Annotated in this window: 56 protein-coding genes, 2 tRNA genes and 1 pseudogene (1 of these 59 only partly in view); 21 read left to right on the top strand and 38 right to left on the bottom strand. The window is 69.0% G+C overall.

Annotated features, from left to right (window positions below; genetic code table 11):
* On the top strand, positions 1-439 hold the 3' portion of the coding sequence (locus ACWCOV_RS21065; RefSeq protein WP_449830974.1) for an ABC transporter permease. Its footprint begins 344 nt before the window's first position; the window shows 439 of its 783 coding nt (coding positions 345-783); its start codon lies off the left edge, out of view; its stop codon occupies positions 437-439.
* On the opposite strand, the gene ACWCOV_RS21060 is transcribed toward ACWCOV_RS21065, so the two are convergent.
* Entirely contained in the window at positions 415-1,116 is a 702-nt protein-coding gene (locus tag ACWCOV_RS21060) for a pyridoxamine 5'-phosphate oxidase family protein (RefSeq protein WP_449830973.1), read from the bottom strand. The genes ACWCOV_RS21065 and ACWCOV_RS21060 overlap by 25 nt on opposite strands.
* 69 nt (positions 1,117-1,185) lie before the next feature.
* Here ACWCOV_RS21060 and pdxR point away from each other — a divergent pair, with 69 nt between their 5' ends.
* The gene (gene pdxR / locus ACWCOV_RS21055; protein WP_449830972.1) at positions 1,186-2,553 is read left to right on the top strand and encodes a MocR-like pyridoxine biosynthesis transcription factor PdxR; all 1,368 of its coding nucleotides are present in this window, start codon (positions 1,186-1,188) and stop codon (positions 2,551-2,553) included.
* Here pdxR and ACWCOV_RS21050 read toward each other — a convergent pair.
* The 9 genes from ACWCOV_RS21050 to arfA all read right to left on the bottom strand — a co-directional run bounded on the left by ACWCOV_RS21050 (position 2,540) and on the right by arfA (position 12,443).
* Complete coding sequence (locus ACWCOV_RS21050; protein WP_449830971.1) at positions 2,540-3,313, bottom strand: hypothetical protein; 774 nt, start codon at positions 3,311-3,313, stop codon at positions 2,540-2,542. The two genes, pdxR and ACWCOV_RS21050, sit on opposite strands and share 14 nt — an antisense overlap.
* 261 nt (positions 3,314-3,574) lie before the next feature.
* The gene (locus ACWCOV_RS21045) at positions 3,575-3,949 is read right to left on the bottom strand and encodes a helix-turn-helix domain-containing protein (RefSeq protein ID WP_449830970.1); all 375 of its coding nucleotides are present in this window, start codon (positions 3,947-3,949) and stop codon (positions 3,575-3,577) included.
* Positions 3,942-4,346 (bottom strand): hypothetical protein, encoded by a 405-nt coding sequence (locus ACWCOV_RS21040; RefSeq protein ID WP_449830969.1) that lies wholly within the window; start codon positions 4,344-4,346, stop codon positions 3,942-3,944. The genes ACWCOV_RS21045 and ACWCOV_RS21040 overlap by 8 nt, the downstream gene beginning before the upstream one ends.
* Before the next feature lie 234 nt (positions 4,347-4,580).
* Complete coding sequence (locus tag ACWCOV_RS21035; RefSeq protein WP_449830968.1) at positions 4,581-5,579, bottom strand: glycoside hydrolase family 43 protein; 999 nt, start codon at positions 5,577-5,579, stop codon at positions 4,581-4,583.
* Position 5,580: 1 nt separating this feature from the next.
* The gene (locus ACWCOV_RS21030) at positions 5,581-7,797 is read right to left on the bottom strand and encodes a family 43 glycosylhydrolase (RefSeq protein WP_449830967.1); all 2,217 of its coding nucleotides are present in this window, start codon (positions 7,795-7,797) and stop codon (positions 5,581-5,583) included.
* 26 nt (positions 7,798-7,823) lie between these two features.
* Positions 7,824-8,651, bottom strand: a complete 828-nt coding sequence (locus ACWCOV_RS21025) for a carbohydrate ABC transporter permease (RefSeq protein ID WP_449830966.1) — start codon at positions 8,649-8,651, stop codon at positions 7,824-7,826.
* On the bottom strand, positions 8,648-9,589 hold the full coding sequence (locus tag ACWCOV_RS21020; RefSeq protein WP_449830965.1) for a carbohydrate ABC transporter permease: 942 nt from the start codon (positions 9,587-9,589) through the stop codon (positions 8,648-8,650). The genes ACWCOV_RS21025 and ACWCOV_RS21020 overlap by 4 nt, the downstream gene beginning before the upstream one ends.
* A gap of 3 nt (positions 9,590-9,592) precedes the next feature.
* A complete protein-coding gene (locus ACWCOV_RS21015) occupies positions 9,593-10,921 on the bottom strand; it encodes an ABC transporter substrate-binding protein (RefSeq protein WP_449830964.1) in 1,329 nt (442 codons plus the stop codon).
* A 28-nt stretch (positions 10,922-10,949) separates the two neighbouring features.
* Complete coding sequence (gene arfA / locus ACWCOV_RS21010; protein WP_449830963.1) at positions 10,950-12,443, bottom strand: arabinosylfuranosidase ArfA; 1,494 nt, start codon at positions 12,441-12,443, stop codon at positions 10,950-10,952.
* A gap of 93 nt (positions 12,444-12,536) precedes the next feature.
* Between arfA and ACWCOV_RS21005 the strand changes: the two genes are divergently transcribed.
* Both ACWCOV_RS21005 and ACWCOV_RS21000 read left to right on the top strand, forming a co-directional pair.
* Positions 12,537-12,914 carry a VOC family protein gene (locus ACWCOV_RS21005; RefSeq protein ID WP_449830962.1) on the top strand — a complete coding sequence of 126 codons (378 nt, stop codon included), beginning with the start codon at positions 12,537-12,539 and terminating at the stop codon, positions 12,912-12,914.
* A 38-nt stretch (positions 12,915-12,952) separates the two neighbouring features.
* Entirely contained in the window at positions 12,953-13,954 is a 1,002-nt protein-coding gene (locus ACWCOV_RS21000; protein ID WP_396388334.1) for a LacI family DNA-binding transcriptional regulator, read from the top strand.
* Here ACWCOV_RS21000 and ACWCOV_RS20995 read toward each other — a convergent pair.
* Both ACWCOV_RS20995 and ACWCOV_RS20990 read right to left on the bottom strand, forming a co-directional pair.
* Positions 13,951-15,615 carry a M14 family metallopeptidase gene (locus ACWCOV_RS20995; protein ID WP_449830961.1) on the bottom strand — a complete coding sequence of 555 codons (1,665 nt, stop codon included), beginning with the start codon at positions 15,613-15,615 and terminating at the stop codon, positions 13,951-13,953. The genes ACWCOV_RS21000 and ACWCOV_RS20995 overlap by 4 nt on opposite strands.
* A gap of 104 nt (positions 15,616-15,719) precedes the next feature.
* Entirely contained in the window at positions 15,720-16,862 is a 1,143-nt protein-coding gene (locus tag ACWCOV_RS20990; RefSeq protein ID WP_449830960.1) for an FAD-dependent oxidoreductase, read from the bottom strand.
* Positions 16,863-16,957: 95 nt separating this feature from the next.
* On the opposite strand from ACWCOV_RS20990, the gene ACWCOV_RS20985 reads away from it, so the two are divergent.
* Positions 16,958-17,509 (top strand): TetR/AcrR family transcriptional regulator, encoded by a 552-nt coding sequence (locus ACWCOV_RS20985; protein WP_449830959.1) that lies wholly within the window; start codon positions 16,958-16,960, stop codon positions 17,507-17,509.
* Here ACWCOV_RS20985 and ACWCOV_RS20980 read toward each other — a convergent pair.
* The 3 genes from ACWCOV_RS20980 to ACWCOV_RS20970 all read right to left on the bottom strand — a co-directional run bounded on the left by ACWCOV_RS20980 (position 17,490) and on the right by ACWCOV_RS20970 (position 21,466).
* Positions 17,490-18,278 carry a sugar phosphate isomerase/epimerase family protein gene (locus ACWCOV_RS20980; RefSeq protein ID WP_449830958.1) on the bottom strand — a complete coding sequence of 263 codons (789 nt, stop codon included), beginning with the start codon at positions 18,276-18,278 and terminating at the stop codon, positions 17,490-17,492. The two genes, ACWCOV_RS20985 and ACWCOV_RS20980, sit on opposite strands and share 20 nt — an antisense overlap.
* Positions 18,279-18,291: 13 nt before the next feature.
* Positions 18,292-20,547 carry a DUF4328 domain-containing protein gene (locus tag ACWCOV_RS20975; RefSeq protein WP_449830957.1) on the bottom strand — a complete coding sequence of 752 codons (2,256 nt, stop codon included), beginning with the start codon at positions 20,545-20,547 and terminating at the stop codon, positions 18,292-18,294.
* A gap of 202 nt (positions 20,548-20,749) precedes the next feature.
* Complete coding sequence (locus ACWCOV_RS20970; protein ID WP_449830956.1) at positions 20,750-21,466, bottom strand: DUF4328 domain-containing protein; 717 nt, start codon at positions 21,464-21,466, stop codon at positions 20,750-20,752.
* Between the two features lie 127 nt (positions 21,467-21,593).
* Here ACWCOV_RS20970 and ACWCOV_RS20965 point away from each other — a divergent pair, with 127 nt between their 5' ends.
* Together ACWCOV_RS20965 and ACWCOV_RS20960 are read left to right on the top strand one after the other, a co-directional pair.
* Positions 21,594-22,067: a methylated-DNA--[protein]-cysteine S-methyltransferase gene (locus tag ACWCOV_RS20965; protein ID WP_449830955.1), complete on the top strand. Its 474-nt coding sequence runs from the start codon at positions 21,594-21,596 to the stop codon at positions 22,065-22,067.
* Between the two features lie 205 nt (positions 22,068-22,272).
* Positions 22,273-22,605, top strand: a complete 333-nt coding sequence (locus ACWCOV_RS20960; RefSeq protein WP_449830954.1) for a hypothetical protein — start codon at positions 22,273-22,275, stop codon at positions 22,603-22,605.
* 160 nt (positions 22,606-22,765) lie between these two features.
* On the opposite strand, the gene ACWCOV_RS20955 is transcribed toward ACWCOV_RS20960, so the two are convergent.
* Positions 22,766-23,530 (bottom strand): hypothetical protein, encoded by a 765-nt coding sequence (locus tag ACWCOV_RS20955; RefSeq protein ID WP_449830953.1) that lies wholly within the window; start codon positions 23,528-23,530, stop codon positions 22,766-22,768.
* Positions 23,531-23,879: 349 nt separating this feature from the next.
* Between ACWCOV_RS20955 and ACWCOV_RS20950 the strand changes: the two genes are divergently transcribed.
* Together ACWCOV_RS20950 and ACWCOV_RS20945 are read left to right on the top strand one after the other, a co-directional pair.
* Positions 23,880-24,422, top strand: coding sequence for a peptidylprolyl isomerase (locus ACWCOV_RS20950; RefSeq protein WP_449830952.1), 543 nt, complete (start codon positions 23,880-23,882; stop codon positions 24,420-24,422).
* A gap of 66 nt (positions 24,423-24,488) precedes the next feature.
* Positions 24,489-25,232, top strand: a complete 744-nt coding sequence (locus ACWCOV_RS20945) for a rhomboid family intramembrane serine protease (protein ID WP_449830951.1) — start codon at positions 24,489-24,491, stop codon at positions 25,230-25,232.
* On the opposite strand, the gene ACWCOV_RS20940 is transcribed toward ACWCOV_RS20945, so the two are convergent.
* On the bottom strand, positions 25,229-25,636 hold the full coding sequence (locus tag ACWCOV_RS20940; RefSeq protein WP_449830950.1) for a PPOX class F420-dependent oxidoreductase: 408 nt from the start codon (positions 25,634-25,636) through the stop codon (positions 25,229-25,231). The genes ACWCOV_RS20945 and ACWCOV_RS20940 overlap by 4 nt on opposite strands.
* 45 nt (positions 25,637-25,681) lie before the next feature.
* Here ACWCOV_RS20940 and ACWCOV_RS20935 point away from each other — a divergent pair, with 45 nt between their 5' ends.
* Together ACWCOV_RS20935 and ACWCOV_RS20930 are read left to right on the top strand one after the other, a co-directional pair.
* Positions 25,682-26,284: a TetR/AcrR family transcriptional regulator gene (locus ACWCOV_RS20935; protein WP_449830949.1), complete on the top strand. Its 603-nt coding sequence runs from the start codon at positions 25,682-25,684 to the stop codon at positions 26,282-26,284.
* Positions 26,284-27,219, top strand: a complete 936-nt coding sequence (locus ACWCOV_RS20930) for an aldo/keto reductase (RefSeq protein ID WP_449830948.1) — start codon at positions 26,284-26,286, stop codon at positions 27,217-27,219. The genes ACWCOV_RS20935 and ACWCOV_RS20930 overlap by 1 nt, the downstream gene beginning before the upstream one ends.
* Before the next feature lie 181 nt (positions 27,220-27,400).
* Here the strand turns inward: ACWCOV_RS20930 and ACWCOV_RS20925 are convergent, their stop codons facing one another.
* The 3 genes from ACWCOV_RS20925 to ACWCOV_RS20915 are packed head-to-tail and all read right to left on the bottom strand — an operon-like array spanning position 27,401 to position 30,740.
* On the bottom strand, positions 27,401-28,432 hold the full coding sequence (locus tag ACWCOV_RS20925; RefSeq protein ID WP_449830947.1) for an S-adenosylmethionine:tRNA ribosyltransferase-isomerase: 1,032 nt from the start codon (positions 28,430-28,432) through the stop codon (positions 27,401-27,403).
* Positions 28,429-29,151: an SDR family NAD(P)-dependent oxidoreductase gene (locus tag ACWCOV_RS20920; RefSeq protein WP_449830946.1), complete on the bottom strand. Its 723-nt coding sequence runs from the start codon at positions 29,149-29,151 to the stop codon at positions 28,429-28,431. The genes ACWCOV_RS20925 and ACWCOV_RS20920 overlap by 4 nt, the downstream gene beginning before the upstream one ends.
* 23 nt (positions 29,152-29,174) lie before the next feature.
* Entirely contained in the window at positions 29,175-30,740 is a 1,566-nt protein-coding gene (locus tag ACWCOV_RS20915; protein ID WP_449830945.1) for an FAD-binding oxidoreductase, read from the bottom strand.
* A gap of 118 nt (positions 30,741-30,858) precedes the next feature.
* Here ACWCOV_RS20915 and ACWCOV_RS20910 point away from each other — a divergent pair, with 118 nt between their 5' ends.
* From ACWCOV_RS20910 to ACWCOV_RS20900, 3 genes are all read left to right on the top strand, one after another.
* Entirely contained in the window at positions 30,859-31,491 is a 633-nt protein-coding gene (locus ACWCOV_RS20910) for a TetR/AcrR family transcriptional regulator (RefSeq protein WP_449830944.1), read from the top strand.
* The gene (locus tag ACWCOV_RS20905) at positions 31,491-33,029 is read left to right on the top strand and encodes a glycerol-3-phosphate dehydrogenase/oxidase (RefSeq protein WP_449830943.1); all 1,539 of its coding nucleotides are present in this window, start codon (positions 31,491-31,493) and stop codon (positions 33,027-33,029) included. The genes ACWCOV_RS20910 and ACWCOV_RS20905 overlap by 1 nt, the downstream gene beginning before the upstream one ends.
* A 65-nt stretch (positions 33,030-33,094) precedes the next feature.
* On the top strand, positions 33,095-34,069 hold the full coding sequence (locus ACWCOV_RS20900; protein WP_449830942.1) for a DUF4328 domain-containing protein: 975 nt from the start codon (positions 33,095-33,097) through the stop codon (positions 34,067-34,069).
* On the opposite strand, the gene ACWCOV_RS20895 is transcribed toward ACWCOV_RS20900, so the two are convergent.
* Together ACWCOV_RS20895 and ACWCOV_RS20890 are read right to left on the bottom strand one after the other, a co-directional pair.
* Positions 34,060-34,818, bottom strand: a complete 759-nt coding sequence (locus tag ACWCOV_RS20895; RefSeq protein ID WP_449830941.1) for a protein phosphatase 2C domain-containing protein — start codon at positions 34,816-34,818, stop codon at positions 34,060-34,062. The two genes, ACWCOV_RS20900 and ACWCOV_RS20895, sit on opposite strands and share 10 nt — an antisense overlap.
* 11 nt (positions 34,819-34,829) lie before the next feature.
* Positions 34,830-35,720 carry an NAD-dependent epimerase/dehydratase family protein gene (locus ACWCOV_RS20890; RefSeq protein ID WP_449830940.1) on the bottom strand — a complete coding sequence of 297 codons (891 nt, stop codon included), beginning with the start codon at positions 35,718-35,720 and terminating at the stop codon, positions 34,830-34,832.
* Positions 35,721-35,863: 143 nt separating this feature from the next.
* On the opposite strand from ACWCOV_RS20890, the gene ACWCOV_RS20885 reads away from it, so the two are divergent.
* A complete protein-coding gene (locus tag ACWCOV_RS20885) occupies positions 35,864-36,475 on the top strand; it encodes a pentapeptide repeat-containing protein (protein WP_449830939.1) in 612 nt (203 codons plus the stop codon).
* 118 nt (positions 36,476-36,593) lie between these two features.
* Here the strand turns inward: ACWCOV_RS20885 and ACWCOV_RS20880 are convergent, their stop codons facing one another.
* From ACWCOV_RS20880 to ACWCOV_RS20860, 5 genes are all read right to left on the bottom strand, one after another.
* Complete coding sequence (locus ACWCOV_RS20880; RefSeq protein ID WP_449830938.1) at positions 36,594-37,235, bottom strand: VanZ family protein; 642 nt, start codon at positions 37,233-37,235, stop codon at positions 36,594-36,596.
* A 207-nt stretch (positions 37,236-37,442) separates the two neighbouring features.
* A complete protein-coding gene (locus ACWCOV_RS20875; RefSeq protein WP_449830937.1) occupies positions 37,443-38,225 on the bottom strand; it encodes a putative hydro-lyase in 783 nt (260 codons plus the stop codon).
* 60 nt (positions 38,226-38,285) lie between these two features.
* Positions 38,286-38,897 (bottom strand): FMN-binding negative transcriptional regulator, encoded by a 612-nt coding sequence (locus ACWCOV_RS20870; protein ID WP_449830936.1) that lies wholly within the window; start codon positions 38,895-38,897, stop codon positions 38,286-38,288.
* A gap of 66 nt (positions 38,898-38,963) precedes the next feature.
* On the bottom strand, positions 38,964-39,599 hold the full coding sequence (locus ACWCOV_RS20865) for an SDR family NAD(P)-dependent oxidoreductase (protein WP_449830935.1): 636 nt from the start codon (positions 39,597-39,599) through the stop codon (positions 38,964-38,966).
* Between the two features lie 39 nt (positions 39,600-39,638).
* Positions 39,639-40,412 (bottom strand): LLM class flavin-dependent oxidoreductase, encoded by a 774-nt coding sequence (locus tag ACWCOV_RS20860; RefSeq protein WP_449830934.1) that lies wholly within the window; start codon positions 40,410-40,412, stop codon positions 39,639-39,641.
* Positions 40,413-40,494: 82 nt separating this feature from the next.
* Between ACWCOV_RS20860 and ACWCOV_RS20855 the strand changes: the two genes are divergently transcribed.
* Entirely contained in the window at positions 40,495-41,559 is a 1,065-nt protein-coding gene (locus tag ACWCOV_RS20855; RefSeq protein ID WP_449830933.1) for a winged helix DNA-binding domain-containing protein, read from the top strand.
* A 36-nt stretch (positions 41,560-41,595) separates the two neighbouring features.
* On the opposite strand, the gene ACWCOV_RS20850 is transcribed toward ACWCOV_RS20855, so the two are convergent.
* Both ACWCOV_RS20850 and ACWCOV_RS20845 read right to left on the bottom strand, forming a co-directional pair.
* The gene (locus tag ACWCOV_RS20850; protein ID WP_449830932.1) at positions 41,596-42,225 is read right to left on the bottom strand and encodes a class I SAM-dependent methyltransferase; all 630 of its coding nucleotides are present in this window, start codon (positions 42,223-42,225) and stop codon (positions 41,596-41,598) included.
* Between the two features lie 10 nt (positions 42,226-42,235).
* The gene (locus ACWCOV_RS20845) at positions 42,236-43,195 is read right to left on the bottom strand and encodes an Lrp/AsnC family transcriptional regulator (protein WP_449830931.1); all 960 of its coding nucleotides are present in this window, start codon (positions 43,193-43,195) and stop codon (positions 42,236-42,238) included.
* Between the two features lie 172 nt (positions 43,196-43,367).
* Here ACWCOV_RS20845 and ACWCOV_RS20840 point away from each other — a divergent pair, with 172 nt between their 5' ends.
* Both ACWCOV_RS20840 and ACWCOV_RS20835 read left to right on the top strand, forming a co-directional pair.
* Positions 43,368-43,814 (top strand): hypothetical protein, encoded by a 447-nt coding sequence (locus ACWCOV_RS20840; protein ID WP_449830930.1) that lies wholly within the window; start codon positions 43,368-43,370, stop codon positions 43,812-43,814.
* Positions 43,815-44,154: 340 nt separating this feature from the next.
* Positions 44,155-44,511 (top strand): VOC family protein, encoded by a 357-nt coding sequence (locus ACWCOV_RS20835; protein ID WP_449830929.1) that lies wholly within the window; start codon positions 44,155-44,157, stop codon positions 44,509-44,511.
* Between the two features lie 668 nt (positions 44,512-45,179).
* Here ACWCOV_RS20835 and ACWCOV_RS20830 read toward each other — a convergent pair.
* The 6 genes from ACWCOV_RS20830 to gyrB form a co-directional block, all read right to left on the bottom strand.
* Positions 45,180-45,252, bottom strand: a tRNA-Ala gene (locus tag ACWCOV_RS20830).
* Positions 45,253-45,264: 12 nt separating this feature from the next.
* Positions 45,265-45,396 (bottom strand): DLW-39 family protein, encoded by a 132-nt coding sequence (locus ACWCOV_RS20825; protein WP_233712472.1) that lies wholly within the window; start codon positions 45,394-45,396, stop codon positions 45,265-45,267.
* A gap of 33 nt (positions 45,397-45,429) precedes the next feature.
* Positions 45,430-45,506 (bottom strand) — tRNA-Ile (locus ACWCOV_RS20820).
* Between the two features lie 106 nt (positions 45,507-45,612).
* On the bottom strand, positions 45,613-46,320 hold the full coding sequence (locus tag ACWCOV_RS20815) for a DUF3566 domain-containing protein (protein ID WP_449830928.1): 708 nt from the start codon (positions 46,318-46,320) through the stop codon (positions 45,613-45,615).
* Positions 46,321-46,628: 308 nt separating this feature from the next.
* Entirely contained in the window at positions 46,629-49,232 is a 2,604-nt protein-coding gene (gyrA, locus tag ACWCOV_RS20810) for a DNA gyrase subunit A (protein ID WP_449831025.1), read from the bottom strand.
* Positions 49,233-49,379: 147 nt separating this feature from the next.
* On the bottom strand, positions 49,380-51,458 hold the full coding sequence (gyrB, locus tag ACWCOV_RS20805; protein ID WP_449830927.1) for a DNA topoisomerase (ATP-hydrolyzing) subunit B: 2,079 nt from the start codon (positions 51,456-51,458) through the stop codon (positions 49,380-49,382).
* A gap of 313 nt (positions 51,459-51,771) precedes the next feature.
* Between gyrB and ACWCOV_RS20800 the strand changes: the two genes are divergently transcribed.
* The 3 genes from ACWCOV_RS20800 to ACWCOV_RS20790 are packed head-to-tail and all read left to right on the top strand — an operon-like array spanning position 51,772 to position 53,593.
* Positions 51,772-52,407 (top strand): hypothetical protein, encoded by a 636-nt coding sequence (locus tag ACWCOV_RS20800; protein WP_449830926.1) that lies wholly within the window; start codon positions 51,772-51,774, stop codon positions 52,405-52,407.
* Positions 52,404-53,012: a hypothetical protein gene (locus ACWCOV_RS20795; RefSeq protein ID WP_449830925.1), complete on the top strand. Its 609-nt coding sequence runs from the start codon at positions 52,404-52,406 to the stop codon at positions 53,010-53,012. The genes ACWCOV_RS20800 and ACWCOV_RS20795 overlap by 4 nt, the downstream gene beginning before the upstream one ends.
* A complete protein-coding gene (locus tag ACWCOV_RS20790; RefSeq protein ID WP_449830924.1) occupies positions 53,009-53,593 on the top strand; it encodes a hypothetical protein in 585 nt (194 codons plus the stop codon). The genes ACWCOV_RS20795 and ACWCOV_RS20790 overlap by 4 nt, the downstream gene beginning before the upstream one ends.
* A 91-nt stretch (positions 53,594-53,684) precedes the next feature.
* Here the strand turns inward: ACWCOV_RS20790 and ACWCOV_RS20785 are convergent, their stop codons facing one another.
* The 3 genes and pseudogenes from ACWCOV_RS20785 to ACWCOV_RS20775 all read right to left on the bottom strand — a co-directional run.
* Positions 53,685-55,007, bottom strand: a complete 1,323-nt coding sequence (locus tag ACWCOV_RS20785; RefSeq protein WP_449830923.1) for a hypothetical protein — start codon at positions 55,005-55,007, stop codon at positions 53,685-53,687.
* A 57-nt stretch (positions 55,008-55,064) separates the two neighbouring features.
* On the bottom strand, positions 55,065-55,634 hold the full coding sequence (locus ACWCOV_RS20780; protein ID WP_449830922.1) for a DUF721 domain-containing protein: 570 nt from the start codon (positions 55,632-55,634) through the stop codon (positions 55,065-55,067).
* Positions 55,627-55,797: pseudogene (locus tag ACWCOV_RS20775) on the bottom strand (DNA replication/repair protein RecF); the annotation flags it as partial. The gene ACWCOV_RS20780 and the pseudogene ACWCOV_RS20775, both read right to left, overlap by 8 nt.

Genomic DNA, 55,797 nt, shown 5'->3' with positions numbered 1-55,797 from the left:
GATCCTGACGGTCGTCAGCCTGGCCCTGGTGGTCGGCTTCGCCATCCTGATCGGGTTCCGCCCGAACGCGTCGGTCGCGGACTGGCTGCTGGCGGGCGGGTTGCTGGTCGCGCTGACCATCTCCCTGACCTGGTTCGCGATCGCCCTCGGGCTGACCAGCAAGACCCCGGAGGGCGCGAGCAACATCGTGCTCCCGATCAGCCTGCTGCTGCCCTTCCTGAGCAGCACGTTCATCCCGCTGGAGGCGATGCCGAGCGGTATCCGCTGGTTCGCCGAGTACCAGCCGTTCACCCCGATCATCGAGACCTTGCGGCACCTGCTGATCGGCACCCCGGTCGACACCGGCACCGGCTGGCTCGCCCTCGCCTGGTGCGCCGCGATCGGGATCGTCGGCTACTTCTGGGCCCAGAAGAGCTACAACAAGGGCACGGTGGCCTGAGACAGGGCGCCGAGCAGGTTCGCCCGGGTGCGGATGTGCGCGGGGACCAGTAGGTCGCAGTCAGGGTTGGTGACCGGTTCGCCGGCCACGACCTGGAGGGGGATCACGCCGGTCCAGTAGGGCAGGTCGAGGTCCTCCTCCTCGTCGTTGGCCGGCCCGGAGCGGGTCTTCACCGAGGCTTCGGTGAGGGAGAGGGCCAGGACGGACGTCTTGGCGAGCTCCTTGCGGTTGGGTGGGCGGACGGCTCGCGAGCGGCCGGGGACCAGGTGGTCGACGATGCAGTTGAGGCCTTCCAGCTTCTCGTCGGGGTCGGTCACCAGGCGGGGGACGCCGAAGATCACCGCGGAGCGGTAGTTGACCGAGTGATGGAACGCCGACCGGGCCAGCACCAGCCCGTCGGTGTGGGTGATCGTCACGCAGATCGTCTGCTCCGGCGCGGCGACCACACTGCGGGCGGCGACCGAACCGTGCAGGTACAGCGTCCCGTCCGGGCCGCGGTCCAGATCCACGCCGTACGCCGTCGGCAGCACGAGCGGGGCGCCGTCCACCACGACACCCAGGTGGCAGAACATCCCGTCGAGGAGCACGTCGAACAGTGCCTCGCGCTCGGTGGCCGCGCGCTCCTTCGAGCGGCGCAGAGTGGTCCGGTCGGTCGGCTGCAGCGGAGTACTGGTCATGTCACCAGAGTCCTGGAATCAGTGGCATGCTGGCACGGTCCATTCCCGACCGAATTGGGTAGTCCATTCGTGCAGAGCTCGCTGCCGCTGATCCTCGATCGCACCGACCGGCTGCCGCTCCACCTGCAGTTGGCCGAGCAGTTCCGCGCTGCGATCCGGGACGGCCGGCTCGCAGCCGGTCACCGGCTGCCGTCCACGCGGGACCTGGCCAAGGACCTGTCCGTGTCCCGGTCGGTGGCGCAGGCGGCGTACGACCAGCTGCACGCCGAAGGCTGGATCGAGGGCCGCACCGGCGCCGGCACCTTCGTGACGGACGTCGCGCCTCTGCAGCCCGCCGTACGGCGCCGCGCTGCAGCCCGGCCTGATCCCGCCGAGCCGTTGCTGACGCTCCGGCCCGGCATCCCGTACATCGGCCCGACGCCGGATCCCGGTTGGCGCCGCGCCTGGCGTGAGGTGTCGACGCAGTCCCCGCCGCCCGGGTACGACGACGAGGCCGGGCTGCCCGCGCTCCGGGAGGCGCTCGCCGAGCACGTACGACGGGTCCGTGGGATCGCCTGCGGCCCGGAGAACCTGCTGATCACCAACGGCACCGTCCACGGTCTCCGGCTACTCCTCACGGTCACCCGGCAGCCCGGCGACCGGATCGCGATCGAGGACCCCGGCTACCTGAACGCCGTGGTCGCCGCCCGAGACCATCGGCTCGAGATCGTCGACGTACCGGTGGACGAGGACGGCCTCCAGGTGTCGGCGCTGACCGACGACGTTCCGGCGGCGTACGTGACCCCGTCGCACCAGTACCCGCTCGGCGGCCGGCTCCCGGTTGCCCGGCGCAACGAGCTGATCCGGTGGGCGCGCCGGACCGGGGCGATGCTGATCGAGGACGACTACGACAGCGAGTTCCGGTACGACGTCGCGCCGCTACCCGCGCTCGCGCAGCTGGACCTGGATCGCGTGGTCCACCTCGGGACGCTCTCGAAGACGCTGAGCCCGGCGCTGCGCCTCGGCTGGCTGGTCGCCTCCGACACGATGGTGGACCGGCTCGCCACCTTCCGCGCCGAGTCCGGCGACTGGCCCGGCTGGCCGATGCAGGCCGCGCTCCTCGCCATGCTCCGCGACGGCTACCTGGACCAGGCGGTCCGCCGATCCCGCCGGCTGTACTCGGACCGCCGTACCCACACCTGCACAGTCCTTGCCCCCTACGGCCAGGTGATCGGTCAGGACGCCGGTCTGCACATCACGTTGCTGCTGCCGGAGCACGTGGAGGACCGCCAAGTGGCAGTCGCCGCACGCGCGGCCGGTGTTGTGGTCGCGCCGTTGAGCGAGTACCGCCGTACGACTCCCGGCCCGCCCGGACTCGTCATCGGCTACGCGACCCCGACCACCGAGAACCTGCACAAGGCCCTCGACATCCTGACCGACGTCCTCAGTCGCCGTTGAGCGGGTCGAGCACGGGTACGACGCCCCAGCGGAAGTGGACCGGCTCCGGGAAGGCCTCGTAGTTGACCATGCCGATGGAGTTGATCACCGTCGCGGTCCCGTTGGCGTGACCGACGGCGTACAGGTAACCCTGTTTGGTGTGCCGGTCGATGGCGAGGAGCAGGGTGCCGTACTGACCGCACTTGCTCGCGACCAGCGCCTCGAAGCCCTGCCAGGTCCGGCTGCGCACCTGCTTGACGACCGGCTTCATCGGCGAGGCCGTCGGGATGCGCACGGTGTAGAGCGCGCCACCCCGGGTGTTCACCAGGAACGTGTCGTAGGTCGAGGTCTTGCTGATCAGGGCCATCGCCTTGACCGATCCGAATCCGGCGGCGGAGCCGGCGCTACGCCAACCGCTGCTCGTCACGTTCCACCGGAACAGCACACCGTCACTACGCAACCCGTACGCCGTCGCACGCTGCGCAGTCTGGGCCACTTCCAGCGCGGTGAAGTTCGTCCACCCACCACCGACCCGGCTGAACCTGACCGCGCCGATCAACTGACCAGACTCATCGGTCGTGTAGGCGACCCGCGACAGCGCGTCCCCCTGCACCACCCACCCGTGCACATCCGCCCCCGCCACGTTGGGCTCGCGGACCGTGGTGCTATTCAGCCGAACCGACCCCGGCGCGAACACGTCCCAGGTCAGCCGACTGTCCGTAACCCCCGGCGGCGTCCCAGCCTGCACCCCCGTGCTGACATGCACCCCTTTGGCATTCACCGCCCCCACCCGCACACTGCAAGCCCCGGCCGTACCCTCCGCGACCGCGCCCACAGGCGCCAAAACAACCCCCGCCAAAACCCCAGCCAGCCCGATTCCAACCCACCGACGCACCATGGCAACCTCCCACCAACCTTGATGCGCACCGGGCGGCAGAAGTTATTCCCCGTTCAACGGGTCAAAGGCGAGCCGCCACCGGAAGTAGACCGGATCGGCGAACGTGCCTTGTACCCCGGACGGCAGGTTCGAGTGGACGGCGTGTCAGGCCGAGCGGGGTTCGCGGAACTGGTCGAGGTCGAGCTCGACCTCCATGCCGTTGAGGACCGCGACGATGCGGGGGTTCTCGGCACCCGTCGCGTGCAGGTAGTCCGCCAGGGTCGACAGCAGCATGTCGTTCCGTCGTTCGAGCCGGGAGACGACCGCTTGGCCGACGCCGAGCCTCTCCGCGACTTCCACCTGCGTCAGATCGCCCGCCCTGCGGATCATCGCGAGGTTCTCGGCATACACCCGATCCATCTCCCGCGCCTCAGCCTCAACCTCCGCGACCCCGGCCGCAACCTCTGGCCGTGCCAGCAGCCGGTCGACCCGCGCATTGCCCCGCACGAACCCCGCCCGCTCGGACTTCTTCCTACTCATGCCGACCCCTCATCGCTTCTCGCTTCCACTGGTCGATGAGACCGTCAGCGCGTACGCCGACGGAGTTGTAGAAGACGTCACCGATCCTTGCCTTGTCACCCGCGAACAGTGCGACGACGACCGTGTCGGAGTCCGGCGGAAACCAGCAGATGAGGCGGACGGCGACGCCTGGCCGGTACGGATGCGAAACCCTCCACAACGGATACCGCTTTGACTGCCGAACCCACCGCAGGGTCGCGGTTTCCGTGTCCCGCGTGGGTGGCTCCTTGAGTTCTTGGAGATGTTTGAGCGCAGCGGTGACCAGGATGAGGAACTTCGCATGTGCCTCTCCCTTCTCGACCCGCGCCTCGAGGTCATCGAGCCAGGCATCGAACTCTGCCGGCCAGTCGATCTGCATCGCTCGACTATGACATCAAAGTCATATGACCTCAAAACCATATCCACAGGCGCCCGTGCGGGCAACCACTCTGCGACAACCGTTACTTTCGCTCCCATTGGCGAGCTAGCCAGCTCTCCGCAGTTGTCCCGGGTGAGTGGCTCGGGCGACGCCACGGGGTGGTCGAGTACGCGGGCGGCAGCACGAGTGGACGAAGCGCGCGATAGCACGCGCAAGCGAAGCAGGCGTGGTGTCTTACGGGTGGGTGCGGTTGGCTCTGGTCGGGGGTTGGACGACGGGGGTGTCGTTGGGCCAGGTGAGTTCGGAGAGCCACATGGTTCGGCCGGGTGGATCGATGCCTACGGCGGCTGGGTCCCAGGCGTGGTAGACGAACCAGTCGCGGTTGTCTTTGGTGAGGACAATGTTGTGGCCGGGGCCGGCGGCGTCGTCGGAGCTCACCAGGATGGGGTCGCCGGACTTCTTGCACGGGCCGGTGGGGGTGGTGCAGAGGGCGTGGCCGACGGCGTACGTCGACTTGTCGTAGGCGTTGGCGGAGTAGAAGAGGTGGAACTTGCCGTTCCGTTCCACCATGTACGGCGCCTCGACCAGATCACCCTCCCACGCCAGGTCCTGCTTGATCAGCCGACGAGTCGGACCGACCAGCGTGAGCCCGTCGGGGGAGAGCTCGGAGACGTAGATCCAGGTGTCGACCCCGATCGCGTTCCCGTCGTTCTTCCAGTACAGCCAGCGCTTGCCCGACGAGTCCTCGAAAGGCGAGGCGTCGATCGACCCACCCTCGGCAACCTGACAGATCAACGGCTTGGACGATTTGTCGACATATGGACCTGTCGCCGAGGCAGCCACCGCGACCCCGATGCACTGCCGACCGGACGCGTCGTCGGAGGTCGTGTAGTACATGACGTACCGGTCAGCAGCATGTACGGCGACCTCCGGCGCCCACACCTTGCCGGGCGTCGTCCACCCCGGCAGCGTCGGCAGCGCGTCCCCGACCTGTTCCCACGACACCAGGTCCGCCGACTTCAACGTCTGCACGTTGCCGAGCGTGCCGTTCGTCGCGAAGGCGACGTAGCCGTTGTCCACGGCAATCACCTGCGGATCCGCGAAATTCTGGTCGTACACCGGGTTGGTGAAGCCCACCGTCGTCGCTCCTTCCGTGGCCGGGGACGCCGCGCCGGGGTCGCTGCAGCCGGCCGTGACCAGCAACAGCAGCAGCAACCCCAGCCGACGCGTCATCTCACTTGCTCTCGTAGAACCGCAGGTACTCGAACGTCGCCACCGGCGGGACCGGAGCGCCGGTGAACTCACCGTGCGCGTACAGCCCCAATTGAGCCTTGGCCGGCAGCACCCACGACGCACCCCAGGTCCAGTTCTTCCCGTCCACGGACGTCGCCGCCCGGTAGACGTGCTCACCCGCCGCGTTCTCGTGGTACGCGAGCCGCATCCACAGCGTCGGAGCCGACCGCCCGATCGCAGCCGCGCCGTACGACGTCGCCCCGTCAGACGGCCGCGCCACCAGCTCACGGCCGAACTCGGTCTGCCGCGTCCGCCAGATCGAGACGTTGCCGAGCCGCGCGAAGTCGCTGTCGTTCAGGTACGCGATCATCCCGGCCTGCTGGTAGTTGCGGATGTCGCCCTCACCGAGGTCGAGGTGCAGCTTGGTCTCCGCGATCCAGCTCTTGGTCGACGGCGTGCTGTGGAACAGCAGCCCAGCGGTGTTCCCACCACCGACCAGGTCGGCGTTCTGCAACGGCCACGACAGTTTGCCGTCAGCAACAACCGCCGTGTCGTCCTGCCGCACCCACGACCAGTCGCCGCCCAAAGACCCATCAAACTCGTCGCCCGACAGCAGGTCCCCGGTCCGCGGCACGTCGGCCAGCCGCCGTACCGGAGGAGCCACCGGCCGCACCGTCAGGTTGTCCAGCTCAGCCGACCCAAGCCACGCCACCGGCGCCGACTTCAGCGACAGACCGGGTACGGCGAGCTGCGCCTCGGCATACACGTCACCGAGCCCCGCGTCGTTCACCCGCGCAGTCACGGTGGACCCGGACACCTGCACGCTCAGCTTGTTCCAATCAGACCGATCGAAGTCCGCAGGCAACGCAGCAGACGCAGTACGGCGACCAGCCACAACAGTGATCTTGGACCCGGACACCGACGCGACCACCTGGCCACCGCCAAGGACCGTCGTGAACGAGTTCCCCAACCGCACGTCGGCCTCGACCCGCACCGACCCACCAGAAGCCGACTGCCGAGTCCGAGCTGCCCCGGAAATCGAAGCGGTAGGCCCACCAAGCGCATCACCAGGCGAACGAGTCGCGCCGATCAGCCCACCAGCCGGGTCGGCGGCGTTGATCCCGAGCCCGGATCCGGTCGTCGGCGCCGGCACCGGCCCATCGGACGGACCCAGACCGGCCCGCGTCCGCGGCCAGCCGTCGATCCAGTCGATCCGGTCGATCAGCATCGGCCGCCGGTTGATCCCGAACGGGTCGGTCAGCCACGGCGTCGCGCGGTCGATCGCGTGGTACACGATGTGGTCCTGCCCGGCCGCATCCGTCATGAACGCGTGGTGGCCCGGCCCGATCCACTTGTTGCCGTTCTGCGTGATGACCGTCGTACCACCGACCCGCGAGTCCGTCATCGCGGCGCCGTCGGCGTCCACGAAGGGCCCCCGCGGGGAGCGGGAGCGACCGGCGAACACCGAGTAGCCGGTGGTCGGGCCGGCGCAGCAGTTCATCGACGAGCCCATCAGGTAGTACCAGCCGTCGCGGTAGACGGCGTACGCACCCTCGTAGCGGTCGCCGACCGTGACCTGAGTCGGTGAGCCAACCGCCTGCAGACCGTCCGGCGTGAGCTCGGTGACGGAGATGCCGCCGTAGAAGCCGCCGTAGTAGAGGTACCGCTTGCCGTCGGCGGCGGTCAGCAGCGCCGGGTCGATGGTGCCGAAGTAGCCGCCGTTGCCGTCCGGCTTCGGCGTGACGACCGGGCCGTCGGTGGCAGTCCACGGTCCCGCCGGGGTCGGGGCGGTGGCCACGCCGATCGCGGGATCGCCGCCGGGGTTGGCCGCGGTGTCGGTGACGGTGAAGTACATGACGTACCGGCCGTCGAAGTACCGGATGTCCGGCGCCCAGAAGAAGGAGCCGGGCGCCGCCCAGGCGGGCTTGGTCTGCTCGTCGAAGACCGTGCCGAGGTACTCCCAGGAGCTGAAGTCCTTGGTCCGGGCGATGTGCATCAGGCCGAACGGCCCGTTCGCCACCAGCGGGTCGGAGGTGGCGTACGCGTACCAGTAGCCGTCGCGGCCCTGGATGATCGACGGATCGGCGAACGTGTCGGCGAAGCTCGACGAGATGGCGTTGGTCGTGGTCGGAGCCGGCGCTGCGGTGGCAGCCGACGTACCGGCTGCCACCGCGGCCACGGCAACTGCCGCGGCCAGCAAACGTCTCTTGGAAGGCACAGGCGGGTCCCCTCTTGGAACGGATATCAACCTTTGATGCCGCTACGCGCGACACCTTCGATCACGTACCGCTGGACGAACACGTAGAGGATCAGGACGGGTACGGCGGCCACCGTCGCGCCGGCCATGATCACCGGGTAGTCGGTGGTGTAGGCCCCCTGGAGCAGGGACAGACCGGCCGGCAGCGTGAGCCGCTCCGGGCTGAACAGCACGAACAGCGGCCAGATGAAGTCGTTCCAGTTGGACAGGAACGACAGCACGGTCAGCGTGGCCAGGGCCGGCTTGGCGTTCGGCAGAATGATCCTGCTGAAGACGATCCAGGCGTTCGCGCCGTCGATCAGCGCGACCTCCTCGAGCTCCTTCGGGATGGCCAGGAAGAACTGCCGCATGAAGAACACCCCGAAGGCGCCGGCCGCGCCCGGGACCACCAGCGCCCAGAGTGTGTCCAGCCAGGCGAACTGGTCCATCAGCAGGTAGTTCGGCATCAGGAACACGAAGCCGGGGACGAACAGGGTCAGCAGGATCACGCTGAAGATCGCGTTCTTGAACCGGAAGCTCATCCGGGCCAGCGCGTAGCCGGCCATCGACGCGACCACCACGACGAGTACGGCGTGCAGCGTGGCGGCGGCGAAGCTGTTCAGCGCCCAGCGCAGCACCGGGTTCTGCCCGCCGGTGGTGAGCACCTCGCCGTACGCCCGGCCGGACGGCTCCTGCGGGATCAGCGTCGGCGGGTCGGACTGCGACTCGCCGACGGTCTTGAACGAGGTGATCACCATCCACAGCAGCGGAAGGATCACCAGCAGGGTCAGCAGGATCACCAGCACCCAGAACGCGGCCGACGGTCGGCGCCTCATGACTTCCGCTCCCTCATCAACGCGAAGGCGACCAGCGAGACGACCGCCAGCGCGGCCGCGAGCACATAGCTCATCGCTGCGGCCTGGCCCATCCGGAACTGGCCGAAGCCGATGTCGGTGATCACCATCAGCGCGGTCGTGGTGGTGTCGCCCGGCCCGCCCTGCGTGATCAGCAGCGCCTGGCCGAACATGTTCGCACTGGCCAGCAGGGTGATCGTGACGATGAAGACGGTGACCGGCCGCAGCCCGGGCAGCGTGATGTGCCGGAACTGCTGCCAGCGGTTCGCCCCGTCGAGCTGGGCCGCCTCGTACTGCTCGGCCGGGATGTCCTGCAGCCCGGCCAGGTAGATGATCGAGTTGAAGCCGGCCGTCCACCAGACAGTGACCAGGACGAGTGAGATCCAGGCCCATGGCTGGTCGTTCGTCCAGCCGATCTCGGGCAGCCCGAACAGTTCGAGGAACGCGTTCAGGATGCCGAAGTTGGTGTCCAGGATGTACCGGAACATCAGGCCGATGACTGCGACGCCGAGCACGAACGGCGCGAAGTACACGGCCCGGAAGAACGTCCGGCCCGGGAACTTCCGGTTCAGCAGCACGGCCAGACCGAGCGGCACCGCCACCAGGAGCGGCACCGACGCGACCGTGAAGATGCCGGTCGCCCGCATGCCGTGCCAGAACGGCTCGGCCGTCGCCGTCAGCGGGTCGAACAGGTCCTTGTAGTTCTGCAGCCCGACGAACGGCTTCCCCGGCAGCTGGAAGTCCCAGTCGTGCAGGCTCATCCAGAGCCCGAACAGCGCCGGCCCGACCACGAACAGCAGGAACAGCAGCAAGTAGGGCGCGAGGAACAGGTACGGCGTCGCCCGCCCGTACCCGCGCACCGGGGAGGAGGCGCGGGTGCGACGCTTGCCGATCGCACCCGCCTCTGCCTGGGCGACCATCGCCTACGCGCCGTACTTCTTGCGGTTCGCCTCGAGGATCTTGTCCGCGCGGGCCGCCGCGTCGCTCAGCGCCTTGGCCGGCTCGGCCTTCAGCAGCACGGCCTCGTTGACCGCCTTGTTCATCTCGTTCAGGGCGTCACCGATGCCCGGCACCGGCGGCGGGAAGTGCAGGTCGTCGATCTGGGTGGCCAGCGTCGCCTGCTCCGGCAGCGCCTTGAACTCGGCCGACTCGCGGACCTGCTTGCGGGCCGGCACCTGGCCGCCCTTCGCCCACTCCAGCGACTTCTGGCTGATGTAGTTGACGAACACCCGGGACGCGGTGGACTTGTTCTGGTCCGGCGTCTTCAGCTTGGGCAGCACGAACTGGTGCGACCCGGCCCAGGCGGCCTTGTTGTCGCCGATGGTGGGCAGCGCGGCCACGCCCCACTCCAGGCCCTTCTTCTCCTTGAACGTGTTGATGTTCCAGATGCCGTTCCAGACGAACGCGTTCTTGCCGTTCATCACCGCGATGTTGTCGGCGTCCTGGGCGACGTTCTTCGGGCTGTGCCCGTTCTTCACCAGGTCGACGAACCAGCTGAGGCCCTTGACGCCCGGCTCCTCGTGCCAGGTCGCCTTCGACGAGTCGTCGTTGAACAGGTCGCCGCCGAACTGCCACAGCAGCGCCTGCACGGTGAGGACGCCGGTGAACGGGAACGGCGTGGCCCAGTGTCCCTGGATGCCCTTGCCCTTCAGCGCGTCCAGCGCCGCCGCGTACTCGTCGGCGGTCGTCGGCGGCTTCTCCGGGTCGAGGCCGGCCGTCTGCATCAGGGTCTTGTTGTAGAAGAACCCGAGCGGGTGGACGTCGAGCGGGATGCCGTACCGCTTCCCGTTGAACTCACCGGCCTTCCACACCACGTCGGCGAAGTCGGACTGCTGCAGGTTCAGCGACTTGGCCACGTCGTCGAGCGGCTCGATCACGTTCCGGGCCGCGTTGGTGGCCAGCGAGTCGACGTGCATGATCGCGACGGCGGGACCACGGCCGCTGCTCACCGCGGTGGGCAGCTTCGTGTAGTAGTCGGCCCACTGCATCACGGTCATCTTGACCTTGATGTTGCTGTGCTCGGCGTTGAACTGGTCGACCAGTTTCCGCATGAACGGGCCGTCACCGCCGGTGAAGCCGTTCCAGAAGTCGAGTTCGACGTTCGGGCCGTCGTACCCCTTGGCTCCGCCGTCGCCGGTGGCGGGCGCGGAGCCGGGCTTGCCGGCCGATCCCTCGCCGCAACCGGCGAGGATGCCGGCGGCACCGGCTGCGCCGATACCGCCGATGACGAGGCGTCGGCTGATGGTGTTCACGATGTTCCTCCAGGGGAGAGGTGCCCTCTTACAGGGACAGGCGCAGTAGGTGCCAAGAGGCGGGGGGCAACGTGGTGGTGCAGGTGCCGTCGACGATCTCGGTGCCGTCCACGGCGCGGGGCACCACCCGGTCCGGGTCGTCCGCGGTGTTCACCGCGGCCCGGTCGTCGTCATACAGAGCCAGGTGCTCGAGCACCCGGTACCCAGGGGCCAACGGGACCTCCAGGTCGACCTTGTCGGTCTCACTCCGGTTCACCACGAATACCGTGAGTTCCCGGGTGTTCTCGTCGTACGTCGCTGTGCTCCACAGCGCCGGGACCCGGCCGAACGCGGCGGTGTCGATGTCCGGGCCGCCGGTGACCGCGGTCTGCAGCACGGTCGGGCCGGCGTACTTCGCGGTCAGCGCGAACGGGTGGAAGATGGTCTGCCGCCAGGCCCGGCCGCCGGGTTCGGTGCGGATCGGGCCGATCACGTTGACCAGTTGCGCCAAGCAAGCGATCTTCACCCGGTCGGCGTGCCGGAGCAGGGTGATCAGCAGGCTGCCGACCACCACCGCGTCGTCGACGGTGTAGGTGTCCTCGATCAGCGGGCTCACCTCGCGGATGCCGAGACCGAGCTCACCCGGGAAGTGCTGCTGGTACCAGACGTTCCACTCGTCGAACGACAGGGTGATCTCTTTGTCGCTGCGCTTGAGCGCCTTGACGTGGTCGGCGGTCGCGATCACCGAGGTGATCATCCGGTCCATCTCCTCGGCCGCCGCGAGGAAGCTCGCCTGGTCGCCGTTCTTCGGCTCGTAGTAGGCGTGCAGGCTGATGTGGTCGACCAGGTCGTAGGTGCGCTCCAGGACCACGCGCTCCCACTCGCCGAAGGTCGGCATCCCGGCGTTGCTGGAGCCGCAGGCCACGAACTCGAGCCCGGGGTCGACGCGGCGCATCGCGTTCGCGGTCTCCTCGGCGAGCCGGGCGTACTCCTCGGCGGTCTTGTGGCCGATCTGCCAGGGCCCGTCCATCTCGTTGCCGAGGCACCAGACCCGGATGTCGTGCGGTTCGGGGTTGCCGTTGGCGACCCGGCGGTCGGGCAGCTCGGTGCCGGCCGGGAGGTTGCAGTACTCCAGCAGCTCGACGGCTTCCCTGATCCCGCGGGTACCGAGGTTCACCGCCCAGATCGGGTCGACGCCGGCCTTGCGGGACCAGGCCACGAACTCGTCGGTGCCGAACTGGTTCGGCTCGATCGCCCGCCAGGCCAGGTCCAGCCGGCGCGGCCGCTGGTCCTTCGGCCCGACGCCGTCCTCCCAGTCGTAGTTGGAGACGAAGTTGCCGCCGGGGTAGCGGATCGTGCTGACGCCGAGCTCGCGGACCAGCTCGAGCACGTCCTGGCGGAACCCGTCGGCGTCCGCGGACGGGTGCCCGGGCTCGTAGATCCCGGTGTAGACGCAGCGTCCCATGTGCTCGACGAACGAGCCGAACAACCGCCGGTCGAGCGCCCCGACGACGAACGCCGGATCCACCACAAGCCGTGCCACGGAGCCTCCCAGCAGTGTTTACATCGTTTAACCCGGATTTCTACAACGATTGACATCTGCTGTAAAGGGCTCGGCTCCCGCACACTGAGTGACATGCCGAGAATCCAGTCAGTCGTGATCCACTGCCGTGATCCGTACCTGCTCGCGCCGTTCTGGAGCCTGGCCACCGGCCTGCCCGTGCACCCGGACGACGTCAAGTCGCTGGCCTCGCACTCGCTGGAGGACGACGAGTCCGTCCTGCTCGGCGCGCGGGAGGGCTTCCACGTCTGGATCACGCCGGCCGAGGAGCTCAAGCCACCGGGCCGGATCCACCTCGACGTCACCGGCGAGGACGAGGACCTGCGGTCGCTGGTCAAGGCCGGCGCGGCGGTCGTCCGGGAGCTCCCGCACTGGACCGTGCTGTCCGATCCGGAAGGCAACGAGTTCTGTTTCGTCCCGGCCGTGGCACACTCGGGCTCGTCGACCACGTGAGCGGGCCGGGTGACACGCCGGGTGAGACGGAGGTACGGATGACGACCAGGCTGAGTGATGTGGCGGCCCGCGCCGGGGTGTCGGTGAAGACGGTGTCGAACGTCATCAACGACTACCCGCACATCACCTCGCAGACCCGGGCGAAGGTCGAGGCCGCGATCGCGGCGCTGGACTACAAGCCGAACGTGAGCGCCCGCTCGCTGCGCAAGGGCCGGTCGGACTTCATCGCGCTGGCGATCCCGGAGATGGCCTCGCCGTACTTCGCGGAGCTCGGCGCGGCGATCAGCCGGGCCGCGAAGAAGCGCGGGATCACCGTGCTGATCGACCAGACCGAGGGCGAGTCCGGAGCCGAGAAGCTGGTCCTGGACGGGATGCGCGGGCAGCTGATCGACGGCATCATCTTCTCCCCGATCACCACCGCCCCGGCCAAGATCGGTACGGCGGGAACCGCGAAACCCCTGGTCCTGCTGGGCGAACGGCCGGCCGGCGGCACCTTCGACCACGTCGCGGTCGATTCGGTCCAGGCATCCTTCGACGCGACCACGCACCTGGTCTCGATCGGCCGGCGCCGGATCGCGGCCATCGGCGTCGGCGGTGGCGCCGGCACCGGCGCCGTACGGCGGAAGGGCTATCGGAAGGCGTTGAAGGCCGCCGGGCTGCCGCACGACCCGGCGCTCGAGCTGGCCGGGACCGGCTACCACCGGCCGGACGGCGCCGCGTCGATGCGCGAGCTGCTGGCGCTGCCCGAGCCGCCGGATGCCGTGTTCTGCTTCAACGACCTGCTCGCGCTCGGAGCCCTGCGCACATTGGCCGACGCGGGGTTGAAGGTGCCGGACGACGTGGCCGTCGTCGGATTCGACGACATCGAGGACGGGCGCTACCACTCGCCGTCGCTGACCACGATCTCGCCGGACAAGGAGTGGCTGGCGGAGAACGCGGTCGGCCTGCTGCTGGAGCGCATCGCCGGCAACGCCGAGGCCGCTCGTCGCGACCTCAGCGTGCCGTACACGTTGGAGATCCGGGAGTCGACCGCCGGTTAGAAGACCGCCGCGCAGGCGACCAGGTTGGCCGTCACGCTTGCGCCGCGGGCGACGGTGATCGACCGCGACTCCAGCACCTGGCCGTCGGGACGCTCACAGGTGAGCATCCAGTTCTCCGTGCCGCCTTCCTGGACGACGATCGGCCGGGTCGACGGGTTGGTGTGCCAGGTGTAGGTGCCACCGGCCGACACGACCATCGTGGTCTCGAGGACGTCGGGCACCTGCGTCCCGTTCCAGGTCTTGGTGGTGAACGACTTCTTCAGCCGCAGTACGGCGCCCGCCGGGCCGCTCCCGGTGATCACCGAGTGCCGCGCCGGGTTGATCGTGCTCTCGGCCGCGAGCAGGAAGGCGGCCCGATTGCCCTTGCCCGCCGTACTCCCGGAACCGAAGTAGTAGTTCACCACGTTCGAGAACGCCGGGTGGAAGCTGTTCGCGCCGTGCTCGAAGGTGAACCCGAGCCCGCCGGTCGCGTAGTACGACCAGTCCTCGGTGACGCCGGTGGTGTCGTAGAGCTGGTAGCTGTACTGGCTGCGGTAGCCGTTCTGCGCGGCCATCTGGTCGCCGAGCGCCTTGTAGATCGTCTCGTCCGGCGTCTTCGGCGCACCGGCGTACCCGGGCTCGCGGAGCACCAGGTTCGAGTACGTGTGGTTGGTGATCAGCGTGGTCACCTGGTGCCTCGAGACGAGCGCCTGGATGTTGCGCGACTCCGGCTCGCTGAACGCGCTCGCCCCTCGGTAGGTCTCCGACGTCAGGCTGGTCGACGCACCGGGACCACCCCAGAAGCCGGAGTAGTTGCGATTCAGGTCGACGCCGCGGGACTGGTTCGTCGACTGCGCGCACTGACCGCTGGTCGGCAGCTGGCCGTTGACGATCCGGCAGTTCTTCCGCTTCATCTCGTACCCGAGGGTCCGGCTCAGGTTGAAGCCGTCCGGGTTCACCACCGGCACGACGATGACCCGGGCCTTGTCCAGGATGTTCGTGATCCGGCTGTCGACGCCGTCGTTCTTCAGCAGGTCGTAGGCGAACTCGATCGTCAGCTCACCCGACGGCCACTCCCGCGCGTGGTGCAGGCCGAGCATCAGGAACACCGGTTTTCCGTCGCTGACGTTGACGTTCCGGCTGATCTCGAGGCCGCGGATCGTCCGGTTCTCCAGCGAGTTCTCCTTCAGCGTGAACAGCTTCGCCTTGGTCGGGTACTGCTGCGCGAGGCTCGACAGATCGTTGGTGTAGTCGGCCAGCTGCCGGTACGACGTCCGGCCACTGGGCAACGTGGCCGCGACGTTCTTGGCCGCGACGGCGCGGGCGTACTCGGCATCCGCCTTCTCCCGTTCGCGATCCGCGCCGGCCAGGTCGTCCTCGAGCACCGACCAGCGAAACCCTGCGAGCTTCAGCAACCGCCGATCGCTGTTGCCATAGGCAATCACATCGGTGTAGCCGGGGCCGGACGACTCGGCCAGGTCGAGGTCGAGGGTCGCCAGCCGTTGCCGGTCGGCCTGGGTCGCGGTGCCGACCCGGAGCAACTGGATCAGTTCGCCGGCCTCGGCGGCGGCCACCTTCCGGTCCGGTGGCGCCGAGGCCTGCACTTGGTTGACGGCGCCGACGGCGAGGACGGCCGCCAGCGCCAAGGGGATGACGCGAGTCCATCGGTTGGGGCGGAACACGATGACCTCCAGTAGTTGAGTTGTCGCATGCGGTAACTGGAGGGTAGGGGTCGGCCTCGATCCGGGGAAGCGTTCGGCGGTTCTGCGAGGGACAACCTTCGGGATCAGCGGTCGGGGATCCCGGCCAGTTGCTTGGCCAGCCCGTTCTGCGTCTTGTTCAGCCTGCCGACAAACCCGAGTACGGCGTTGCGCAGCGGCCGGACCGGTCGCGGAACATTGGCCAGCCGGGTCAGCCGATGCGCCAGCCCGACGACACGGAGAGCCTCGGTGCGACTGGTCGCCGCGTAGGCGTCGAGCTCCGACTCGTCCCCCATGGCGAGGGCTGTGGACAGCGCCTCGGCCAGGGTGATCGCGTCGCGAAGGCCGAGGTTCATGCCCTGGCCGCCGGCCGGGCTGTGGGTGTGCGCGGCATCGCCGGCCAGCAGCACCCGTCCGGCGCGGTAGTTCTCCGCCACCCGCTCGTGGATCCGGAACCGCGACCCCCAGATCACCTCGGTCACCTTCGGCGCGGACCTCCGCGGACCGCGAGCAGTCAGGAGTTGCTGGGCGTAGGCGAGATCCGGGTGCTCCGGCGCCTTGTCGACCGACGCGACCAGCCGGAACGAGCCGTCCGGAAGCGGCGCGATCACCAGCAGACCCGCGGTCGCGAAGGACAGCGAGACCTCCTCGGCCGGCAGGCCGTCGGCCCGGACATCGACCAGGCTGAAGTTCAGTTGCAGGGTGTTGCCCGGCATCCGCAGTCCGGCCAGCTCGCGGATCGTGCTGTGCATGCCGTCGGCGGCAACGACGTACTGCGCCTGAATCACGTCGCCGGAGTCCAGCGTCACCTCGGCGCCGTCCGCGGACTGCGTCAGGCCGGTGGCGGCGTAGGGGCGGAGGACCGTCCCGCCGAGCTCTTCGAGGCGGTCGAGCAGGACCTGCTCGGTCTGCCACTGCGGGATCATCAGCGTGAACGGGTAGTCGGTGGGCAGGTCGCGGAAGCTCACCGGGACGAGCCGGCGGTCGCCGTCGCGGATCGCGAAGTCCTGCAACTCCAGGCCGAGCTCGACCAGGCGCTTGGTGACCCCGATCCGCTCGAGCATCTCCAGGGTCCGGGCGTGGATCACCGAGGCGCGCGAGGTGTTCGCGCCCTCGGCCTGCTTGTCGACCACCACCACGGAATGCCCGCGCAACCGCAGCCCGGCCGCCACGGCGAGCCCGACCGGGCCCGCCCCCACCACCACGACGTCTGCACTCTTCGGAGTCATCGTCACTCCTCCTCTGTCATTTATCAACGCTTGTTGACTTTTACTGTAGGAACCCTGCTGGTAAAAGTCAACAAGTGTTGGCATATGCTGTGGGTATGGCGGAGCGGAAGTCGGACCGGACCCGGGCGGCGATCCTCGCGGCGGCGCGGGAGCGGTTCGGCGCGGACGGGTACGAGCGGGCCACGATCCGGGCGATCGCGGCCGACGCGGCGATCGACCCGGCGATGGTGATGCGGTACTACGGCAACAAGGAGAAGCTGTTCGCCGCGGCAGCCGAGTTCGACCTGCGGTTGCCCGACCTCAGCGCCGTACCGCGGGACCAGCTGGGCGAGGCGATGATCCGGCACTTCCTGACCCGCTGGGAGGGCGACGACACGCTCCGCGCGTTGCTGCGGGCAGCGGTCACCAACGAGTCAGCGGCCGAGCGAATGCGGGAGCTGTTTGCCGCGCAGCTCGCGCCGACCCTGCGCGACCTCAAGGTCGACGAGCCCGCGGTCCGCGCCGGCCTGGTCGCCACCCAAACCCTCGGCCTCGCGTTGTGCCGCTACATCCTCGAGCTCGGCCCGGTCACCGCTCTCTCCCACGACCAAGTGGCCGCCTCGCTCGGCCCAACCCTGACTCGCTACCTCATTGCGCCGCTGGGCTGATCCAGGACTGAGTGGCGGGGAGGGCTTCCTCCAGGGGCGGGAGGTGCGGGTGCCACTTGAGTTCCCACTCGAGGGAGAGGGGGTAGTCGGTGCCGTCGAGGGTGGTGAGGAGGTCCTGGATCGGGAAGTCGCCGGCGCCGATGGCGACCGGGCGGTACTGCTGCCGGGAGTCCGACTCCTTGATCTGGACGAACTCCAGCCAGGGCTTCAGCAGCTCGAACGACTCCGCCGGGGTCTCGCCGTGGCTCCAGGTGTGGGCGCTGTCCCAGACCACCTTCGTGTTGTGGCCGGGGACGTCGGTGTCGAGCAGGGTCAGCAACGCGGCCATCTTGCGGCCGGCCGAGTGCGAGTCGTGGGTCTCCAGCAGGATCTGGCTGTCTCTCGGCGCGGACGTGACCCGGTCGAGGGCGCGGATCTCGCCGGCGCTCGGCGCGTCCGCCGTACCCTTGGCGGCGGTCGGATCAGGGTCGCCGGGGAAGACGCGGACGCCGCGGGCGCCCAGGTCGGCGGCGAGCTCGAGGTGCGCCTCGAGCGGCTGCTCCTCGACCGCGCAGAGCTTGACATAGCTGCTGACCGCGAGGATCTCCAGGCCGGCGTCCTCGATCCGGGTCCGCAGCTCACGCCGCTGCACCGGGCTCAGACCGGTGTTGGTGAACTCCTCGTCCGCGGCCCGCAGCTCCAGGCCGGAGATATCGTTGCCTTTGGCAAGTTCCAGGACATGGTCGAGGGACGCTCCGGGGCAGCCGAGCGTGGAGAAGGCGAAAGTCATGCCACCTATTCGATCAGACCCAGCGCCGGCGCGGGTGAGTGCGCGGGGTGGTGCTGGTCTGGTCGGTCTGCTCCTGGTGCTCCGGGGCCTGCGGCTGCTCGTACGAGTACGGCGACTGCTGCTGGTACTCCGGCTGCTGCTGCTCCGGCTGTGAGTAGTAGCTGCCGTTGTAGTCCGTCGAGCTGTACGACGACTCGGACGCGTAGCTCTGGCTGTAGCTGTCGTACGACGGCTGGACGTTGCTGTACTCCGACCCGCTGTACGACGTCGGGCTGTAGGAGTCGTACGACGTCGACTCGTAGCCGTTGCCGCTCGAGTAGTCGCTGCCGGACGTGGCCGAGTAGCCGTAGTCGGTGGACTCGTAGCTGTTGCTGGTCGAGTAGTCCGACTGCCCGTACGACGTGTAGTCCGAGCCGGACTCGTACGACGACTGGTAGCTCGCGGACTGGTCGTCGTACGAGCTGTAGTAACTGTCGTCCGAGGTCGGGGTGTACGGCTCCGGGCCGTACGACGGAACGGTCGGCAGCGGCTTGGACGGCGTCAGGTAGTCGTCCTGCTGGGGCGTGACGACCGGAGCCAGCTCGTAGTAGCCGGACGACGCCGACACCGGCGACGAACTGTGCGACGACGGACCGTAGACGTCGTGCTCGTGCGAGGGGGCGGGGGTCACCTCGTGCGAGGCGGCGGCGGGCTGGATCGCCGACGGGCTGTCCACCGCGACCCGAGCGGCCCGGCGGCCGGCGCGCGCAACAGGCGCGGGCTCAGGCTCGGGTGCGGGGATGGGGTCGGCCTCCACCGGGGAGGTCGACGTCAGGTAGTCGGAGGGGGACTCGTACGAGTAGCTCTCGGAGTAGCTGCCGGCCCAGGACGGCGCCTCGGGCTGCGGCTGGTACTCGGGCTGGGGCTGGTATTCCGGCTGGTACTCGGCCTGCGGCTGCGGCTGGTAGGAGTACGGCTCCGGCTCGACCACGGTCAGCGGCGGCGTCTCGTTCAGCCAGCTGCTGCTCGACGCCGTCGTCGACAGCGGGTCCTCGGTGTTGCTGAGGTAGTCGCTCCAGCTGGTCCGCTCGTAGCTGGTCTCCTCCTCAGGCTTCTTCTCTTCCTGCCACGCGGAGACGGCGTCGAACTGCTCGGTCGCGGGACCGGCGTCGTCCTTGTCGTCCTGCCAGCTCTGCACGACCGGCGCGAACGGACTCCACTTCGGCGCCTCCTCGACCGGCGCGTCACCACCGAAGGCCGCGGGCGCGGCGGGGGCGCCGCCGAACGGGTTGCCACCGCCGGGGAAGCCACCGGCTGCCGCACCGTCGCCCGGGAAACCGGCGGCCGGGGCAGGAGCGGGGGCGAACGGGCTGGCCGGCGGAGCCGGGGCCGGACCGCCGCCGGCCATCTGCAGCTCCGGCTGCCGCTCGAGCCGCAGCGCGGGCGCCGCGGCGAGGGCCGGGCCGTGGGCGATCGGCTCGTTGATCGCGGGCTGCTCGTCGGTGTCGTCGTTCGCGTACGTCGGTACGGCGGTCAGCTTCGGCTCGCGCTGGTCCCACCACGGGACCCACTCGCGGCTGGTCTGCATCGCGTTGATCTTGCGGATCACCATCGTCGCGGCGATGGCTGAGACGGCGGTCAGCACGAGCGACGCCGTACCGGCCAGGGCGATGCCGCGCAGCGACCCGACAGTCGCCTCCATCCACATCAGGAAGCGGCGCACCACGACGTCGAACGCGAGAGCGCCGATCCAGGTCACCCACCACACGGACGTGAGGGCGGGAGTCCTGAACCGGCGCAGGTCGTCGGTGTACACAGGGGTCTTCGGATCGCTGGCCAACCAGACGTCGTCGACGATCTGCTTGGGATACCAGAGATTGGGTCCGGGGCAGAACCAGCTGGCGAGCACCCAGCCATGGCTGCGGCGATGGTCCGCCTGGCAGAACACCTCGGAGTTGACCCGGGCCCGCCAGAGCCAGATGACGAAGACGACCGCGGCGGCGACCGAGATGATCACGTTGGGAACCGCGGTGACCTTGGCGATCGCGTCGGCGCGGTTCAGGTCCGCGTCGTCGACGTTCGGCATCCCGCCGAGGTAGCGGTTGACGACGGAGTACGTGTTCCAGTCCGACCAGGTGGAGAGCAGATGGGTGAGGGTCGACGCGCCCAGGAGTCCGATGGCGATCTTTCCGACCGTCCCGACCTGCTGGAACTCCTCAGCTGCGTGCGGCTGCCATTCTTCTTCATGGTTCTGGACAGCAGTCAGTACTGATGGCTGCGGGTGGCTCACGTTCGTCCCTCGCGTTGCTGGAACTCCGTCTGTTCGGCGTTTCGGCCAAATCCTGCCCCCGCATGACCGAGCAACATTGATACCACGAAGTAAGTACCCGTGTGGAGTCGGGTCCAGCACGGAGGGTGTCGACTTAACGTGTTCTTTTCGTCCGCCCATCACCACTTGTAACGACGAATGGGACGGTGCGTGACGGTTTGGTTTACCGTGCAGGTGGTTGGAAGCCGGGCTGCGACTCCCCGATCGCCCACCACGGCACCCAGGGGCGGTTGGTCTGCAGCTCGTCGATCCGCTGGATCAGGATCACCGCCAGCACGGCCGCGGCGGTGGTGAACAGCGCCGAGACGGTGGACAGCACGACGTTCGTCCGCAGCTCGTGCAGCTCGGTCGCACCGCCGATCACCCCGCGCTGGACGATGTTGCCGGTGACCAGGCCGGCCACCCAGGTGAGCCACCAGGCCCAGACCAGCCGGGTGCCCGGGATGCCGCGCAGGGTCGCGGTGTGCGGCGGTGTCCGCGGGTCGCTGGCGGCGACGATGTCGTCGACCACCTGCTTGGGGTACCAGAGGTTCACCACCGGGCAGATCCAGCTGCCGAGCACCCAGCCGCGGGTGAACCGGTGCTCGCCGCGGCAGAACATCTCCGCGTTCCACCGGACCCGCCACAGCCACACGACGAACACCGCCGCGGCCGCCAGCAGGGCGAGCGCTGCGAAGATCCCGAGCGAGCCGGAGATCAGGTCGGCCTCGGCCAGCTGGTCCGGGTCGTCGCCGTACTGCTTCACGGTCTGGTATGAGTACCAGTCGGACCATGCGGTCGCCCAGGTGGACACTGTGACGACCCCGATCAGGATCGATGCGGCCAGGCCCATCACCCGCTCGGAGCTGAACCAGCGGTCCAGCGGCGGCTGGGTCGACATGTGTCAGAAATAGCACAACACGGCGTGACCAGGCGAGAACAACAGGTGCGGGAGGACTTGGTGTCGGCCTCGGGTCGATGTCGCGAAACGGCCAGAAAGTGTCGGTGCCGGACGGCAGGATGAGGGTATGCGCTGGTCCGTCATCGACTCACCCATCGGCGACCTCTCGCTGGCCGTGGACGACGTCGGGTTGTGCCGGCTGAACTTCGGACGGGTCGACCGGCACCTGGAGCCGGACCCGCTGCTGACCGAGACCGCCGAGCAGCTGAAGGCGTACTTCGCCGGCGAGCTCAAGGAGTTCACCGTCCCGCTGTCGGTGCGCGGCGGCTCCGAGTTCGAGCGCGCCGTCTGGACCCAGCTGACCCGGATCCCGTACGGCGAGATGCAGACGTACGGCGAGGTCGCGAAGATCGTCGGGGACGCGGGCGCGGCCCGGGCCGTCGGCACCGCCTGCAACCGGAACCCGATCGCGGTCGTGGTGCCCTGCCACCGGGTCGTCGGCGCCGGCGGCAAGATGGTCGGCTTCGGCGGCGGCATCCCGCTGAAGCGGCACCTGCTCGAACTCGAGGCGCGGATCACCCTCGAGACGCTCTGGACCTGAGCCGCGTCCGGAAGCGAAAAGGTGTCTCCACCGGCACGCTGTGAAACCTGACGAAGATCTGACACCGGGCGACGCGTGCGAAGGCGTCCGGTGGGCCACGGGAGGGCTAGGGTCGCTAACAGCGATCACATCGTCACGTTTGAAGCGGACGCTTCAGTCGTGGCGTTTGGCCCGCGTACCTCCCTGCCCCCCGGAAGACGCATAAATGAACAAAGCTCGCTCGACCGCACACCTCCACCCCGACCTGAGCGCCCTGATGGACAAGAGCGCCGAGGACTGGTCCGCACCCGAGATCCAGAGTGCTGCCCGCTCTGCCCTGAAACTGCACGCGCCCGACCGCGAGCCGCTGACCTGGGTCAAGCGGTTCAAGATCCTGCCCTGGCTGCACCGCAACGACGCCGTCTGCCAGCACTGTGGCGGCACCTACCCGTGCATCACGCACCGGTACGCCACCCAACTGCTGTCGGCCGGCCGCTACACGATCGCCAAGCCGCAGCACGAGGACGACGACGAAATCACCGCGCAGAACCTGAACTGAGTCGATTCGGCCCCCGCCGCCCCGGTCTGGCGTCGTTCGCGCAAGGCGACGTCGCAGACAAACGAAGGCCGCGAACCCCTCTCGGGGGTCGCGGCCTTCGCCGTTGCGGTGGTCGGTCAGGCAGTCGCCGGTGACCCGGCGGCCGGAGGTTGCTGTCCGGTCAGGAGTCGGACGGCTTCGGGTTGGTCGTCTTCCGCGGAGTGGTCTTCTTCGCGGCGCCGTTCGCGGCCGCGTTCACCTCGGTGTCCGCGTCCTTCTCGGCCGTCTCGGTCTCCATCTTGGCCGATTCCGGCTCCGGCTTCGCGGTGTCGGTCTTGCCGTTCGACTCGGCCTTGGCTTCCGGCTTCGACTCGGTCCGGGTCTCGCTCGGGCGCGGCGTCGTACCGGCCGGGGCGGAGCTGTAGTCACGACCGCTGGTCGGGGTCGACTGCCAGGCCGGCTCCGGCGGGGTCAGCAGCTTCTTCACGGCCGCCGCGGCCAGGGCGCCGAAGCCCAGGAACAGCACGACCTTGCGGAGCTTGTGGCTCTTCTTCGGCACGTCGAGCTCACCCTTGAGCGCGGCCTTGGTGGCCCGGCCGCGGCGCGAGGTCTCCTCGACGACCGGCTCGGCGGCGGCCGCCAGCGACGCCAGCGCGGCGGTCACCTTCGGCAGCACGTCGTCGTTGAACCGCTCACGGGCCTTCTCGGCGGCGTGCTCGGTGGCCGGGCCGACCTTGGCCAGCGCGTCGTCGATCACCGGGCTCGCCTTCTCCACCGCGACGTTCGCGTAGTGCGCGCCGCGCTCGACGGCTTTCTCGGCGTACGGCGACACCTTCTCCCGTGCGGTGCCCACGGCCGGCCCGATCTTCTCCGACGCGGACTCGGCAAACGGCCGGACCCGATCCTTCGCGGTCTCGACCCGGCCCTTGGACTTCGACAAACCCACGGTTCCCTCCTCGGTGCCGCCCGCCTCGGTGGGCAGCCATCTGGCCCATCGGCGGTATGGACGCAACTGATACGACTCTGGACAAATCCGGCTTCGTCTGCATCGTACGACGTACCCAGCCGACAAACCCGCTCCCCAGCACCCAGCCAGGAGCTTGTAACGATCCATCCCGCTACACCCAGTGCCCACTCACCCCGACCGCAACCATCACGTGCCGGGGCCGGCGCTCCTCTTCTCCCCGCCCGGAGCGGAGCGGAGGGTGGGTGGTTTTCGGGCGGTCGGTGCGGGTCGGCTTGAGCGCTCATGACAGGATCGATGACGTAAGCCGTAACGAATAGGAGTGACTCCCGTGGCCGAAGAGCTGTACGCGACCCTGCAGACGACGAAGGGTGACGTCGTCATCAGGCTGTTCCCCGATCACGCGCCGAAGACGGTGAGCAACTTCGTCGGGCTGGCCGAGGGCACCAAGGAGTGGACGGACCCGCAGACCGGTCAGCCGAGCAACGCCAGGTTCTACGACGGCCTGACCTTCCACCGGGTGATCGACGGCTTCATGATCCAGGGCGGCTGCCCGCTCGGCACCGGCACCGGCAGCCCGGGCTACGCCTTCGACGACGAGATCCACCCGGAGCTCAAGTTCGACCGCCCGTACCTGCTGGCGATGGCGAACGCCGGCATCCAGTTCGGCAAGGGCACGAACGGGTCCCAGTTCTTCGTCACCGTGGTGCCGACTCCGCACCTGAACCGCAAGCACACGATCTTCGGCGAGGTCGTCGACGACGAGTCGAAGAAGGTCGTCGACGCGATCGCGACCGCGAAGACCGCGCCGGGCGACCGGCCGATCGAGCCGATCGTGATCAACAACGTCGTCATCGAGCGCCGCAACGCCTGATTCTTCTCTGCGGGCCGGGCCAGTGCCCGGCCCGCACTCTCTCTCGCTGGGGAAGGACCACCCGTCGTGACCGAGACCGTCTGCTACCGGCACCCGGATCGGCCCGCCGGGGTTCGCTGCCAGCGGTGTGACAAGCCGATCTGCCCGGAGTGCATGAAGAGCGCCGCGGTCGGCTTCCAGTGCCCGACCTGCTTCGCCGACGGCGTGAAGTCGGTGCCGCGGACCCGGACGTCGCTGGGCGGCATCCAGCGCGGCAATCCGCAGGTCGTCACGATCACGATCCTGGCGATCAACATCCTGGTGTTCATCGCGGTGCGCGCCGGCAGCGCCCGGATCGTCAACGACCTGGTGCTGGTCCCGGTGCTGGTGGAGTCCGAGCCGTGGCGGCTGCTCACGTCGGCCTTCACCCACCTGCAGATCTTCCACATCTTCGCGAACCTGTTCATGCTCTACCAGGTCGGTCCGCCGCTGGAGCAGATGCTCGGCCGGACCCGCTTCATCATCCTGTACCTGCTGTCCGCGCTCGGCGGCAGCGTCGCGGTCTGGATGCTCGCCGCTCCGGTCTCGGCGACCCTCGGCGCGTCCGGCGCCGTCCTCGGCCTGGTCGGCGCCCTGCTGGTGATCAGCCGCGCCCGCGGCATGGACGTCACCTGGATCCTCGGCTACGTCGCCGTCACCGCGGTCATCTCGGTCCTCCTCCCGAACATCTCCTGGCAGGGCCACCTCGGCGGTTTCGTCGTCGGCGCGGCCGTCGCGTGGCTCTTCCTCCAGGACACCAAGCGCCGCCGCAACAGCAAAGCCCGCACCTAGGCCGCGTGCACCGTTCGGTTCGGGGCGAACTCTTCGTCGTGGGCGGGCCGTCCGTCCAGGTGCCAGCTCCAGCTGACCGTCGGCTTGATCCGTAGGTAGACGCCCGTGCCGAACTGGCCTGCCCGCTCGACCACGTCGGCGGTGCCGTAGACGCGCAGGAAGCGCGGCGACCACGGGTTCGTGGTGACGAGGTCGTCGATGACCAGGGCGACCTGGGCCTGGCCGGTTTGGACGTTGCGGACCTTGCGGGTGTTCGCCGGGTCGACCCCGCCGACGTAGAAGTGGGCGCCGTCGTACTCGAACCCGACCGGTACGACGTCCGGCTGCCCGTCCGGGCCGACCGTGGCCAGCCGGGCCAGAGGCTGGGACTTCAGGTAGCTGAGCTCTTCGTCGGTGAATGCCATGTACGCTAAAGTACAACGGTCGTTGTAATTTCACCAGGAGGTCCGGTGCCACGAGCGGGGAAGCGGCAGGACGTTCTTGCCGGCGCGTTGTCCGTGTTCGCGCGGGACGGTTACGCGCGGGCGAGTATCGACGTCATCGCGGCCGAGGCCGGCGTCTCGTCTCGGACGCTCTACAACCACTTCGGCGACAAGGCCGCCCTGTTCCGCGCGGTGATCCAGGAGAGCGCCACGAAGGTCGCCGCCGCTCAACTGGCGATCATCGAGAAGCACCTGACCGAGATCACCGACCTCGAGGCCGACCTGGTCGCGTTCGGCAGCGCCTGGCGGACGCCGATGCCGGACTACGCCGAGCACTCCGCGCTGGTCCGCCAGGTGAACGCCGAGGCCGGTCACATCCCACAGGAAGCGATCGACGCCTGGCAGGAAGCCGGGCCGATCGCCGTACGGCGTGCACTCGCCGACCGACTGGCCGCGTTCGCCGCCGACGGCCTGCTGCAGATCGACGACCCGATGCGCGCGGCCCTGCACTTCTCGCTGCTCATCTCCGGCGCCAACCCGTCCTACCGAGGAGGAACCATGACCCCCGAAGAGATCACCGAGGCCGTCAGCACCGGCGTCCACGCCTTCCTGCACGGGTACGCGGGCTGATGCGCTACCGGCTGTTCGGGCCCACCGGCCTGCGCGTGTCCGAGCTCTTCCTCGGCGCGATGCGCTTCCACTCCGTCGACCAGGCCAGGCCGATCATCGACCGGTACGCCGACGCCGGCGGGAACATGATCGACACCGCCGACGCGTACGGCGCGAGCGAGGACATTGTCGGCGAGATCCTGGCCGGTCGCCGTGACCGCTTCGTGCTCGCGTCGAAGTACACGCTGTCCCGGGACCGGACCGACATCAATGCCACCGGCAACCACCGGAAGAACCTCCGGCTCGCGCTCGAGTCCAGCCTTCGCCGGCTGCGGACCGACTACCTCGACGTCTACTGGGTGCACTACTGGGAGCGGCACACCCCGATCGAGGAGACGCTGCGCGCGCTCGACGACGCGGTCCGGGCCGGCAAGATCCTGTACGCCGGGATCTCCGACGCACCCGCCTGGCTCGTTGCTCGTGGCAACACGCTGGCCGAGTGGCGGGACTGGTCCGGATTCGCCGGCCTGCAGGTGCCGTACAGCCTGCTCCAGCGCGACATCGAGCGCGAACTGCTGCCGATGGCCGAGGCGTTCGGCATGACCGTGGCCGCCTGGGCGCCCCTGGCCCACGGCAAGCTGGCCAAACCCGCCGGCCCGGATGCCGACGACCGCGAGCGCGCTGTGCTGGCCGCCGTACAAGGGGTCGCGAAGGAGCTGGACGTCACGCCGTCGCAGGTGGCGCTCGCGTGGACCCGGGTGCACTCGCGCGCCGTCCACCCGCTGGCCGGGGCCAGCTCGGTGGCGCAACTGGCGGACAACCTGGCCGCCATCGACCTCGACCTGCCCGCGGACGCCGTACGACGGCTGGAGACCGCGACCGGGTTCGAGCTCGGGTTCCCGCACAGCTTCATCACCCCGGACCTGCTGGACCCCGAGCACATCGACGCCCGTTGAATCTTAAATGGCCTAGGCCACAATTTCGGATCGTTTCGGTGAAGGGCCATGACCAGCGCGCCCGCCGCTCGTCGTACCGAGTGACGTCCCGACGGGGGACCAACTTGGTAAGGACATCCAGATGAGTCCACGTGCAGTAGACAAGCGCGCACGGCCAGGCAACGAACGCCACCACTACTCGTCAGCGCAGCAGCAGGCAGCTGTCGCCGAACTCGTGCCAGAGATACCTCTGGTCCAGGGCCGCGTCGTAGGCGCGTTGAACGGTGTCACCGCCTACGACCGACTCCAGCAGGAGCAGGTGCGAGGCTTCGGGCGCGTGCATGCCGGTGATGAGGCCGTCGACGACGCGGACCGGGTGGTCCGGGCCGAGGACAAGGTCGGTCCAGCCGTGGGAGGCGCTGACTGAGCCGTCGGCCGCGACAGCTGACTCGACTGCTCGCACTGCGGTGGTCCCTACTGCGATCACCCGGCCGCCGTTGGCCTTAACCCAGTTCACCAACCGAGCCGTGTGCGCCGGCACGTCGTACCGCTCGGGCAACGGTGGTTCGTGGCTCTCCAGCGAGGACACACCGCAGTGCAGCAGGATCGGCGCGATCAGGACACCCTGCGACGCGAGGTGACTGACCAGCTCGAAGCTGAACGGCCGCGCCGCGCTGGGCATCTCCGCGCTACCCGGCTCGCGTGCGAAGACGGTCTGATACGACGCGAGCGGCCAACGCCGGCCGACGTACTTGTAGGTGATCGGCCGGCCGTGCCGCGGCAGGTAGCCCAGCACGTCGGGCACTGGCGGCTTGGCGCGCCACAGCCGGGTGGAGTCCGGCTGGTACGGCGACAGCAACGTCAGCACGCCCTCCGGCAGCTCCACCTGGTCGCCGGACGAGCCGCCGAACATCGGTGCGCCGCCGTTGCGCAGTTCGACGACCCAGGTGCCGTCGTCGAGCGCAGTGGAGAAGTGCACCACGACAGGCGCCACACCCGAGCCGGTGATCCATGAACCGTCGACCGCTGCAGGCAGTGTGCCGGACGTGTTCACCAGCAGCAGGTCACCAGGTCTCAGGTGCTCCCCGAGCCGGTCGAACCGGGTGTGCGTGACGGTCGACCCCTCCGCGACCAGCAGCTTCACCTGGTCCCGGGACAGACCTCTCGCCTCGGGTGGTTCGGTGGCGTTCAGCGAGTCGGGCAGGACGAACCTCGTATGGGGGTGCACCCTCACGACGTCACCGCCGGCGCGAACTCGGCCGCCCGGTACCGGCCGCTCTTGGGACGGCTGTCGATCAACTGCAGGAACTCCGGTACGACGGTCGCCGGCTCGGGCCGGTCCGAGATGTCCTCACCGGGGAACGCCGCCTGGTGCATCGCCGTACGGAGGTCGCCGGGATCGACGGCGTAGACGGCCAGCACCGGGTGCTCGGCGGCCAGTACTGCGGTGGCGTGGTCGAGGGCGGCCTTGGCGGAGCCGTAGCCGCCCCAGCCTTCGTACGCCTCGACTGCCGCGTCGGAGCTGATGTTGAGCAGCACACCTGATGCCGCGGTGAGTCCAGGCAGCAATGCCTGGGCAAGTGCGATCGGTGCGACCACGTCGACCTCGTACACGCGTCGCAGTTCGTTCAGGTCGGCCTGACCCAGCGGCTGCAGCGGACTCGGGCCGAGGTAGCTCGCGTTGTTGACCAGCAGGTCGAGCCGGCCGCCGAGCTCGATCACGGCGTCGACCAGGTCGGCCCGGTGCTCGGGATCGGTGACGTCGCCGGCCAGCGGTACGACGTCGGTGCGGCCGGCCAGTGCGTCGGCGGCGTCCTTGAGGGCGTCTGCGCCGCGGGCGTCGATCACCAGCGCCCACCCGCGGTCGGCCAGCCCGTGCGCGAGCGCCAGCCCGAGACCGGCGGACGCGCCGGTGATGAGAGCGACAGGACGGTTGGATGCTTCAGGAGTCATGCCACCAACCGTCATACTTCAAGTCAACTTGAGGTCAAGAGAATCCCGGGATTCATCACGTTGTCCGGGTCGAGCACCCGCTTGACCGCCTGCAATGCCTCGACTGCCAGGGGACCGATCTCCGCTGCGTACGCGTCCCGGTGGTCGGTGCCGACGCCGTGGTGATGACTGATCGTGCCGCCGGCCGCAGCGATCGCCTGACTGGCGGCGGCTTTCGCCGTACGCCATTGCGCGACCGGGTCGTCCGTCTGCGCCGAGATGACTGTGAAGTACAGCGACGCACCGGTCTCATAGACATGCGACACATGGCAAAGCACGAGCGGCGGCGTGCCCTGCTCGGTCAGCGACGTCACCAGCGCCTCGGTCACTGCAGCCTTCAGCCCGGGCAGCTTCGACCAGAACGCCGCCGTCTCGAGCGTCTCCACCAGCGCGCCCTCGTCCAGCAACGGATCCCGCAGGTACGGCGCCCGGTACCGCCCCACGCGCCAGGTCTCACCCGGACCCTCACCCAGGTTCTGCCCACCGGCCGCGGTCAGCGCCTCAGCTGTCGCCGCGTTGTACGGCCCGTCGAAGCCGACGATCGCGAGTACGCCGCCCGACCCGCCACCCAGCACGTCGGGATCGGCCAGGTTCACCGCTGTCTCGGCCTCGTCGGACAGCCGCAGCACGGTCGGCAACGGTCCCTCCTGCGCCAGCCGCCGGATCGCGGCCAGCCCGGCCTCGAAGTTCTCGAACCGCCAGCCCTCGAAGTGCCGCTCGGCCGGCCGCGGCCGGATCCGTACGACGACCGACGTGATGATCCCGAACGCGCCTTCCGACCCGAGCACCAACTGCCGCAGGTCCGGCCCGGCCGCGGACATCGGCGCCCGACCGAGCTCCACGGTCCCGCGCGGAGTGGCGAGCGTCAGCCCGACCACCATCTGGTCGAATCGCCCGTAGCCTGCCGACGACTGCCCGCTCGACCGCGCGGCCGCGTACCCACCGATCGACGCGCCCTCGTAGGACTGTGGAAAGTGCCCGAGCGTGTACCCGCGCTCGGCCAGCAACGCCTCGGCAGCCGGACCGCGGACGCCGGCCTGCAACGTCGCCGTCCGGGAGATCTCGTCGATCGCCACGAGCTGGTCGAGCCGGCGCAGGTCGACCGTGATGAAGCTCCGATCAGCGGCCAGCCCACCGACGACCGACGTACCGCCCGAGTAGGGGACGACAGCCAGGTCCTCCTCGGAGCAGGCGGCGAGCAGAGCCTGCACCTCGTCGTGCGACCCCGGGTAGACGACGGCGTCGGGCATGTCGGTGGTGTCGCCTGCGCGATGCCTGAGCAGGTCCGGGGTGGAGTAGCCGCGGGTGTGCGCCCAGCGCGAGTCCAGGTCGGTCGTGACGTGATCTGGGCCGACGATCGTGGCCAGGAAGTCCAGCTGCGCCGTCGTCAGGCCGGGCCGGTACTCCGGATCCACGGGCGCCGCGGCGGGTCGCCGTACGCCGAGATGTTTCAGCGCCTCGACGGCCGCGGCCGGAAGCTCGACGGCGTGGTCGGGGTCGCCCCAGCGGCCCGGCGTGAGATGCACCACCGGCAGGTCCGACTCGGTCATTCTGGTCTCCCGATCGCTGGGCCGGCGGGGTAGCGTCCGTGGCAGGTGCGACCCCCTGGCTCCCACCTGCCACGGACAGTTCCCGGACGCCACAGTCGCTGATACACTCTGACGTGTGATGTCTCAGCGTAGCAGCGAGTCGGCTCCGGAAACAGCGTCCGAGACCAGTCCGCGTCCCACGCCCGCGAACGCGATCGGCGAGGAGCGGATCCTGGACGCGTCCTACGAGCTGCTGCTCGCGATCGGGATGCGCCGGATGACGATGGCCGACATCGCCCGGCATGCCGAGGTCTCCCGCGCCACCCTCTACCGGCGCTGGCCGAACGTGCAGGCCGTGGTCGCCGCGCTGATGACCCGGGAGTGGACCACCGCGCTGGTGTCCGCGTTCCAGCCCGACGCCGTGGACGGCCGGTCCCGACTGGTCGAGGGCGTGGTCGAGGTGGTCGCGAAGACCCGCGTGCACCCGTTGATGCGCAAGATCATCGAGCTCGACCCGGAGTTCCTCACGCCGTACCTGCTGGAGCGCCGCGGCAGCAGCACGGTCGCGCACCTCGCGCTGGTCGAGGAGGGCATCAAGGCCGGCCAGGCCGACGGCTCGATCCGGTCCGGCGATCCGGTCTGGCTCGCCCGGCAGATCATCCTGGTCTCGCTCGCCTCGGCGGTGTCCGGGCCGGTGATGGCCTCGAAGGACGAGTACCCGCACCTCGACGAGGAGCTGCGGGTGATGCTCACGAGGTACCTGACGCCGTGATGACCGTGGGCAACGCCAGCCTGAACGCGGCGCGCCGGACCCGCGAGCTGGAGTGGCTGGACACGGTCGGCAAGGTCGACGTGCTGGTCATCGGCGGCGGGGTCACCGGTGCAGGTGTTGCCCTGGACGCGGCCGCACGCGGCCTGACCGTTGCCCTGGTGGAGAAGCACGACCTCGCCTTCGGCACCAGCCGGTGGAGCTCGAAGCTGGTGCACGGCGGCCTGCGGTACCTCGTCTCCGGCCACGTCGGCATCGCCTACGAGAGCGCGGTCGAGCGCGGCATCCTGATGAAGACGACGGCGCCGCACCTGGTCCACCCGGTGCCGCAGATCGCCCCGTGGTTGCCACAGGCAAGGTTCGCGCAGGCCGCGCTGCTGCGGGGCGCGTTCCTCGGCGGTGACGTCCTGCGCACGTTCGCGCGGACCAGCGACGACTACCTGCCGCACTCCCGCCGGGTCAGCTCGGCGGAGATCCTCCGGTACGCGCCGACGCTGCGCCCGGACGGCATGCGCGGCGGCTTCCTCACCTGGGACGGGCAGTTGTACGACGACGCGCGGCTGGTGGTCGCGATCGCGCGGACCGCAGCGCTGTACGGCGCTCGCGTGCTGACCCGGGTCGCAGCCACCGAGGTCACCGGGCGAGGCGCCGTACTGGTCGACCAACTGACTGGCCACCGGCTGCAGGTCGACGCGTCGGTCGTGATCAACGCGGCCGGGATCTGGGCCGACCAGGTCGCCTCGGAGATCAAGCTCCGGCCGAGCCGGGGGACCCATCTGGTGCTGCCGCAGTCGGCCTTCGGCGGGTTGTCCGCCGTGCTGACGGTTCCGGTGCCCGGTCAGCTGCGGCGCGTGGTCATGGCGATCCCGGCACCGGACGACCGGGTGTACGTCGGGCTGACCGACGAGGACGCGCCCGGGCCGGTCAGCGACGTACCGCACGCGACCGATGCCGAGATCGACTTCCTGCTGTCCACGATCAGCGCCGCCGTGCAGGTGCCGTTGACGCGATCCGATCTGCTGGGGACGTACGCCGGCCTGCGTCCGCTGCTCGACACCGGCCACCACAAGGGCGAGGACAAGACCGCGGACATCTCCCGGCGGCACGCGGTGATCACGAGCGCGGACGGGCTGGTGACGATCGTCGGCGGGAAGCTGACCACGTACCGGCGGATGGCGCAGGACGCGCTCGACAAGGCGCTGCAGCAGTCCACGCTGGCGGTGCGGCGGCCGTGCTTGACGCACCGGATCCCGCTCGTGGGGGCGGCCGACCGGGCGCAGTTGGCCGCCGTGCGAGCGCCGTCGCGCTTCGTCCAGCGGTACGGCGTGGAGGCGCCGGACGTGATCGCGGGGGCGCCATCGCTGCTGGAACCGATCGCGCCGGGGTTACGGACCACGTTCGCGGAGTTGCTGTTCGCCGTACGGCACGAGGGTGCGCTGACCGCGGACGACGTACTGGATCGGCGGACACGGATCGGGTTGTCGGCGGCGGACCGCGAGCTGGCGTTGCCGGCGGTCCGGGAGGCGTTCGCCGGCGTGTAACACCTGTGGATAACGGGTTGAACGCTCCCGGGGCTGGGTTAACTTGGCTGCGAGGGGGTGAAGAGGTGACGCAGCCGTACCCGGGGCAGGGTGGTCCGCAACCGTTCCGGCAGCCGTATCCGGTGCCGCATCGACCAGGGCCGTATCAATCTGTGCCGTACCAACCGGTCCCGCCGCGGTACAAGCCGTTGCGGAAGATCGCGGTGGTCAGCATCGTGCTGATGGGGCTGACCGCGGTCGGCGCGGTGATCCAGACCGCGCTGATGTGGAGCTCGTACGACGAGGTCAAGCGGTTCGTGTACGGGCTGCTCTCCGAGGAGGAGCTGGACCGGGCGATCGGTTCGATCGCGGGCACCGGGCCGCTGCTGAACCTGGTCACCTACCTGCTGATGGGGACGGCGATCGCGTTCCTGATCTGGCTGTGGCAGGCGCGGGAGAACGCGGACTTCCTGCACTCACCGCTCGCCCCGCGGCCGCGCGTGCAGCAGGGTCAGCTGCACCGGCACGCGAACGGTTGGGTCGTCGGTTCGTGGTTCTGCCCGGTCGTGCAGTTCTGGTACCCGCTGCAGATCGTCCAGGACGTCACCGCCGCGAGCGAGCCGCCATCGGAGCACGGCGCGGCCCAGCGCGGCACGGTCCGGGGTTTGCTCTACGGCTGGTGGGCGACGTGGACCGGCTTCTGGGTGATCCTGGTCGGCGGCACCGGGTTCGCGGTCATCGCCTTCATCGTCTGGATCGTCCGCCTGGTCGACGCGGCCGACACCGCGGACCAGACCGGCGACTACGTGGACATCTACGACCTGCAGGACTTCATGGTCCGGGTCGCGCTGAGCGTCAACATCGCCTTCACGGTGGCGACCGTACTCCTGATCGCGGCCGGCGTCGCCGCTTCGCTGCTGCTGCTTCGCGTCACCCGGTGGCAGCACGACCAGGCGACCATGCCGCCTCCGGTCGCGGCACCTCCCGCGCCGCCGCAGTACGCGCCGCGCTACGACCAGCCCGGCCCGACCTTCCCGTCGTACCGCCCGTATCAGGGGTAGGCGAGGACGGCGGTCGCGTCGTCGTACCGCTTCCCGCGGAAGCTGTCCGGGTGCGCGGCAGCGTCGTACTCGCGGACCCGCTCGACCAACGCTTTGGGACCTTCGGTGGTGAGTACGTCGACCAGGTCGTCCCACGAGTGCCCGTAGCGCTCGGCGTACCGCGACGCTCCATCGGTCAGTACGGCGACCACCTCGACGTCGGCGCGATCCGTCGTACCTGTGACGGCTTGGTCGGCGGCTCGAGGGTCGGTGCTCGCTACCCAGAACCCGCCTGGCTGGTTGCGGAGCCGGCGGACGGTCTCGAGGGAGTACTCGGGGAGGAGGTCGAGGCGGTCGTCGCTGTGCACCGAGACCTTCCCGGCCGGCGATCGCGTCACGACGGGGGAGTCGGCGAGGACGAGATGCTCGACCGTGTCCGGTCCCACCCGGACCATCGCGACGGTGGACGACGGGCTGTCCGGGTTGGCGAGATCGCACGTGTCCGCATGGCCGGCGCCGACCGCGGCGATCGCCTCGGCGAGCAGGTCCGGGAGCCGCGCCGTCGAGCGAGCGAGGAGAGGTACGACGAGCTGAGCGCCGAGCTGTCCGACCAGCCAGGCGACCGTGTGCCGGCAGCCGGACTCGACGCCTCGCCGTGCGGTGGCGCCGTCGAGGACCACCACGAAGTCGGGTCCGGTCAGGGCAAGATCCTCGTTCACCGCGGGCGGACGCCGGTCGGGCGCGGGCAGGCTGATCGAGCGGATGTCCACCCGCCCAGTCTCTACGGTCGGGCGGCCCAGCTGTCCGCGAGGGACTGCTCGAGAGAGATCTTCGGGGACCAGCCGAGCTGCTTGCCGATCAGCGCGGTGTCGGCCTGCTGCCAGGTCGCGCCGCGGACCGTGTCCGGCCGGGCCTCCTCGACGATCTTGGCCGGCTGTCCACTCAACTCGAACAATTGCCCGGCGACATCTCGCGCCAGACTCGCCCGCCCGGTGCCGACGTTCAGCACCGGCGGCGGCTTGGCGTCGGCGAGTGCCACGGCGACCACAGCCCCGGCGACATCGCGGACGTCGACGAAGTCGCGCCAGACGTCGAGCGACCCGGCCTCGATCGTGTGCCTGGACCTCAGGTCCCGGATCACCCGGCCGGTGAGCGTGCTCTCCGGTGCGTCCGGGCCGATCACGTCGAACACCCGGAGGACGACCGCGTCGGCGCCGTTGCGCTGGGCGCGGAGAACGAGCTCCGAGCCGGCCAGCTTGGTGAGGCCGTACGGACCGGCCGGGCAGGGTTCGGTCTGTTCGTCCTGGCTGGTGCCTTGCGGCGCACCGCCGTACTCGGCCGCCGAGCCCAGGTGGACGAAGCGGGCATGGCTGGCGTGGTCCCGGGCCGAGGCGAGCAGGGCGTCGACCGCGATCACGTTGGCCCGGACCAGGGTCGCGGAGTCGCCCAGCGTGGCACCGGCCGCGTTGATGACGACGGTCGGTTTGTACATGCCGATCTGCGTGTCCAGCGCGTACGGGTGCATCGCGGCCAGGTCGCACAGCCGGTGCGGCTCGCCCCGGCTCCGGCTCAGGCCGCGGTACTCGATCCCGCGGTCGGCGAGCAATGCGCAGATCCTGGCGCCGAGGAAGCCTCCCGCGCCGAACACCATCACCCGCTCAGTTCCGGTCACTCCTCCATCGTGCGGTTCGTACTTGTCGGTCCGCCCTCCGTTCTCCGTCGTACCGATCACAAATGCACCCGCCGGCGACTTGCGGCGGTGTGTCGGTCCGGCGTGACAGTGTGGCCGGGACACCTCAGCGACAGGGGAGAGCGATGCCAGACCGAGTGGACGGGCGGCCGCCGGCGCCGACCGAGTCGACGATCCGCGACTGGGACGACGCGGACCCGTCCGGCGAGACCTACCGCCGGGTGCTGTTCATCGACTCCGACCTGACCGAGGTGGACAACCGCGGCGGGATCTTCGAGGAGTGCACGTTCCGCGGGGTCCGGTTCAACGCGTCGACCCACACCGACGCCGCGTTCGTGAACTGCACGTTCGTCCGGTGCTCGCTGTTCGACACCACGTTCACCCGGTGCAAGTTCGTCGGCAGCTTCTTCGACGACTGCACCTACAACCTGCTGAAGGTGTCCGGCGGTGACTGGTCGTTCACCGGGCTCCCGGGCGCGGACCTGCGCGGGACCGAGTTCACCGGGGTCAAGTTCCGGGAGGCGGACCTCACCGGCGCACGAGCAGCCAAGGCGGTGCTGCGTGACCTGGAGCTGTCCGGCGCGTCGCTGCACCGCGCCGACTTCACTGCGGCCGACCTCCGGGGCTCCGACCTCTCCACCCTCGACCCACTCACGGTCGAACTGAAGGACGCCCGGGTCGACGTCACCCAGGCAATGGTCATCGCCACGTCGCTCGGCCTCGACGTCCGGCCTTAGGGCCTGCAGACAGACCTCGGCCTGTGGATATCTCCGTGTGATCGTGTCGGCATCCCCCGTTTCATCCACAGCCTGTGGATAACTATCCGGATAACTTCGTAACCGCTCTGTGAGAATCTCACCGCGCCCGAGCGATCTGACGCAGGCCGTTCGCCGGCTTGGCGACCGGGACCGGCACCGGAACCAGCTCGCGACGGTGCCGGGCCGGGCGCCGCCCGCGGACCACGAGCACTGCCGAGTGCTCGACGACGTACGGGACGGCGACCAGTTGGCGGTCGCGGATCAGGGTCTGGAGACCCGCCGCCAGGCCGACGCCGGCGAAGGCGCCGAGCGTGTTCGCGACCAGGTCGTGCAGCTGGCAGGAGCGGCCGAGCTGCGGGACCAGGGCCTGGATGGCCTCGACCGAGGCGGACATCCCGATGCCGGCGGCGATGCCGTTACCCGGCCGGCCGCTGGCCAGCGTCAGCATCCCGGCGGCCGGGACGAACAGCAGGACGTTGAGCAGGCCCTGGATCGAGGTCAGGCCGCCAGTCGTGGTCAGGTAGGTGCCGCACTGGCCGATCAAGCCGATGGTGTGCGCGGTCGGGCTGAGGGTCGCCGCGAGCACCAGCGCAAGTGCGCCGGGCAGGCAGAAGGCCGCGAGCCGGGGGACCACGTCACCCGGCCGCCGGAGCGACGCGAGCGCGATCGGCAGCGCCATTCCGGTCAGCACGAGCCAGGTGTCCAGCAGATGGGGGATGCCGCGATAGGTCTCGAGCACGCGTCCGAAGCCTCCCGTGGTCGACCGGCCGACAGCTGTCTTCCTCGCCGAATTCGCTTCCTCACAAGACGATCAGCCGACCGATCCCACGCTCGCCAGGCTTGTCCGGACATCTGCACGCACCCGCAAACAGTCCGTGACAAACCGAGCACAAATCGTCACCAAAGACCCGTGCCCAAGGCAACGATCATTTGCTGCGGGCAGCCGTCAACCCACCCGGTAGTCGCTGTCGAGCCGGTCGGTGATGAGCATGTAGCCCGGGGCGTGCGTGATGGCGAAGGGTGGCCGGGAGGCCATCAGGGCGGCCTGCGGGGTGACCCCGCAGGCCCAGAACACCGGTACGTCGCCATCGGCAGCGTCCACCGGGTCGCCGAAATCCGGCCGGGAGAGATCCTCGATGCCCAGCGCCCGCGGATCCCCGACATGCACCGGACCGCCATGAACGGCGGGCATCGCCCGGGTGATCCGCACGGCGTCGTCCACCCGGCCGGCCGGGATCTGCCGCATCGACACGACCATCGGACCGAAGAGCCGCTCGGCGGACTCGCATTGCCGGTTCGTCACGTACATCGCCACGTTGCGGCCCTGGGCGACGTGCCGGAGCGGAACGCCCGCAGCCGCCAGCGCGGACTCGAAGGTGAAGCTGCAGCCGATGGAGAAGGCGACCATGTCGTCGCGCCACGCGTCGGTCGCGTCGGACACCTCACCGACCAGTTCGCCGGCTCGCCAGATCCGGTACCGCGGCAGGTCGGTGCGCAGGTCCGCGCCGGCCGCGAGGCGAGTCGTCGGATCACCGGGGTCGGTGACGTCGAGCAGTGGGCAGGCTTGTGGATTACGGGTGCAGAAGAGCAGGACGTCGTACGCCCAGTCCTTGGGTACGGCGATCAGGTTGGTCTGGGTGTAGCCGCTGGCCCAGCCGGTGGTGGGCTGTGCGGTGCCGCGGCGGAACAACTCGCGCGCCTGGGCCGGGCTGAGGTCGAGGGTCGTCATCGGGCTCCCCATCTCGCGTGAGCCTCAACGGTAGTGATTGTTGAACAATTCCACAAGGCCTCAGGAGCGGTGCTGGGCCACCGCGGCCGCGGACTCCTCGTCGCCGGCCGCGCGGAGCCCGTCGATCACGCCGTCGATGTCGGCGTCCGCCCGGTTCTGGCTGAGCTTGACCTTCGCCTCGATCCGGCTGATCGCAAGCTCCACGCCGACGATCGCTCGCAACTGACCGGTGACGAACTTCTCCGGTGCGTCATCCACCGACCACGGCTCGTCCCGGCCGGCTTCGTGGTGGTCCGACAGCCGCCGTACGACGTCCGCGACCCAGGCCGGGTCGTCGTGCACGGTCAGCGTCCCGTAGACGTGCGCGGTCACGTAGTTCCAGGTCGGCACGACCCGGCCGTGCTCGCGCTTGGACGCGTACCAGGCCGGCGAGACGTACGCGTCCGGACCGCGCATGATCACCAGCGCCTCACCGATCACGTACTGCTGCCAGTGATCGTTGTTGCGGGCGAGGTGCCCGAGCAGCACATGCCTGGAGCGGTCGTAGACGAACGGCAGCATCGTGGCCACCAGCCCGTCCGGAGTCATCGTCACCAGGTCGGCCGCCCCGTGGTGGGTCAGCAGCTCGTGGATCGCCTCGTCATCTGCAGCGAAGTGCTTCGGAACGTACACAACACCACCCTCACCGAGGCGTTCACTGGCCGATAGATCCAATCCGCGCAGGCTTCGTCAGTCCACTCAGTGGTTGACTTCCTGCTCCCACTGGTCCCGCGGCTGCGTGTGGAGACGCCAGTAGTGCTCCGCGATGTCGTCCGGGTCGTACGCCGTACCCGGTGCAACCGCACCGCCGACGGTGACGCTCGCGGCGTGGATGCCGGAGTCGCCGTACTGCTGGTCGAGCAACGTCACCAGCGTCCGCACGCCGGCCTTGCCGAGAGACAGACTGGCGTAGCCCGGCTTCGGCTCGGGCATCCCACCGGTGATGATGAACGACCCGCTGCCACGCTCAGCCATCGCCGGTACGACGTGCGCCGCCGTGGTGATCGCACCGACCACGTTGACCGCCCAGGCGTCCAGATGTTGCTGCGCAGTCAGGTCGCCGACGGCGTCCGGCTGGATGATCGCCGCGTTGTAGACCACCACCTCCGGTACGCCGTACTGATCGACGACCCGGTCGAGCGCCGCACGCAGGCCCACCTCGTCCGTACTGTCCGCCGTCAGCGCGAGTACGTCGCCGGTGATCCCGTCCGCGACCGCCTTCACGGTCGCCTCCGACCGGGCGATCAGCCCGACACTCAGCCCGGCCCGGGCAAACCGCCTCGCCACCGCCGCGCCGATCCCCGGCCCGGCCCCTACCACCACAGCTCCTGTCATGCCGCGACCTTAAAACCTCACATCAATGTCAGAGTCAAGTCAGCTCTTGAGTTCGGCGGCCAACTCGTAGTCGCGGCGCCAGTCGCCGGTTGGTGCGAGGATCACTCGCTCGGTGCCGGCCGCCTCGTACGCCTCGAGCTGCTCAGGCGAGTCCAGTTGCGGCGCGACGACGGTCGCCCTGAGCGGGGCCCGGTGGTGCAGCTGGTTGATCTGGTCGAGCGCGGTTTTCACCTCGTCGGGCGACATCGCGATCGTCGCCCAGCCGTCGCCGTACCTGGCCGCTCGCCGGAAGGCCGCCTTCCCGTTGCCTGCGACAACGACCGGTGGGACCGCCGCTCCGGGTGCGATCGTTGCCGCCAGCCCGTCCGCGAGCGTCGCCGGCTTCCCGGCGATCAGATCCGGCAGTACGGCGAGGGCCTCGTCCGTCAGCCTTCCGCGGTCGGCGAAGGACACGCCTGCTGCCCGCCAGCCGATGTCGCCGTGCGCGGGGTTGCCGGTGCCGACTCCGAGGACGAGGCGGTTGCCGGACACGAGTTGCAGCGTGCTGACCTGCTTCGCCGCCCAGGCGACCGGCCGCAACGCCAGCAGCATCACGTTGAATCCGACCGTGATCCGCTCGGTCACCGCCGCCGCGGTCGCCAGCACCACCGAGCTCTCCAGCATCGGCGCGCTCGCGATCAGATGATCCGTCGACCACACCGAGTCCAGCCCGACCTCCTCCGCGAACCGCGCGCTCTCCCGGACATCCCCGAGAATCGGCTTCGACGGGTCCGGCGTCGACGTCGGCAGGATCACTCCGATCTCAACTGTCATGACCACCCTCAACTCTGTTGGCTGCGGAGTTGTTCCGCTCGAGGACTGCAGCTGTCCGCTACTCGCCCCTAGGGTCGTCGGCGTGAAGGTATTGAGTCCACGGGCCCTTGGACGTGCACTGCTCGAGCGGCAACTGTTGCTCGAGCGCGTCGACCTGCCCGTGGTGGCGGCGGTCGAGCGGGTGTTCGGGCTGAACGCGCAGAGTCCGAACGACCCGTATCTGGCGCTGTGGGCCCGACTCGAGTCCTTCACGATTCCCAGCCTCACCGCGGCGATCGAGGACCGTTCGCTGGTGCGCTCGACGATGATGCGAGCGACTCAACATCTGATGTCCGTGGACGACTTCTCCTTCGTGCGGCCGGTGTTGGCGCCGTTGTTGCGTCGCGTGCAGCGCAACGCGTTCGGGCGCCGTACCAAGGGCGTCGATCTCGAAGCGTTGGTCGTCGCGGTGCGAGAACTGCTTGCCGATGGGCGGACGCTGACCCGGCCGGAGCTGGGCCGATTGCTCGCCGAACGGTGGCCAGTCGACGAACCGACAGCACTTGGCTGGACCGCGCAGTACCTGGAGCCCCTCATCCATCCGGCGCCGAGCGGGACCTGGAACGTGTACGGCGCAACGCCATTCACCCTCGCCCCGACCGGGATCGCAGACGTGCGCCGGATGGTCTTGCGCTACCTGGCCGCGTTCGGCCCGGCAACCGTTGCGGACGCGCGGACGTGGTCCGGGGTGAGCGGGCTCCGCGAGGTCTTCGCCGACCTGCGTCCGTCGCTGAAGGTGTACGCCGACGAGTCCGGCCGCGAACTGTACGACCTCCCAGACGCCCCCTTGCCTCCCGATGACATCGAGGCACCCATCAGATTCCTGCCCTCGTTCGACGCCACCCTGCTCGCCCACGCCGACCGCACCCGCATCATGACCAACGAAATCCGAGCCCAGGTCTGCATAGGCGCCGGCGTAGCCCCCACCCTCCTCCAAAACGGCACGGTCACCGCCAGCTGGACCATCCACTCCACCAACAACACCGCGGTACTAACCATCCAACCCCTCCGCCCCCTGGCCGACCTCCCCTCCATCGAGTCAGAAGGCCTCCGCCTCTTGGCCTTCACTCACCCGTCCGACGCCCATCGCATCGAGTACCTTGCCTGACTTGTCCTCCACGTGAGTGGACAGTTGGACTGTTGCTCAGGTTGGCCAGGTGACGCGGGCGGCGACGAAGCTGCGGCCCTCGTACAGGAGCTCGCCACCGATCTCGCCGGCAAGCTGCTCGCCGGTCAGGTACCGCTTGTAGATCCGGTGCCGGGACCCGTCGTTCAGCGTCCGGTCCATCCACTGCTCGGGTCCGACGCCCGGCCGGATCGCGGTGTCGACCACGACCAGCTCTGCGGCCACCCGCCGTACCTCAGCCAGAAACGGCTCCCGCTCATCCGGCGGCAGATGCCCGTAGAAGTGCCCGGTCAGCACCCGGTCGAACGCCTGGTCTGCGACCGGCAACCGCAGCGCATCGCCCACGACACCCCGCGGCACCCGCGGGCGGGCGACCGCGAGCATCGAGCGACTCCGGTCCAGCCCGACCGTCAGCCCGCGCAGGTGCTGCGTCAGAAATCCGGTGCCACAGGCAACATCGAGCGTCCGCGCCGCCGGCAACCCGCGGATCACCTCGACCAGCCGGTCGACCTCGTCGGACCAACCGGGCGGATTCCGGCCCGCGAACTGGCCGAGCCCGAGGTACCACTCGTCGTACTCCCCGGCCCGCCGCTCGTAGTAGGCGGCGGTCCCGTCGTCGCGCGCGAAGGCAGGCACCGGATCGGACATACGTAAAGTCTTACCCTTCGATGCCCATCCTGTGAAAGCCCTTGACGGTGCGAAGGACCGGCGCTGTCTCGACCCTGTGCACGCCGGCCAGCGCGGACACGTGCTCGGTGAGGTAGCTGTAGAGGTGCGCCGAGTCGCGGCAGATCGCGTGCGCGACGACGTTCGTCGGCCCGGTGGTGACCGCGACGAACGAGATCTCCGGATGCGCCGCCAGCGCGTCAGCCACCAGCGCCGCCGGCTGAGCAGTTATCCACAGCCGCGCCTGGGCCCGGTATCCGAGCGCCGCCGTCGGGACCTCCACGTCGAACCTCAACACCCCGGTACGACGAAGGTAGTCCAGCCGCCGCGCGACGCTCGACTGCGACCAACCGGTTGCCCGGACCAGTTCGGCGTACGGCGCCCGTCCGTCGACTCCTAGGACCTCGAGCATCCGCTGATCCCGCGCATCGAGGACCACCGTGGCATCCAGCAACTCCGGACCCGGCCGCCGGCGCAGCCGTGCCTGCCGATCCGCGTCGAGAACGTCGATCGCACCCCAGCGCGGCGGCCGACCCGCGGGCAGGACCTCGTGAGCACTCACCCCGAGCACGCCGCGACTCCACTCCAGCTCCTCGATCAGCACCTGGTCGTCGCTCGACGGCTGACAGTCGCAGCTGATCTCGGTCCCACCTGACAGCACCTGGACCCACAACGTGTCCGCCCGCCGGGCCAGCGCGTCCGCGATCGACTCCGCGACGTCCGGCGTACAGCGAATCCGGACCGTCCACCACCGAGACCCGAGCCGAACGCCGTCGGCGATCCCGACCACCCGCAGCACGCCGCCGGCCCGCAACCGCCGGTACCGCCGGGCCACCGTGTGCTCCGAAATCCCGAGCACCCCCGCGACAGCACTGAACGGCACCCGCCCATCGATCCCCAACGAGTGCACCAGCCCGCGGTCGATCTCGTCCAAGGTGACGGATTGGGCCACGATCAGACTCTACCGCGCTAGATATCCCCAACACTGTCCACAGGTGTGCACAACCCCGGGACCTTGGGCTCACCCGCTTGCTGGTGGTGGCGAAGCGGCCCACCCGATCGCCGACCCCGAAGCCAGACCCACCCGATTGCTTGCTCGTGCGTCTACTGCCAGAGTCACGGGCATGGGGTCCAGCTACACCGATTTCCAGGGGTTCGGCTTCTGGGCGCGTGACGGTCTTCTGGAGATCTGGCTCGAGGCGCTTGCCGAGGTTGTCCCTGCCAAGGCGCCGGAGTGGCTGCGCGACGCAAAACAGCATTGGCGACTGCAAGCCCGCGGCGGCTTCGTGGGCTGCGTCAACGCCGACCTGGATGCCCGGCTTACCTCAGAGGACCGAACGGAGACTGTGCTCGCCCTCGCGGAGGAGGCATCTGCGTACGTCACTCGAGTCGCCGGCGCGACGGGCACAGTGCCGGCCGCGTGGCTGAACAACCGAGGCGTGGGCGGCGAAGGCACCGTGTGGCTTGCCGATGTCGAAGTGCGATCGGTGCACCAAGTCGGCGACGCACTCACAGCACTCCTTCGCGGCGAACTCCAGACGACGCCAGGAACCAGCCCAGTCCTGCACTAGGTCGATTGCCGATCAACGAGATAGCGAGTCGGCGAGAGCGCACGCGTCGGAGGAGCGGCGTAGCGGACGGCGCGGGGGACCACAGTCCGCGCGCGGCGTCGCGTGGGGACAAACCTGTGGAGATGAGGGGACTTGAACCCCAAACCTGCCATGCATAGGCGGTTGCGCTGCTCCCGCCTGTCTGCGCAGGCAGATCCTGAGCGCGGGCTCGTTCTCGTTAGGGCACGCAGAGGGCACGGCCTCCCGTGACTTTCCTACACGGTGCGACGATTCGGAAGTCAGTCGAACTCGATGAAGGGATCTGAGTCGGATGGGACGACCTCGGCTACAGGTCGGCGCGGTGACGATTACTTCGGAGCCGGGCCGGGCGCGTGAGTTGGCGGATTTCTATCACCGGTTGCTGGGCTGGCCGATCGTCGACATCGGCCCGAAGGGTGGCTGGGCTCAGCTGCGTCCGCCCGAAGGCGAGACGGGACCAACGATCAATGTCGAGGAGGACCGTGCGCACGGACGGCCAGTGTGGCCGAGCCAGCCGGGCCAGCAGACCGCAACCATGCACCTCGACATCGGTGTCGACGACCTGGACGCCGCCGTCGCCTGGGCCGTCGGGGCCGGGGCGACTCAGGCAGTACATCAGCCGCAGCAGCACGTTCGAGTGATGCTCGATCCGCACGGCCATCCGTTCTGCTTGTCCTGAATGCTTTCCACGTTGCCGAACCGCCTCGGCTTGCCGATCCCGCAGGGACGCCGTAGGCGCTCTTGATGTGTGTCGTGGTGGCCGTACGATCGAGCGGCCAGGGAGACGTGGCTTCCCACGGTCAGACGCCAAGACGGCGGCTCGTGGCGGTTGGTATCGGGTGGACAGGGAAGCGTCCTGCTCCTAAGCTCCGGCGAGAACGGCGCCCCAGCGCCGCACGCTTGACCCATAAGAGCCCAAATCGGCACAGAGCCAGGGACTCGGGAGGATCAGCGCGCGGGCTACGCCGCGAATCGGGCAGACTTCTACGTCCGCGCCGACATCCGCTGCTCCCACAACGGCTCTGCCTGCGACTCGATGAATCGCTGCACTCCGGCAGCAAGAGCCTCATGGTCTTCGTGGGGCCGCAGCTTCTCCGCGTCGGGACGCGACGCCGCGCGGCGTCGAGGACGCGTGGGTGAACACAGTCCGCGGTCGAGTGCGAATACGCCCGGCCAACGGCTGGCTCGCGTCAGGCGAGCTCGCGGGACCACGGGGCGGTCGAGTGCGGGCGGCAGCACGCGGACGCGCGGCAGCGCGCAGACCAAGGGTGGGTGGGAGCGGCCGGCGAGCACGCGACGAAGGAGCGGGCGTAGGGGACCATAGTCCGCGCGTGAGAAGAAGATTTGTGGAGACGAGGGGACTTGAACCCCTAACCCCTGCCTTGCAAAGGCAGTGCTCTGCCAGTTGAGCTACGCCCCCGTGGGGGTTCGGTCAGCGGCCCGGGGTGACCGGGTCGACGGCCTCGGCCCAGAGGTCCTTCTCGGCGCGGGACTGCTGGGTCTTCTTGTAGGCGAAGTATCCACCGATGCTGGCCACCAGCACCAGCAGGATCTTCTTCAGCACCGGGACTCCTCGGATCGGGGTTCACGATCGTGATGGTGGGCCTAACTGGACTTGAACCAGTGACCTCTGCCTTATCAGGGCAGCGCTCTAACCGTCTGAGCTATAGGCCCGCGTTGCGGGGTCGAACCCGGGAGAGATTACCGCACCAAGGGCCCTACTCCCAAACCGGTTCCGGCCAGGCCGCGGACGGGCCCGGCCGGAGACCGCGAATGCCTGTCAGTCCTCCGATGCCAGCGTGACTTCGAGGCCGCCCAGCAGCGTGGCGGCGATGTTGTAGAGGAAGGATCCGAGCGTCGCGAGGGCGGTGATGATGAGCACGTCCGCACACGCGAGCAGGGTCGTGAATCCCATCACCTTGCCGGTGTTGATGTAGTTCTCGATCCGGAACGGCTCGGCCGCCGGCGTCCCCAGCACCTCGGTGACGGTGTTGTTGATGTTGTCGAACACACCGGCCGCGCCGATCGCGGACCAGACGATGAAGACCGCGACCCAGGTGACGATGCCGAACGCGATCGCCAGCAGGAACGACGTCTTCATCACCGACCACGGGTCGATCCGCGACATCCGCAGCCGCGCCTTGCGCGTCTGCGGCCGGCTCGACGTCTTCAGCGCCTTCTCGGCCCTTACCGAGGCCTTGTGCTCCGCCTTCTCGGCCTTGTCCGGCTTCGCGTCCTTGACCGCGGCGGCCTTGTCCAGCACCGCCTGCCGCGCCGCGCTGACCCGGTCGCCGATGCTGCCCGGCTTCGCGCCGTCCTTCCCGGTCAGTCCGTACGACGAGGCACCAGCCGCCGGCGCACCAGCGGCGGGAGCGGTCCACGGCTCGGGACGTCCCGGCGTACTCGGGCCCGGCGTGCCCTGACCCGAGCTGACCGGACTGGCCGGACGTGCGGTCGGACGAACCGGCGGCTGCTGCGGCGGCCGCACCGGCGCACCGGACCGGCCGGCCTGCGACTGCCCGGCGCCAGGCTGCCCAACCCCAGGCTGACCGACACCGGACGGGCCGTTGCCAGACGAGCCGACACCAGACGGGCCGGACGATGACGCACCGGACTGGCCCGGTCGCGGCTGGCTACCACCGGACGGCCGGAAGTCGCCGGATCGGGACTGGCCGTTACCGCTCGATGCGGCGGTGGAACGACCGTTGGAGGCCGGGTTGGCCGGTGGGGTGGACTGCTTCTTACCGGAGCTGTCCGTAGCACCGTCGGGCCACGTCGGCCTCGCGCGGTTGGTCATCAGTTACCCTCCTGGCCGGCTTCGTCGTCTTCGACGGTAGCCGCGCCGTCGACGTCCGTCGAACGCTGGTCATCATCCTGGACGCTCTCAGGGGTGGTTTCGGTTGTCGATCCGTCCACATCCTGGGCACCTTCTTCGGAGGGAGTACCCGCTTCGGCGTCGAGGGATTCGTCGCCGTTGCCGTTCAGGCTGAGATCGGTGTTCCGGGCGATCGCGACCACCGCGTCGGACTCGCCGACCCCGGCGAACCGGACGCCCATGGTGTCGCGGCCCTTGACCGGCACGCTGTCCACCCGGCTGCGGACGACCTGGCCGCTGGCCTTGATCGCCAGCACCTGGTCCTCGTCGACCACGATGATCGCGCCGACCAGCGAGCCGCGCTCGTCGTTCAGCTTGACCGCCTTGATGCCGAGACCGCCGCGGCCCTGCTGCCGGTACTCCGACACCTTGCTGCGCTTGGCGTACCCGGCGTCGGTCACGGTGAAGACGAACTGCGTCTCCTCGTCCTCGCCGACCCGGATCACCGACATCGACAGCAGCTCGTCGCCGGAGCGGAACTTCATGCCGGTCACGCCGGAGGTGGCCCGGCCCATCGGGCGGAGCTGCTCGTCGTTCGCGGTGAACCGGATCGACTGGCCCTTGCGGGACACCAGCAGCAGGTCGTCCTCGGCGGTGGCGAGGTCAGCGCCGATCAGCTCGTCGTCCTCCTCGCGGAAGTTCACCGCGATGATGCCGCTCTGCCGGGCCGAGTCGTAGTCGGTCAGGGCCGTCTTCTTGACCAGGCCCTTCTTGGTCGCCAGCACCAGGTAGTCGGACTGCTCGTAGTCACGCAGCGTCAGCACCTGCGCGATCTCCTCGTCCGGCTGGAACGAGAGCAGGCCGGCCACATGCGAGCCCTTCGCGTCCCGGGCGGACTCGGGCAGCTGCCACACCTTGGCCCGGTAGACCCGGCCCTTGGTGGTGAAGAACAGCATCCAGTGGTGGTTCGTGGTGGCGAAGAAGTGGCTGATCTCGTCCTCGGCCCGCAACTGGGCGCCACGGACGCCCTTGCCGCCGCGGTGCTGCACCCGGTACTGGTCGGTCTTGGTCCGCTTCGCGTACCCGCCGCGGGTGATCGTGACGACCACGTCCTCGTCCGGCACCAGGTCCTGCACGGACAGGTCGCCGTCGGCCGCGATGATCGTCGTACGGCGGTCGTCGCCGTACTTCTCGACGATCTCGGCCAGCTCGTCCTTGACGATCGAGCGCTGCCGCTCCGGGCTGGCCAGGATGTCCTCGAGGTCGGCGATGACGGCCTCGAGCTCGTTCAGCCGGTCGATGATCTTCTGGCGTTCCAGGGCGGCCAGCCGGCGCAGCTGCATGTCCAGGATCGCCTGGGCCTGCACCTCGTCGATGTCCAGCAGGTCGATCAGGCCCTGGCGGGCGTCGTCCACGTCGGGGCTGCGGCGGATCAGCGCGATGACCTCGTCCAGCGCGTCCAGCGCCTTCACGTAGCCGCGGTAGATGTGGGCCTGCTTCTCGGCCTCGCGGAGGCGGTAGCGGGTCCGGCGCTGGATGACCTCGATCTGGTGGTCGATCCAGTGCGTGATGAACAGGTCCAGGCTGAGCGTGCGCGGTACGCCGTCGACCAGCGCCAGCATGTTGCAGCCGAAGGTGTCCTGCAGCTGCGTGTGCTTGTACAGGTTGTTCAGTACGACGCGCGGCTGGGCGTCACGCTTCAGCACGATCACCAGGCGCTGGCCGGTCCGAGACGAGGTGTCGTCGCGGATGTCGGCGATGCCGGTCATCTTGCCGGTGTTGACCAGCTCGGCGATCTTCTGCGCCAGGTTGTCCGGGTTGACCATGTACGGCAGCTCGCTGACGACCAGGCTGGTCCGGCCCTTGGCGTCTTCCTCGATGTCGACGACCGCGCGCATCGTGACCGAGCCCCGGCCGGTGCGGTAGGCGTCGTCGATGCCCTTGTAGCCGACGATCAGCGCGCCGTTCGGGAAGTCCGGGCCCTTGATGTTCTCCATGCACGCCGCCAGGACCTCTTCCTGGGTGGCGTCCGGATGCTCCAGGCACCACTGCGCCGCGGCGGCGACCTCGCGCAGGTTGTGCGGCGGGATCTGGGTCGCCATTCCCACCGCGATACCGGCCGAGCCGTTGACCAGCAGGTTCGGGAACCGGCTGGGCAGGATCACCGGCTCCTGTGAGCGGCCGTCGTAGTTGGGGCGGAAGTCGACCGTCTCCTGGTCGATGTCGCGCACCATCTCCATCGCCAGCGGGGCCAGCCGGCACTCGGTGTACCGCATCGCGGCCGCCGGGTCGTTACCCGGCGAGCCGAAGTTGCCCTGGCCCTGGATCATCGGCGCCCGCATCACCCACGGCTGCGCCAGCCGCACCAAGGTGTCGTAGATCGCCGAGTCGCCGTGCGGGTGGTACTGACCCATCACGTCACCGACGACGCGGGAGCACTTCGAGAAACCACGGTCCGGCCGGTAGCCGCCGTCGTACATCGCGTAGAGGATGCGGCGGTGCACCGGCTTCAGGCCGTCGCGGACCTCGGGCAACGCGCGGCCGACGATGACGGCCATCGCGTAGTCGAGGTACGACTGCTGCATCTCGGTCTGCAGATCGAGGGGCTCGATCCGGTCGTGGCCCGGCGAGGTGGGGGTCTCGGTCATGAAAAGCTCGTCCCGTTCAAATCAGTCGTACGTCGGGGTGGTCACGCGGGCGGAGTCCCGGCCGGAGCAGCCGGGCGATCTCCGTCAGATATCCAGGAAGCGGACGTCCTTGGCGTTGCGCTGGATGAAGTTGCGACGGGCCTCGATGTCGTCGCCCATCAGGGTCTGGAACGTCTCGTCCGCGCGGACCGCGTCGTCCAGGGTGATCTGCAGCAGCACCCGGTTGGCCGGGTCCATCGTGGTCTCCCACAGCTCCTGGGCGTTCATCTCGCCCAGACCCTTGTACCGCTGGATCGCGTTCTCCTTCGGCAGCTTCTTGCCCGCCTCGGCGCCGGCCTCGACCAGGCCGTCCTTCTCCCGCTCGGTGTAGGCGAGCTCGTGCGCCGAGTTGCTCCAGCGGATCTTGTACAGCGGCGGCTGCGCGGCGTACACGTGGCCGCGCTCGATCAGCGGCCGCATGAACCGGAACAGCAGGGTCAGCAGCAGCGTCCGGATGTGCTGGCCGTCGACGTCGGCGTCGGCCATCAGCACGATCTTGTGGTACCGCAGCTTCTCCTCGTCGAAGTCCTCGTGGATGCCGGTGCCGAGCGCGGAGATGATGGCCTGCACCTCGTTGTTCTGCAGGACCTTGTCGATCCGGGCCTTCTCGACGTTCAGGATCTTGCCCCGGATCGGCAGGATGGCCTGGAACTTCGGGTCCCGGCCGCCCTTGGCGGAGCCACCGGCCGAGTCACCCTCGACGATGTAGACCTCGCACTCCTCCGGGTTGGTCGACTGGCAGTCGGACAGCTTGCCCGGCAGCCCGCCGCCACCCAGCAGGCCCTTGCGGTTGCGGGCCAGGTCGCGCGCCTTCCGGGCGGCGATCCGGGCGCTCGCCGCGGCGGTCGCCTTCCGGATGATCTCGCGGCCCTCGGCCGGGTTCTGCTCGAACCAGGCGCCGAGCTTGTCGTTCACGACCCGCTGGACGAAACCCTTGACCTCGGTGTTGCCGAGCTTGGTCTTGGTCTGGCCCTCGAACTGCGGCTCCGCCAGCTTGACCGAGATGATCGCGGTCAGGCCTTCCCGGATGTCGTCACCGGTGAGCCTGTCCTCCTTCTTCTTGATCATGCCCTGGTCCTCGCCGAACGAGTTGACCAGCGAGGTGAGCGCGGCCCGGAAGCCTTCCTCGTGGGTGCCGCCCTCGTGGGTGTTGATCGCGTTCGCGAAGGTGTGCACGGACTCCTGGAACGAGCCGCTCCACTGCAGCGCGACCTCGAGGCTCATGCTGTTCCCGCCGTTGGCCGCGGCCTCGAACGAGATCACGTCGCGGTGCACGGTCTCCCGGATGCCGGTCAGGTACTTCACGTAGTCGACCAGGCCGTTGTCGTACTTGAACGACTGCTCGACCGGGTTGCCGTCCTCGGTGTGGTCCGGCCGCTCGTCCCGGATCACGATCTCCAGGCCCTTGTTCAGGAAGGCCATCTCGCGGAACCGGGTGGACAGCGTCTCGTAGGAGTACGTCGTGGTCTCGAATATGTCCGGGTTCGCCCAGAAGGTGATCGTCGTACCGTGCTCGTCGGACGGGCCGACCTCGGCCAGCTCGTCGTCCGGCACGCCCATCGTGAAGGACTGGGTGTACTCCTTGCCGTTCTGCTTGACGTCGACCTTCAGCCGGGTGGACAGCGCGTTCACCACGGACACACCGACACCGTGCAGACCGCCGGACACCTTGTAACCACCGCCGCCGAACTTGCCGCCGGCGTGCAGCACGGTCAGTACGACGGTGACGGCCGGCTTGCCCTCGGACTCGACGATGCCGACCGGGATACCGCGGCCGTTGTCCTCGACCCGGATGCCGCCGTCCTGCAGCATGGTGACGACGATCCGGTCACACACCCCGGCCATCGCCTCGTCCACCGCGTTGTCGACCACCTCGGTGACGAGGTGGTGCAGACCCCGCTCACCGGTGGACCCGATGTACATCCCCGGCCGTTTCCGGACCGCGTCGAGGCCCTCGAGGACCTGGATCGCGCTGGCGTCGTACTCCCGCTCCACGATGTTGGAGGGCATCTCAACGTCTGCTGCGACGGTGCCGATGGGGTCGGCGGACTGGTTGGCGTCGATCTCGGTCGGCTCGTCGGTCACCGGTGGTTGTCCTCCTCGGACCTCGCGTCTGCGAGGCATCGCGGCACAGTGGAAGCCGCCCCCTGCGTGTTGGCAGAGGTGCGGCTCGCCCTACACCACCTATTCTACCCGTCGGCCGAAGCAGAACCTGCCATCAGGAGGCCGAAACTGTGGACAGGGCGTCTTTTCGCCCTCCTCACCATGTCCCCTCTCGCGGGTAGGGGGCTCAAAAGCGCTCACGGGCCCTCAGCGGCCTCCGGGAGATCCGGGTACGGCGGTCTCGGCATCGAGACCGAACCGACCGGTCCAGACCACTCAGCGTACGGCCCGACGGGTGCCCGTCGAGGACCCACCGACCTCTAGGATCGCTGCCGTGGAAAGTCTCGACGACGTCATCGACGCCATGATCGCCGACCGGGTGATTCACCGGCACCGGCGCAAGTGGCTGATCGCGATCGCCCTCGTCGTCGTCCTCGCTCTGGTGATCCTGGCCACCGGCGGCTGGAAGGAGCGGAAAGGTCGGACGGTCCCGACGCTGACCGCGCCGGTGACCGTCGAGTCCGGCAAGTGGGAGTACAACTTCACCAAGGCCGAGATCCGGGTCAAGAAGGCGGGGGAGTACACCGACGCCGAGACCGAGCTCCGGGTCTACTTCGACCTGAAGAACATCGACGAGGAGGAGAAGACCAGTGACAGCCTGCCGGGCAAGCTGCTGGTCTTCGTCCCGGGCGGCGGCGCGGAGTTCATCGACTCCAACGGCGCTGACTGCCGCGGCGAGCTGAACTGGGTCATCGTCTACGGACTGCCGCCGGAGAGCTGCTACACGACCTTCAAGGTGGCGCCCGACTTCACCTCTGACCTGGTCGAGGTCGGTGTCCTGGGTGAGCGGTACGAGTCCGACGACAGCCTGTTCGGAGCCAACGACGATCCGTACTGGCAGAACGAGCGGCCGGACGCCGTCGTACAGCTGAAGCCCGAGACCGTCGACGTCACGGAGGGCGACAAGTGAAGCTCTATCGGCCGGCCACCGTGCTCGTCGGCATCCTGTTCGTCCTGCTCGGCGGCGTCACCCGGCTGGCCGCCCCGGAGCAGGTGTTCGAGGACCAGAACCTGATCGCCGTCCGCGGCACCATCGGCGAGCCGCTGAAGTACGCCGGCTCGGACTCGACCGTGACCATCACCCGGATGAAGTTCGCCAAGACGCTGGTCGAGGAGGACGGCAGCGACGACGACAAGCCGTTCGAGACCAACGGCGTCTACGTCGCTCTCGAGTGGGACACCGTGCGCGGGATCGAGAAGCCGGCCAACACCGGCGCGCGCCTGGTCGCCGACGGCGGCACGAACTACGAGCCGATCGGCGGACTGAACGACTCCGGGATCGACTTCCCCGAAGCGGGTTTCGCCAAGACCGGCGCGATCGTCTTCGAGGTGAACCCGACCGACCTCAAGGGGCTCAAGCTGCAGATCCGGCCGAGTATGTTCTTCACCGTGCTGAACTCGTACGTCGAGGTCGACCTCGGCATCCCGAGTGAAGAGGTCGCCCAGCAACTCGTCGACGGCGCCGAGGGGCAGTACGTGCTGCAGGACCCGGTGACCCGGGTGGCGACGTCATGAGGGGCCTGAACCGAGCGGCCCGGCTGGCCGCCCAGATCTCGCTGCTGCTGGCGCTGATGTCCACCAGCGTGTACATGCTGACCCGCGTCTACCTCGACGACGAGGAGCGGATCTACAACGAGGGCAACATCAACGAGATCGCCACCAGCGGCGGCCCGGTGACGATCGGCCACGTCGAGTGGAAGCTCGACTCGCTGCAGCCCTACACCCGGATCGTCGACAAGAAGGGCGAGGAGATCGGGATGGGCGGCCCCGCCGGCACCATCCTGATGATCGCCAAGCTGACCGCGACCCCGCGGCAGGGCGTCTATCTCAAGGACGGCGGCTTCAGCTGCGGCGCGGACCTCTGGGACGACCGCGGCAACGTCTGGCAGGCCGGGCGGAACACCTCCGACTGGGAGCTGCCGACCAACTGCTACGCCGACGACAGCGACGACGACGGCAAGGACGAGGTCTTCGAGATCGACAAGCCGCGTCAGGTGGCGATGATCTACGTGATCCCGGCCGACGCCGTGTCGCACGTCGTGGGTGTGAGCATGCAGGACCGGAACGGCTTCCGCCGGGTCCTCATCACGCCCTGAGCCATCCCGCCGTACCGGAACCAAGCTCTGCGGGGTCAGGCTCCGCGGCTTTGCTCAGGCCTCCGCGGCTTGGTCAGGCTCCGTGGCTTGATCAGGCGGCGGGCTGGGCCGACTTCTCGGCCTCGGCGGCCGCGGCCTCGGCCCGGCGTTCGCTGCTCACCGAGATGCACAGGTCGAAGGCGGCCGCGAGCAGCGCGATCCGCAGCGTCTCGAAGATCGCGTTGTCGATCATCGAGGCGAGCTCGGCGTTCATCAGGCCCCAGCGCTCGCCGTGCACGCCGATCGCGCGCTGGATCGCCACGAACGCCCACTCGTCACCGAGCACCCAGAACGTGTAGACCATGCAGACCACGCCCAGAAACACCGGCCCGACCCGCACCAGCAGCCGGAACGCGTTCAGCGTCGGGTAGAACTTCTCCCGCAGACCGCCGAGCACGAGGTTCGGCGCCTTGCTGGTAAGCGCGACCACCCGGTTCTGCTTCGGGGCCTCCGCCTCGAGCTGGCCACCCAACCGCTGCTCGATGCGCGTGCCGCGGAAGACGCCACCGCTGGACAGCACCCGGTGGCCGAACACCACCGTGGTGATCGCCAGCCAGGTCAGCGGCTCGGCGACGCCCAGCTTGAACAGCGGCCAGAGCGTCTCCCAGAAGAAGCCCCAGAGGAACTCGAGACCGGCCGGGACCGGGATGTTGATGTCGGCGAAGAAGTTCTTCACCCCGTCCCACCAGTCGACCGACCAGTACCAGAACGAGCGCTGCTCGAACCAGTTCTTGCCGTCGGCGATCGCGAACGGCGTGACGACGACGGTGAGCAGCAGGAAGAACGCCTCGGCCCAGACCTGGACGAACTTCGCCGGCCGGCTCGGCCAGCGGTCGTCGACAGCCTGGATCACCCGGCGCAGCACCAGCAGGATGACGATCGCCGGCAGGTACTTGTGCCAGGCCCCGTTGCCCAGGTCGAAGAAGCCCGCACCGGGCTGCAGCCCGCGCTCGACCATGTTGCTGACGTTGAGCTGAGAGACCTGGTTCTCCAGGAAGCCCCAGGCCGACCACACCGCCACCAGCGGCAGCAGCGTCACGGCCAGCAGCTCCAGCAGCCCTTGCTGAGTCGGGTCCGACGTCTCCTCGGCCTTGTTGCTCGCTGCGTCCCGCCAGCGGTACAGCGAGTTCGCACACGCGCGGATCATGCCGACGTACGCCGCGATCTGGATCAGCACGCCGGCCGAGAACACGCCGACGCCGATACTCGAGTGCGAGTGCTCGGCCAGCCAGATGGCGCACTCCATGCAGACCTTGAACCCGAGGTACCCGGCGAAGAACCAGGTCACCATGGGCAGCAGGTTCCGCCACCACAACCGGAAGGTGTCTCCGATCAGGTGGACCATCTCGCGAAAGCCGTCGACGATCGTGCGCATCGCGCCTGATCCTAGGGGAGGGGCGGGTCGCTCAGGCAATCCGCTCTCGCGGGCCGGTCAGCCGTAGGTGTCGCGGGGTCCGCGGCCGCCGCGGATCGTGCGCGGGCCCTTCCGCCAGGACGGCGCGTGCGGGCCCTGGACGTTGACGCGAGTGACGGTTCCTTCGCCGAGTTCGGCGTTCAGTCGGCGGACCAGGTCCGGGGCGAGCATCTTCAGCTGGGTCGCCCAGGCGGTGGAGTCGGTGCGGACGGTGAGCTCGGTGTCCTGGTAGCTCTCCGGCTTGCAGTGCTCGGCCATCTCCGGACCGACGATCGCCGGCCAGCGCGCCATCACGCCGTGTACGGCGACGTCCACCTCCCACCCCTGGTCTCGCATCAGCCGGCCGAGGGTGTTCGTCAGCTTCTGCGGATCCCGGTCGTCCGGCCGCGCGCTGCTGACCTGGGTGCCGTCGATCCGCGGCCGCCGCCGGGTCCGCTTGACCGGCTTGACCGGGCTCATGCCCTTCAGCCGCCCGGCGAGCGATTTCGCCAGGTCCAGCCCCTGCTTGTCGTGCTCAGCTTCGCCCGGCGGTTCCGGAGCGGCCTCGCTCTCGAAGCCGCTCTCAGGGGAATTCCGGGGTTCAGGCACGGCTGACGGCACCGTCCCCCACGTCGAACCGGGCGCCGCTGAGCTCAGCGGGCACGTCAGCGCCCACCGCCGCGGTCACCAGCACCTGCTCGGCCGGGGCCACCAGTTCGGCCAGCCGGTCGCGGCGCTGCGTGTCCAGCTCCGCGAACACATCGTCCAGGAT

The organism is Kribbella sp. NPDC002412, from assembly GCF_053592935.1.
This window is presented reverse-complemented; position numbering and strand designations above follow the sequence as displayed.

Coding starts and splice junctions, on each gene's coding strand:
- ACWCOV_RS21060 (WP_449830973.1), bottom strand. CDS start 1,116: ATGACCAGTACTCCGCTGCAGCCGACCGACCGGACCACTCTGCGCCGC.
- ACWCOV_RS21045 (WP_449830970.1), bottom strand. CDS start 3,949: ATGAGTAGGAAGAAGTCCGAGCGGGCGGGGTTCGTGCGGGGCAATGCG.
- ACWCOV_RS21040 (WP_449830969.1), bottom strand. CDS start 4,346: ATGCAGATCGACTGGCCGGCAGAGTTCGATGCCTGGCTCGATGACCTC.
- ACWCOV_RS21035 (WP_449830968.1), bottom strand. CDS start 5,579: ATGACGCGTCGGCTGGGGTTGCTGCTGCTGTTGCTGGTCACGGCCGGC.
- ACWCOV_RS21025 (WP_449830966.1), bottom strand. CDS start 8,651: ATGAGGCGCCGACCGTCGGCCGCGTTCTGGGTGCTGGTGATCCTGCTG.
- ACWCOV_RS21020 (WP_449830965.1), bottom strand. CDS start 9,589: ATGGTCGCCCAGGCAGAGGCGGGTGCGATCGGCAAGCGTCGCACCCGC.
- ACWCOV_RS21005 (WP_449830962.1), top strand. CDS start 12,537: ATGCCGAGAATCCAGTCAGTCGTGATCCACTGCCGTGATCCGTACCTG.
- ACWCOV_RS21000 (WP_396388334.1), top strand. CDS start 12,953: ATGACGACCAGGCTGAGTGATGTGGCGGCCCGCGCCGGGGTGTCGGTG.
- ACWCOV_RS20990 (WP_449830960.1), bottom strand. CDS start 16,862: ATGACTCCGAAGAGTGCAGACGTCGTGGTGGTGGGGGCGGGCCCGGTC.
- ACWCOV_RS20985 (WP_449830959.1), top strand. CDS start 16,958: ATGGCGGAGCGGAAGTCGGACCGGACCCGGGCGGCGATCCTCGCGGCG.
- ACWCOV_RS20980 (WP_449830958.1), bottom strand. CDS start 18,278: ATGACTTTCGCCTTCTCCACGCTCGGCTGCCCCGGAGCGTCCCTCGAC.
- ACWCOV_RS20970 (WP_449830956.1), bottom strand. CDS start 21,466: ATGTCGACCCAGCCGCCGCTGGACCGCTGGTTCAGCTCCGAGCGGGTG.
- ACWCOV_RS20965 (WP_449830955.1), top strand. CDS start 21,594: ATGCGCTGGTCCGTCATCGACTCACCCATCGGCGACCTCTCGCTGGCC.
- ACWCOV_RS20960 (WP_449830954.1), top strand. CDS start 22,273: ATGAACAAAGCTCGCTCGACCGCACACCTCCACCCCGACCTGAGCGCC.
- ACWCOV_RS20940 (WP_449830950.1), bottom strand. CDS start 25,636: ATGGCATTCACCGACGAAGAGCTCAGCTACCTGAAGTCCCAGCCTCTG.
- ACWCOV_RS20930 (WP_449830948.1), top strand. CDS start 26,284: ATGCGCTACCGGCTGTTCGGGCCCACCGGCCTGCGCGTGTCCGAGCTC.
- ACWCOV_RS20920 (WP_449830946.1), bottom strand. CDS start 29,151: ATGACTCCTGAAGCATCCAACCGTCCTGTCGCTCTCATCACCGGCGCG.
- ACWCOV_RS20915 (WP_449830945.1), bottom strand. CDS start 30,740: ATGACCGAGTCGGACCTGCCGGTGGTGCATCTCACGCCGGGCCGCTGG.
- ACWCOV_RS20910 (WP_449830944.1), top strand. CDS start 30,859: ATGTCTCAGCGTAGCAGCGAGTCGGCTCCGGAAACAGCGTCCGAGACC.
- ACWCOV_RS20905 (WP_449830943.1), top strand. CDS start 31,491: ATGACCGTGGGCAACGCCAGCCTGAACGCGGCGCGCCGGACCCGCGAG.
- ACWCOV_RS20885 (WP_449830939.1), top strand. CDS start 35,864: ATGCCAGACCGAGTGGACGGGCGGCCGCCGGCGCCGACCGAGTCGACG.
- ACWCOV_RS20875 (WP_449830937.1), bottom strand. CDS start 38,225: ATGACGACCCTCGACCTCAGCCCGGCCCAGGCGCGCGAGTTGTTCCGC.
- ACWCOV_RS20865 (WP_449830935.1), bottom strand. CDS start 39,599: ATGACAGGAGCTGTGGTGGTAGGGGCCGGGCCGGGGATCGGCGCGGCG.
- ACWCOV_RS20860 (WP_449830934.1), bottom strand. CDS start 40,412: ATGACAGTTGAGATCGGAGTGATCCTGCCGACGTCGACGCCGGACCCG.
- ACWCOV_RS20850 (WP_449830932.1), bottom strand. CDS start 42,225: ATGTCCGATCCGGTGCCTGCCTTCGCGCGCGACGACGGGACCGCCGCC.
- ACWCOV_RS20840 (WP_449830930.1), top strand. CDS start 43,368: ATGGGGTCCAGCTACACCGATTTCCAGGGGTTCGGCTTCTGGGCGCGT.
- gyrA (WP_449831025.1), bottom strand. CDS start 49,232: ATGCAGCAGTCGTACCTCGACTACGCGATGGCCGTCATCGTCGGCCGC.
- gyrB (WP_449830927.1), bottom strand. CDS start 51,458: ATGCCTCGCAGACGCGAGGTCCGAGGAGGACAACCACCGGTGACCGAC.
- ACWCOV_RS20790 (WP_449830924.1), top strand. CDS start 53,009: ATGAGGGGCCTGAACCGAGCGGCCCGGCTGGCCGCCCAGATCTCGCTG.
- ACWCOV_RS20785 (WP_449830923.1), bottom strand. CDS start 55,007: ATGCGCACGATCGTCGACGGCTTTCGCGAGATGGTCCACCTGATCGGA.